The 57671-nt window shown below is 58.2% G+C and carries 42 protein-coding genes and 2 pseudogenes (1 of these 44 running past the window's edge); 25 read left to right on the top strand and 19 right to left on the bottom strand.

The genetic code is table 11. The features are described from left to right. The 5 genes and pseudogenes from K0F88_RS03980 to K0F88_RS03960 form a co-directional block, all read right to left on the bottom strand. Window positions 1-143: pseudogene (locus K0F88_RS03980) on the bottom strand (transposase); it reaches 362 nt to the left of the window's first position. A gap of 92 nt (window positions 144-235) precedes the next feature. After that, window positions 236-1321 carry a polyamine ABC transporter substrate-binding protein gene (locus K0F88_RS03975; RefSeq protein ID WP_219094116.1) on the bottom strand — a complete coding sequence of 362 codons (1086 nt, stop codon included), beginning with the start codon at window positions 1319-1321 and terminating at the stop codon, window positions 236-238. A gap of 50 nt (window positions 1322-1371) precedes the next feature. Then, on the bottom strand, window positions 1372-1713 hold the full coding sequence (locus K0F88_RS03970; RefSeq protein WP_219094114.1) for a cupin domain-containing protein: 342 nt from the start codon (window positions 1711-1713) through the stop codon (window positions 1372-1374). A 43-nt stretch (window positions 1714-1756) separates the two neighbouring features. Beyond that, window positions 1757-3163 (bottom strand): FAD-binding oxidoreductase, encoded by a 1407-nt coding sequence (locus K0F88_RS03965; protein ID WP_219094112.1) that lies wholly within the window; start codon window positions 3161-3163, stop codon window positions 1757-1759. A 50-nt stretch (window positions 3164-3213) separates the two neighbouring features. Further along, entirely contained in the window at window positions 3214-4029 is an 816-nt protein-coding gene (locus K0F88_RS03960) for a helix-turn-helix domain-containing protein (protein ID WP_094467427.1), read from the bottom strand. Between the two features lie 262 nt (window positions 4030-4291). On the opposite strand from K0F88_RS03960, the gene K0F88_RS03955 reads away from it, so the two are divergent. Beyond that, window positions 4292-4567: a DUF1652 domain-containing protein gene (locus tag K0F88_RS03955; protein ID WP_219094110.1), complete on the top strand. Its 276-nt coding sequence runs from the start codon at window positions 4292-4294 to the stop codon at window positions 4565-4567. A gap of 57 nt (window positions 4568-4624) precedes the next feature. Here the strand turns inward: K0F88_RS03955 and K0F88_RS03950 are convergent, their stop codons facing one another. Continuing rightward, window positions 4625-7099, bottom strand: a complete 2475-nt coding sequence (locus K0F88_RS03950) for a UvrD-helicase domain-containing protein (RefSeq protein WP_219094108.1) — start codon at window positions 7097-7099, stop codon at window positions 4625-4627. Between the two features lie 279 nt (window positions 7100-7378). On the opposite strand from K0F88_RS03950, the gene K0F88_RS03945 reads away from it, so the two are divergent. Beyond that, the gene (locus K0F88_RS03945; protein WP_219094106.1) at window positions 7379-8074 is read left to right on the top strand and encodes a pirin family protein; all 696 of its coding nucleotides are present in this window, start codon (window positions 7379-7381) and stop codon (window positions 8072-8074) included. Between the two features lie 158 nt (window positions 8075-8232). Here the strand turns inward: K0F88_RS03945 and pgm are convergent, their stop codons facing one another. The 4 genes from pgm to K0F88_RS03925 form a co-directional block, all read right to left on the bottom strand. Beyond that, a complete protein-coding gene (gene pgm, locus K0F88_RS03940) occupies window positions 8233-9879 on the bottom strand; it encodes a phosphoglucomutase (alpha-D-glucose-1,6-bisphosphate-dependent) (RefSeq protein ID WP_219094104.1) in 1647 nt (548 codons plus the stop codon). 120 nt (window positions 9880-9999) lie between these two features. Further along, on the bottom strand, window positions 10000-11400 hold the full coding sequence (locus K0F88_RS03935) for a PLP-dependent aminotransferase family protein (RefSeq protein ID WP_094467422.1): 1401 nt from the start codon (window positions 11398-11400) through the stop codon (window positions 10000-10002). A 67-nt stretch (window positions 11401-11467) separates the two neighbouring features. Continuing rightward, window positions 11468-12946: a hypothetical protein gene (locus K0F88_RS03930; RefSeq protein WP_094467421.1), complete on the bottom strand. Its 1479-nt coding sequence runs from the start codon at window positions 12944-12946 to the stop codon at window positions 11468-11470. A gap of 560 nt (window positions 12947-13506) precedes the next feature. Continuing rightward, entirely contained in the window at window positions 13507-14529 is a 1023-nt protein-coding gene (locus tag K0F88_RS03925; RefSeq protein ID WP_219094102.1) for a zinc-dependent alcohol dehydrogenase family protein, read from the bottom strand. 269 nt (window positions 14530-14798) lie between these two features. On the opposite strand from K0F88_RS03925, the gene K0F88_RS03920 reads away from it, so the two are divergent. From K0F88_RS03920 to K0F88_RS03905, 4 genes are all read left to right on the top strand, one after another. Then, the gene (locus K0F88_RS03920) at window positions 14799-15716 is read left to right on the top strand and encodes a LysR family transcriptional regulator (protein WP_257605177.1); all 918 of its coding nucleotides are present in this window, start codon (window positions 14799-14801) and stop codon (window positions 15714-15716) included. Window positions 15717-16026: 310 nt separating this feature from the next. Next, window positions 16027-17280, top strand: a complete 1254-nt coding sequence (gene mexE, locus K0F88_RS03915; RefSeq protein ID WP_219094100.1) for a multidrug efflux RND transporter periplasmic adaptor subunit MexE — start codon at window positions 16027-16029, stop codon at window positions 17278-17280. Window positions 17281-17295: 15 nt separating this feature from the next. Continuing rightward, a complete protein-coding gene (locus tag K0F88_RS03910) occupies window positions 17296-20478 on the top strand; it encodes an efflux RND transporter permease subunit (RefSeq protein WP_219094098.1) in 3183 nt (1060 codons plus the stop codon). Then, the gene (locus tag K0F88_RS03905; RefSeq protein WP_219094096.1) at window positions 20475-21896 is read left to right on the top strand and encodes an efflux transporter outer membrane subunit; all 1422 of its coding nucleotides are present in this window, start codon (window positions 20475-20477) and stop codon (window positions 21894-21896) included. The genes K0F88_RS03910 and K0F88_RS03905 overlap by 4 nt, the downstream gene beginning before the upstream one ends. A gap of 205 nt (window positions 21897-22101) precedes the next feature. On the opposite strand, the gene K0F88_RS03900 is transcribed toward K0F88_RS03905, so the two are convergent. Genes K0F88_RS03900 through K0F88_RS03890 form a run of 3 tightly spaced genes read right to left on the bottom strand, consistent with a single transcriptional unit; the run spans window position 22102 to window position 25397 of the window. Beyond that, on the bottom strand, window positions 22102-23067 hold the full coding sequence (locus K0F88_RS03900; RefSeq protein ID WP_219094094.1) for an HlyD family secretion protein: 966 nt from the start codon (window positions 23065-23067) through the stop codon (window positions 22102-22104). A 4-nt stretch (window positions 23068-23071) separates the two neighbouring features. Further along, on the bottom strand, window positions 23072-23272 hold the full coding sequence (locus K0F88_RS03895; RefSeq protein WP_219094092.1) for a DUF1656 domain-containing protein: 201 nt from the start codon (window positions 23270-23272) through the stop codon (window positions 23072-23074). Beyond that, entirely contained in the window at window positions 23262-25397 is a 2136-nt protein-coding gene (locus tag K0F88_RS03890; protein WP_219094090.1) for an FUSC family protein, read from the bottom strand. Before K0F88_RS03890 ends, K0F88_RS03895 begins: the two co-directional genes overlap by 11 nt. 182 nt (window positions 25398-25579) lie before the next feature. Here K0F88_RS03890 and K0F88_RS03885 point away from each other — a divergent pair, with 182 nt between their 5' ends. The 3 genes from K0F88_RS03885 (at window position 25580) to K0F88_RS03875 (ending at window position 29931) form a co-directional block, all read left to right on the top strand. Continuing rightward, entirely contained in the window at window positions 25580-26635 is a 1056-nt protein-coding gene (locus tag K0F88_RS03885) for a HEAT repeat domain-containing protein (RefSeq protein ID WP_094467415.1), read from the top strand. Between the two features lie 126 nt (window positions 26636-26761). Next, complete coding sequence (locus K0F88_RS03880; RefSeq protein ID WP_219094088.1) at window positions 26762-28264, top strand: ATPase domain-containing protein; 1503 nt, start codon at window positions 26762-26764, stop codon at window positions 28262-28264. 14 nt (window positions 28265-28278) lie between these two features. After that, window positions 28279-29931, top strand: a complete 1653-nt coding sequence (locus K0F88_RS03875; RefSeq protein WP_374039705.1) for an ATP-binding protein — start codon at window positions 28279-28281, stop codon at window positions 29929-29931. Window positions 29932-29961: 30 nt separating this feature from the next. Here the strand turns inward: K0F88_RS03875 and K0F88_RS03870 are convergent, their stop codons facing one another. The 5 genes from K0F88_RS03870 to K0F88_RS03850 form a co-directional block, all read right to left on the bottom strand. Then, window positions 29962-30339, bottom strand: a complete 378-nt coding sequence (locus tag K0F88_RS03870) for a response regulator (RefSeq protein ID WP_059405185.1) — start codon at window positions 30337-30339, stop codon at window positions 29962-29964. 77 nt (window positions 30340-30416) lie between these two features. Beyond that, on the bottom strand, window positions 30417-31598 hold the full coding sequence (locus tag K0F88_RS03865; protein ID WP_219094084.1) for a hybrid sensor histidine kinase/response regulator: 1182 nt from the start codon (window positions 31596-31598) through the stop codon (window positions 30417-30419). Next, window positions 31592-32185 (bottom strand): chemotaxis protein CheB, encoded by a 594-nt coding sequence (locus K0F88_RS03860; protein WP_094467411.1) that lies wholly within the window; start codon window positions 32183-32185, stop codon window positions 31592-31594. The genes K0F88_RS03865 and K0F88_RS03860 overlap by 7 nt, the downstream gene beginning before the upstream one ends. Beyond that, window positions 32182-33015: a protein-glutamate O-methyltransferase CheR gene (locus tag K0F88_RS03855; RefSeq protein ID WP_219094082.1), complete on the bottom strand. Its 834-nt coding sequence runs from the start codon at window positions 33013-33015 to the stop codon at window positions 32182-32184. Before K0F88_RS03855 ends, K0F88_RS03860 begins: the two co-directional genes overlap by 4 nt. Then, window positions 33015-36506 (bottom strand): response regulator, encoded by a 3492-nt coding sequence (locus tag K0F88_RS03850; protein WP_219094080.1) that lies wholly within the window; start codon window positions 36504-36506, stop codon window positions 33015-33017. Before K0F88_RS03850 ends, K0F88_RS03855 begins: the two co-directional genes overlap by 1 nt. A 258-nt stretch (window positions 36507-36764) precedes the next feature. Here K0F88_RS03850 and K0F88_RS03845 point away from each other — a divergent pair, with 258 nt between their 5' ends. From K0F88_RS03845 to K0F88_RS03775, 15 genes are all read left to right on the top strand, one after another. Further along, on the top strand, window positions 36765-37124 hold the full coding sequence (locus K0F88_RS03845) for a response regulator (RefSeq protein WP_094467408.1): 360 nt from the start codon (window positions 36765-36767) through the stop codon (window positions 37122-37124). A 279-nt stretch (window positions 37125-37403) separates the two neighbouring features. After that, window positions 37404-38696 (top strand): glycosyltransferase, encoded by a 1293-nt coding sequence (locus tag K0F88_RS03840; protein ID WP_094467407.1) that lies wholly within the window; start codon window positions 37404-37406, stop codon window positions 38694-38696. A gap of 149 nt (window positions 38697-38845) precedes the next feature. Further along, window positions 38846-39712, top strand: coding sequence for a phospholipase (locus K0F88_RS03835; RefSeq protein WP_094467406.1), 867 nt, complete (start codon window positions 38846-38848; stop codon window positions 39710-39712). Window positions 39713-39900: 188 nt separating this feature from the next. Then, the gene (locus tag K0F88_RS03830; protein WP_094467405.1) at window positions 39901-40788 is read left to right on the top strand and encodes a phospholipase; all 888 of its coding nucleotides are present in this window, start codon (window positions 39901-39903) and stop codon (window positions 40786-40788) included. Between the two features lie 81 nt (window positions 40789-40869). After that, window positions 40870-41775, top strand: a complete 906-nt coding sequence (locus K0F88_RS03825; RefSeq protein WP_219094078.1) for an AraC family transcriptional regulator — start codon at window positions 40870-40872, stop codon at window positions 41773-41775. A 330-nt stretch (window positions 41776-42105) separates the two neighbouring features. Continuing rightward, entirely contained in the window at window positions 42106-43416 is a 1311-nt protein-coding gene (locus K0F88_RS03820) for a sugar ABC transporter substrate-binding protein (RefSeq protein WP_219094076.1), read from the top strand. Between the two features lie 182 nt (window positions 43417-43598). Beyond that, window positions 43599-44525, top strand: a complete 927-nt coding sequence (locus K0F88_RS03815) for a carbohydrate ABC transporter permease (RefSeq protein ID WP_109631004.1) — start codon at window positions 43599-43601, stop codon at window positions 44523-44525. Between the two features lie 10 nt (window positions 44526-44535). Beyond that, window positions 44536-45366 carry a carbohydrate ABC transporter permease gene (locus K0F88_RS03810; protein WP_007936731.1) on the top strand — a complete coding sequence of 277 codons (831 nt, stop codon included), beginning with the start codon at window positions 44536-44538 and terminating at the stop codon, window positions 45364-45366. A 173-nt stretch (window positions 45367-45539) separates the two neighbouring features. Beyond that, window positions 45540-46643: an ABC transporter ATP-binding protein gene (locus K0F88_RS03805; protein WP_219094075.1), complete on the top strand. Its 1104-nt coding sequence runs from the start codon at window positions 45540-45542 to the stop codon at window positions 46641-46643. Between the two features lie 15 nt (window positions 46644-46658). After that, window positions 46659-48131: a mannitol dehydrogenase family protein gene (locus K0F88_RS03800; protein ID WP_219094073.1), complete on the top strand. Its 1473-nt coding sequence runs from the start codon at window positions 46659-46661 to the stop codon at window positions 48129-48131. 168 nt (window positions 48132-48299) lie between these two features. Beyond that, window positions 48300-49796, top strand: coding sequence for a xylulokinase (gene xylB / locus K0F88_RS03795; protein ID WP_219094071.1), 1497 nt, complete (start codon window positions 48300-48302; stop codon window positions 49794-49796). Between the two features lie 13 nt (window positions 49797-49809). Then, window positions 49810-50754, top strand: coding sequence for a carbohydrate kinase (locus K0F88_RS03790; RefSeq protein ID WP_219094069.1), 945 nt, complete (start codon window positions 49810-49812; stop codon window positions 50752-50754). A gap of 383 nt (window positions 50755-51137) precedes the next feature. Continuing rightward, the gene (gene tssI, locus K0F88_RS03785; protein ID WP_219094067.1) at window positions 51138-54632 is read left to right on the top strand and encodes a type VI secretion system tip protein TssI/VgrG; all 3495 of its coding nucleotides are present in this window, start codon (window positions 51138-51140) and stop codon (window positions 54630-54632) included. Continuing rightward, window positions 54625-55278 carry a DUF2931 family protein gene (locus K0F88_RS03780; RefSeq protein ID WP_219094065.1) on the top strand — a complete coding sequence of 218 codons (654 nt, stop codon included), beginning with the start codon at window positions 54625-54627 and terminating at the stop codon, window positions 55276-55278. The genes tssI and K0F88_RS03780 overlap by 8 nt, the downstream gene beginning before the upstream one ends. Window positions 55279-55296: 18 nt before the next feature. Continuing rightward, window positions 55297-55947: a DUF2931 family protein gene (locus K0F88_RS03775; protein WP_219094063.1), complete on the top strand. Its 651-nt coding sequence runs from the start codon at window positions 55297-55299 to the stop codon at window positions 55945-55947. Window positions 55948-56008: 61 nt separating this feature from the next. Here the strand turns inward: K0F88_RS03775 and K0F88_RS03770 are convergent, their stop codons facing one another. Next, window positions 56009-56305, bottom strand: coding sequence for a hypothetical protein (locus K0F88_RS03770; RefSeq protein WP_219094061.1), 297 nt, complete (start codon window positions 56303-56305; stop codon window positions 56009-56011). Between the two features lie 499 nt (window positions 56306-56804). Between K0F88_RS03770 and K0F88_RS32225 the strand changes: the two are divergent. After that, a pseudogene (locus K0F88_RS32225) lies at window positions 56805-57671 on the top strand (hypothetical protein); the annotation flags it as partial.

Here is a 57671-nt window from a genome sequence, read left to right as displayed (position 1 = left end):
AATTGCAAGGCAACCAACCTACCCAACCGCCAATCCGCAAAAAACGGCTGCCGTTGGTCAACGACAACCGTTAGCAGATAAATACGTCCTGACTCAGAAAAACGACCGGTGCGTAGCAGTCCCGCCTTTGAACAAACAGGCATTCCATTGCCTCCTGATCCACTGAAAGGAAGCCCGGAATCTACCGCGTCGGCATCAAGCCAGACCCGCCGCAATGACTACAAAATATGAACCCTCAACTCCCCGTCCGAATCTTGTTCCACACCCGCGTCCGAATCCGGTCGATGTTCAGCGGCATCGCCTCCAGGGCGAACAGCTTGCCCATCATTTCCGGGCTCGGATAAACCTTGGTGTCGTTCTTGATGGCCGGGTCGATCAGGCTGTCGGCCTGTTGGTTGCCATTGGCGTAGTGCACGTAGTTGCTGATGCTGGCCATGACGTCCGGGCGTAGCAGGTAGTTCATGAACGCGTAGCCGGCCTTGTCGTCCGGGGCATCAGCGGGCATGGCGACCATGTCGAACCAGATGGCGGCGCCTTCCTTGGGAATGGCGTAACCGATGTCGATGCCGTTCTTGGCTTCTTTGGCACGGTTTTCGGCTTGCAGGATGTCGCCGGAGAAGCCGACGGCTACACAGATGTCACCGTTGGCCAGGTCGCTGGTGTATTTGGATGAGTGGAAATAGCTGACGTAGGGCCGGACTTTCATCAGCAGCGCTTCAGCCTTTTTGTAGTCGTCCGGGTTCTTGCTGTGGTGCGGCAACCCCAGGTAGTTCAGCGCGGCTGGCAGCAGTTCGGGGCCGTTGTCGAGGATGGCGACGCCGCACTTTTGCAGCTTGGCCATGTTCTCGGGCTTGAAGATCAGGTCCCAGGAATCCACTGGCGCGTTGTCGCCCAGCACGGCCTTGACCTTGGCGATGTTGTAGCCGATGCCGGTGCTGCCCCACAGGTACGGGAAACCGTGTTCGTTGCCCGGGTCGTTGGTCTGCAATGCCGTGAGCAATACCGGGTTGAGGTTCTTCCAGTTCGGCAGCTGGCTCTTGTCGAGCTTCTTCAGCGCCCCGCCCTGAATCTGCCGTGCCATGAAGTGGTTGGACGGGAATACCACGTCGTACCCGGATTTGCCGGTCATCAACTTGCCATCAAGGGTTTCGTTGCTGTCGTAGACGTCGTAGCTGAAGGCGATGCCGGTTTCTTTCTGGAAGTTTTTGGTGGTGTCCGGCGCGATGTAGTCCGACCAGTTATAGATCTTGACGGTCTCGGCGGCGTGGCTGAGGGAAGCGACAAGCGCAAGGGGTGCCAGGGTCAGTGTCTTTCGGATCATGAGTCGATTCCTGTATGGGTTGTTTTTGGCAGGCAATCAAAAGGTCAAAATCAAAAAATCAAAACGTAGGTCTTGCGCACGGTTTCCTGGATATCCCAGATGCCGAGGCTGTTGGCCGGTAACATCAGTGCGTCGCCGGCTTCGATGTAGAGGGTTTCACCGTCGTCCGGGGTAAAAGTGCAGCGCCCCTGGATGAAGTGACAGAATTCCTGCGCAACGATCTGCCGGCGCCAGCGGCCGGGCGTGCATTCCCAGACGCCGGTTTCGACGCCGTCGTCGCGTTCGACGCTGGTGGTCGAAGCCACCGCCACCGGCGCTCCCAACGGCACGGCGACGGGGTTCGACGCTTCCAGTTCCAATGTTGCGGTGTTCTTGAATTGCGTGATGCCCATGGGAGTACCTGTCGATTGAGCCTATAGATGAAGAACGCGCCGTTTACTGCATGAAACCTTCCATGAACCCCGCCACCTTGCTCGCCAGTTTGCGGCGCCAAGGAGCCGTGGCCGGGTTGGCCAGGGTCTGGTCTTCGTGGACGAAGCTGCGGATGATCGCGTTGTAACCCAGCCAGCGGCAGGGCTCCGGCTCCCAGGCCCGGAGCGTGTCCAGACCGCCTTGAGGCATGACCCAAGGCTGGCGAACCAGTTCGGTGTCGCGCTCAAGAATCAGATCCGCCAGGGTTCTACCGCCCAGGTTGCTGGCGCCGACGCCCTCGCCGCCATAACCGCCGGACAAGGCAATGCCGCTGGCCTGATCGCAGAGCATGTGTGGCTTGAAGTGCCGGGACATGCCCAGGTTGCCGCCCCACGCGTGGGTAATCTGCACGTTCTTGAGTTGCGGAAAGAGTTCGCCGAACAGGTAGCGCCGCAACTCCACTTCGCTGGTGGTCAAGTCAAAGTCATGGCGCAACTTGCCGGCAAACTGATAGCCGCCCCGGGCGCCGAACACCAGACGGTTGTCGGCCGTGCGCTGGCCGTAGGTGACCTGTCGGCTGCTTTCGCTGAACGCCTGGCCGCGACTCAGGCCGATTTCGTCCCAGGTCGCGGCAGACAGGGGTTCGGTGGCGACAATCAGGCTTTGCACCGGTAACTGATAGCGACCAAGGGGTGGCAACGTGACCGAATAACCTTCTACCGCCGGCACGATCCAGCGACTGCGAATCTGGGCCTTGGCAGTACGCAAACTCCCCGACTGCCACTGCGTGACCGCGCTGTTTTCGTAGATTTTGACACCCATGCGCTCGACCGTTTCTGCCAGACCTCGCACCAACTTTGCCGGGTGAATGGTCGCAACGTGCGGTGCATAGATACCGCCATAAGGCTTCGCAACTCTGATCTGTTGCGCCAGTTGCTCCGGGCTGAGCCAGCGGTAATCGCTTTCGGTCAGGCCTTGGCGGTAAAGCTTGTCCAGATAGTCGCGCAGGCTGGCTTCCTGCTCGGGATAGCGCGCGGCACAGTACAGCACCCCGCCTTTGCGATAATCGCAGTCAATGCCCTCCCGTTCGATGACGATCTCGACTTCATCAGGAATGCTGTGCAGCAGATCGAAAGAGGCTCGACGCTGGTCCGGCGGCAAACCAGCCAACAGACGGTCTTCGCCCAGCAAGTTACCCATCAGCCAGCCGCCGTTTCTGCCCGACGCGCCAAAACCGGCGGTTTGCGCTTCGACGATGGCAATGTCCAGGCCTGGCGCCAGACGCTTGAGGTAATACGCGGTCCAGAGCCCGGTGTAGCCCGCGCCAATGATGGCCACGTCAACGTCCAGATCGTGCTCCAGCGCTGGACGCGCCAGCAACGGCTCGTCGAGTTGATCCATCCACAAACTGATAGTGCGCCACGCCGACATGCCAGACTCCGCCACTCAAACTTCGATGGCGTCGATCCTAGTGCGTGGGCTCAGGGGCTGTCGTGCGCGCGTGCACGCAAAGAAATTTGTTTGACGTAAGCCTTGGGCGACAGCCCTGTGTGCTGGCGGAAACAACTGTAGAACGCCGACAACGAGTTGAAGCCAGCGGAAAATGCCAGCTCATCAACGCGCAACGGTGGCGTGGCGGCGTCCAGCGCCGCGAGCAAATGCTGCAGCCGTGCCTGGTTAACGTAGCGATAGAAGCTCTGGCCCAACACTTGATTCAGCAGATAGGAAATTTGATTGCGGCTGTACCCGCACTCCTGCGCCACCCGTTGCAGGTCGAGTTCGGGGTCCAGATAAGGCTGCTGGCGCTGGAAATACTGTTGCAGGTCGTCAGCCATGAAACTCAGCTGGCGCGGTGAAAGCCCGAGCCGGCTGGCGGCCGGGCGCAAGTTCGCAGCGGTGTTGCTTTGCGGTTGTTCGCGCACGAGGGACGCGTATTCGTTGACCCGCCAGATCAACCCGTCGCGCACCGTGATCGCTTCACTGGAACGGAACGACACCAGCCCTTCGCCGCCGCGCAAGGTCATCTGGTACTGGATGAACGCAGTGTTGCCGTCCAGGCGTATGCGATCGGAATGCTCCAGCGCCTCGTCCGGGTTACGCGGCATGCTGCCGCGCACGTACTCGCGCAACTCATCCAGGCCCATGACACGGTTCTGGAAAAAATCGTTGTACTGAATGTCCGGGTGATAAAGCGCCATGACACCGTCCAGATCCCGGTGTTTCCAGCACAAGTGGTAGCGCATGACCGTCTCGCCCGTGACCTGGGTTTGCAGCGGGCCATCATCATCGGCGTGCATAAGGAACTCGACGAAAAAAACCGAGCTTGCCGAAGTTCGGCCACGGCTTCAATGACCAGACCGAATCGCCGTAACGCCGAGCAAGGCCCGGCACGTGATCCACATCAAAAAAACGGTAGCAATCGCCAAACGGACTGAAAAAAATCACATGGTTTTCACATCTGGATGCTACTTTTAAAGGCAGTCACCGGTTGAGCCATTGAAGGCTCTTCCCTCCTAACATGAGCTAAAGGAAGCGCTCGATGAAGAAGGCGGGCAACACATGAATAAAGGGTCTTTCAGCAAAGTTACGTTTCCAAACGCCTGCCAGCTGATGCGCTGGCATTTTCATCCCATGGGATTCGAGGCGAGCATGGACGCGCCGGGCAGCATGATTGCCCGTCTGTTTGACCGCGCCAGTGGCGAGACCATGATCGCCATTGCAGGCATTCCTTGCGCAACCGTGATGAATGCCGCGGACGTAGAACGAATAATCGAAGCCGTGGAAGACGAACTTGAGTGTTTCATTCCTCCCGTGGCCCTCAAGAGTTATGCCTGAAGGTCAACCACTCAACAAAAAGCCCACATCATGTGGGCTTTTTTTGTGGGCTCGGGTTCAGGCCGGTGCCTGACCCTGACGGTGATCAGCGAAGAATGGCTTGTCCTTGCCAATCCGGTCAGAAGCCTTGGGCATATTCGCCGCCTGAGTGTCCTGCCCATCGACATACCAGTAGCAATGACTCACCGCCCGCGTGATGCCGACGTAAGCCAGTCGCAGGATTTCGTCTTTCTGCGCGTTGTCGTATGGCTCGTTGTCGCCCGTCTTGCCAAGACCCGCCATCCGGTATACCTGATTCTTGTAGGGAGAACTGGTCAGGTGCTGACAATCACCGAGCAAGAACACTGCGTCGGCCTGCAAGCCCTTGGCGCTGTGATACGTCAGCTGTTTGATGCGCCGAGCTTCATACGGCAAGCTAGAATCCACATTAACTACCGATTGAATATGCTGCTCAATCAATAACTTATCGCTGCTTTTTCGATAAAGCATCAAGATGGAATCACCTTGACGGTAATGCTGGATCAGGCGTTGAGCCATGCCCTGATCGTCCCGATCCATGACGCTCACCGGCAACAGCGCCTTGGGCTCACCGCTGGCCTTGGCCTTCTTTCCAGCGATCGACGGCGCTGCGCGGACGATATGCTCGGCCGCATCGATGATGTGCTGGTGACTGCGGTAGTTGTCGCTGAGCATCACTTTCGTCGTGCTCGGTGACGGGAATTCCTTGTTGAACTCCATGAAATAAGACGGCGAACTGCCGCGCCAGCCATAAATGGACTGCCAGTCATCGCCTACACAGAGCAAGGACGAACGTTGCGCACCTCGCCCCACGTGCATCGCCGGGCCGCGACTGCGGATCTCCGCGAGGCTGGCACGAATCCAGGAGACAATCTGCGGTGATACGTCCTGAAATTCGTCGATCATCAGATGTGATAACGGCCTTAGCAGTTCATCGCTCAGCAGCTTCAGGTTTTCCGGGGAGTGCTCGCTGAATAAGGCAAACATTCGGTTGTAGGTCATCACCGGTGGCTTTTGATCGAGCAAATGATCTTCCAGCGCGCGCCAGAACAGGCTCAGAGCCTCGAAGAAATGCCGGTCCGGGTCATCCTTGGCGAAACTCATCTGGCCAACCGCATTCGGAACATCCAGGCCCAGGTTCTCGATAAACCCGGCGGCAGCCACAAAACAGTCCAGCAAGGGGGCTGACCCCAACTCACCCTTGACCTTGTAATCGAAGCCCGGTCCGGCACTGGCATCCCCTGCCAGCGAAGCCAACATGCGCTTTGAAGCTTCGTAACTATCCAGCCATATCAATGGTTTACGACAGAAAGCTTGAAACAGGGTTCGCTTCACCGCCCATTCCGCACGAACCGTTAACTTGGCATTCGGGCGGCTGACTTGTGGATTTTCCCGGGGGTCAAATCCGAGTACTACCCAGGCGTCCAGCGTGGGAATGTAGCCGTGACAATGGAAAGTCGACCCGTTGATGTCGAAGGCCTGCCGATTGGGCTCAATGCCTTTGATTGGCCAAGCGCCGGCTCGAAACCACAGATCTTCAATGGTGTCGCAAAGCTCTTCATCACGCTTGGCCGCCAACTCGGTCACCGCCATGCGCTTCTGCACATCGGGGTGATCGCGCTCAAGCTCCTTGAGTTGCAGTGCGTGACGGGACAACGGCTTGATCAGCTCGCGAAAACGCTCATCACGGATGTGCAGGCTGTGGAAACAGGCATTGAGTTGCTGTCGCTGGGCGTCGTTGATGCGCAGGTCGAAGGGATTGCTGTCGACCTCCTCGTCGCCGTTTTGCGCGCGATTACTGAGGTTTTCGAACGCTTGCAGGCGTTCGAAGCCCGGCAGGCTGCGAACCATTGGCAGGATGCGCGAGTGGAAGGTACGCACCAGATCCCGCGCCTCTTTGAGGCTCAGCGCCCGGCCCCACAATGCAAAGAGTTCGATCAGCTTATTAATGAAGTCCTTGCGCGACTCGCGGGTGAAGGTCACCACGGTCATGGAGCTCAACTCGAAACCCAGATAATGGGTCAGCAGCAAGATACGCAATACCAGCGTCGTCGACTTGCCCGCGCCAGCCCCGGCAATTACCGACGTCGAAGGCGTGTCGCTGAAAATCATCTTCCACTGGGCGGCGCTTGGCTGGGCGTGAGCTGGCAGCAGTCGGGCGACATCGGCCTTCATGCGCTTCTTCAGCTCGGCGCTCAAGGGCAGGCGCCAATCGTCGAACAAATTGTCGTCGACATTAGGCGGCCTGTGCTCGGTCGAACGCGAATCACGGATCAACAGCACCTGCCGGCCTTCTTCCAGCCCCTCGGCTTTCCCTTCCTTATAGCCGTAATCCACCCCGGCGCTGTGGCCGCTGCGAAAACCATCGGCTTGCCCGTGCAGCCACGATGCACGGTGTTGCGCACGCAGACGGGTCAGGCCATGACCAAAGAATCGGGCGGCCAGGCGTTTGAGCAGTGGCATCTCGGCCAGGGGACGGAGTTCGGGAGGAAGATCGGGGGTGTGTTGCGGCACGCGGACTGACTCCAGGGTGTGAGGCTGTTGAGGGCTATGGTGTCCGTATTTGCCGTTAAGTTCTAGTGAAATGCTTACAGGTCATTGGCTTATACGATGAAGTGAAGGCTGGGTGAGAATGTTTCGAGGTTATTTGATATCAACTTAATCGATCATATTGAGGCATTTTTTACGCTTTTTATCGATTGGTGCCTGATAGATGATGCCCGCCATCAACCACCGGTTCTCGTTTCGTGGCTCGGCGCTCTGCCCCATGACGAACCTTTTCAGGAGACGATCATGCTTGAACTCAGACCTTTCAACTCCCTGGGCGGCGCCCACCATGGCTGGTTGGATGCGCATCACCACTTTTCGTTCGCCGAGTACCACGACCCGAAACGCATGAATTGGGGCAACCTGCGGGTATGGAACGACGACGTGATTGCCTCGGGCACCGGATTTCCGAAACATCCGCACCGAGACATGGAAATCATCACCTATGTTCGTGAAGGTGCAATTACCCACGAAGACAACCTCGGCAACAAGGGTCGCACCGAAGCGGGCGACGTTCAGGTCATGAGCGCCGGCACCGGGATCGCCCACAGCGAATACAACCTGGAAGCGAGTGAAACCAAGATCTTTCAGATCTGGATCATCCCGAACGAATCCGGCCTGGCCCCCTCTTGGGGCGCCAAGCCTTTCCCGAAAGGCCAGCGTGAAGGCTTCGTGACGTTGGCCAGCGGCAAGGCCGGCGACGATCAAAGCCTGCGAATCCGTGCCGATGCACGGCTGGTGGCCGCGAACCTGAAGGCCGGTGAGTCCGCCGAATATCGCCTGGACAGTGGCCGTCGCGCTTATCTGGTTCCGGCTACGGGAGTCATTGAAGTCAATGGCCTGCGTGCACAAGCTCGAGACGGCGTCGCAGTGGCGGATGAGCAGGTGTTGCGGGTTACCGCGATCGAGGACAGTGAAATCGTGTTGGTGGATCTGGCTTGATCGGGTAAATGCAGGGCAAAAAAAGGGGCGACCAGTAATGGTCGCCCCTTTTTTCATGATCGATGGTGACTGCACTGACGCTATCGCGAGCAAGCTCGCTCCCACAGGGTTTTAAGCACTCCTTGTGGGAGCGGGCTTGCCCGCGATGGGGCCTTCAATCACTTCGCAGAAATAGCGCCATCCACCAACGTCTGCGCCTCTGCAACCAACTGCTTGAGATGGTCATCACTCACAAAGCTTTCAGCGTAGATCTTGTAGATATCCTCGGTCCCCGAAGGCCGTGCCGCGAACCAGCCGTTCTCGGTCATGACTTTCAAACCACCGATGGCCTGGTCGTTGCCCGGCGCGTGGCTGAGGATGCTTTGAATCGTTTCGCCCGCCAGTTGGGTCGAGGTGACCTGATCCGGTGACAGCTTGCTCAACAAGGCCTTCTGTTCAGGGTTGGCCTTGGCGTCGACGCGCACCGAGAACGGTTCGCCGAGCTCGTCGGTCAACGCTCGGTAGGCCTGGCTCGGGTCGCGACCGGTGCGAGCGGTCATTTCTGCCGCCAGCAATGCCGGAATCAAGCCGTCTTTGTCGGTGCACCAGACGCCGCCGTCCTTGCGCAGGAACGAGGCACCGGCGCTTTCTTCGCCGCCAAAGCCGAGAGAACCGTCGAACAGACCGTCAGCAAACCATTTGAAACCGACCGGCACTTCGTACAGGCGACGACCCAGGCGCTTGGCCACGCGATCGATCAGGCCGCTGCTGACCACGGTTTTGCCCACGGCAGCATCGGCGCGCCACTGCGGACGGTTCTGGAACAGGTAGTCGATAGACACGGCGAGGTAACTGTTCGGTGCCAGCAGACCACCGGACGGGGTCACGATGCCATGGCGATCGTGATCCGGGTCGCAGGCAAACGCTACGTCAAAGCGCTCTTTCAGGCCGATCAGGCCTTGCATGGCATGGCTCGACGAGGGGTCCATGCGGATTTGCCCGTCCCAGTCGACCGTCATGAAGCGGAACGTCGGGTCGACCTGTTTGTTTACTACTTCCAGGTCCAGACGGTAATGCTCGGCAATCGCCGACCAGTAGCGCACCCCTGCTCCGCCCAGCGGATCGACACCCAGACGCAGCTTGGCATCACGGATGGCGTCGAAGTCGATCACGTTGATCAGGTCGGCGACGTAGGTGTTGAGGTAATCGTGACGATGGGTCGTGCTGGCCTTCAGTGCCTGCTCGTAGCTGATGCGTTTGACACCGGCCAGCTTGTTGCCCAGCAGCTCATTGGCCTTGGCTTCGATCCACTTGGTGATGTGGGTATCGGCCGGTCCGCCGTTGGTGGGGTTGTATTTGTAGCCACCGCTTTGCGGCGGATTGTGCGATGGGGTGATGACGATACCGTCCGCCAGGCCCGAGGTACGGCCGCGGTTGTAGCAAAGAATCGCGTGGGAAATCGCTGGGGTCGGCGTGTATTCGTCACCCTCGGCGATCATCACAGTGACGCCGTTTGCAGCCAGCACTTCCAGGGCGCTGACGCCGGCCGGGGTGGACAGTGCGTGAGTGTCGATACCGACAAACAGCGGACCGTCGATGCCCTGGGCTTCGCGGTACAGGCAGATCGCCTGACTGATCGCCAGAACGTGCCATTCGTTGAAACTCAGGTCGAACGAGCTGCCTCGGTGTCCGGACGTGCCGAAGGCTACGCGTTGGGTAGAGATGGCGGCATCAGGCTGGCCGGTGTAATAGGCCGTTACCAGTCGCGGGATGTCGACCAACAATTCTGCCGGTGCCGGTTTGCCCGCAAAAGGACTGAGTGTCATGCAAAACCTCTGGAATAGAGTGGTTCAGGAATAGGAACGCAGTTTACTGGCAGTTTGACCGCAGCGCGACGTTATCGATCCCGAGCGAAATGTTATCAATCGCCAAAGCCCCGCACGTGCTCAATCGATCGATTCCAGGCGCAAGGCATCGCCCAACAAACCCATGGCCGCCGCGAGGTCGTGGTCGCCGCCGAAGGTATGGCTCAGTCGCAGGTGTTGCGCGTGCAACCCCTGCAGGCTGAACAGCTCTCCTGGCGCAATCACCACCTGGTGCCTGAGCAGGCGCTGGAACACCCGACGCACATCGACCTGACGCAACGACCGGACCCAGATCGTCGCACCGCCCAAGGGTTCGACAAAGTGCAAGGCATCCCCCAGACGCTCCTGCAACAGCTGGGTCATATGCACCTTTCGGTCCTTGAGCAGCCGCCGCAACACCAGCAAGTGCTGATCGATTCGTCCATTGCTGTATAGCCGTGCGATGGCTTTCTGGCGAATAGGCGACAACCGGAATGAACGCAACAGGAAATGCCGCTGCAGTTCGACGCTCAATTGCCGCGAGAGCAGATAACCATAAGGCGCTTCCGGCCCGATGGATTTTTCAAAAGTGGAGAAAACGATCAGCCGATCCGGGTTCAGCAGATCGCGAAACCGCAGGCCGTCGGGCTCGAATGCGAGTTCGCCGTAGCAGTCGTTCTCCAACACCCAACTGCCATGACGCTCCAGAAGTTCAGCGGTTGACTGCTTGTTGCTGTGGGAAGCCACGCTGCCACGCGGCATGTTGAGGCCGGAAGAAAGCATGACCAGCCGCACCGGCTTGGTCTCCAGCAGTTGCTTGAGCTGCTCAAGGTCTAGGCCGCCATTGGCTTGCAAGGGCAACTCGATGACCTGGACGTCAGCGTCCTGGAGCAAGCGCAGGATCATCCAGTCGCAGGGAGACTCGACGACGACCGTGGCGTCTTTGAGGCACAGCACGGCGATCAGTATTTCCAGGACGCCACGCAAATCGGCGCCGATATAGACATCATCGGCGTGCCAGCAACGTGCCGGAGACGAGGTATAGCGTGCCGCCAATGCAGCGCGCAGTTCCAGTTCACCGCAAGGCTGTGAAGTCGGTTGCGGCGGACGCGGATACTGACGCAGCAGCTCTCTTTCAAGCAGCAATAACGGGCTGTCCAGGGGCTGCAGCAACGCCGGTTCATCCGCGCTCAACACCAGCATTCCCGGCCGTCTGGCGTTCACATAAACCGTCTCGAGCAGGTCATTGCCGCTGCTGAGCGGGCGAATGGACGACACGGGCAGCGCGTAATAGCCGGATTTGGCGACCGAATACACCCGCCCTTCTTTTTCCAGCAGCGAATAGGCGTACTGAATCGTCGAAATCGATACGCTCAGACGGTCCGCCAATTGCCTTAAAGAAGGGAGGCGGACCCGCGTGTCGCTGACGGGCTCGTTGATGAGGTTAGTCAGGTAACGGTACACCGCCTGGTAGGCAAAGTCGGTTTCGCGGGGTCCTTTCATGGGTTATGACCGAACACGCCACGCGCCGCGTGGGGTGGGTGGATGAACGCGGTAACCCCGAGCATTTTCAACGACCCGTTGACCGTTCGCCACTTGCGGCGTTGCCCGCGTCGAGGCCCAGTGCATGCTCATTCTCATCACCGGCTTCCGGGCCCGGCCTCTCGCTCTCCGCCACCGGCCCCATCCGGTAAAGCGTGCCGATCAAGTTGACGGGCAACCCGCTGACGTCAACCATCCATTGCAGCACCTGCTCGGGCGCCGGCTTGCCCTGCATCGCCCGGTGCAGATCGGGCAACGCCACGAGCATGCCGGGGTGGCATTGGCGCAGAAAACGTTCAAGCGAGGCGCCGCTCTCGACAAAGGGCGCGAACAGCAAGCACACCAGTTGAGCTTCGCTCAAGCCGAGGCTTTTCTGGGCCTCGGCCGCCGCCAATGCACGCTGGTCGGACATTGTCGTCGGGTTACCGAACGTCTCCGTTGCCTGCTCGCAAAAACGCTCGGGAAGTTGTTTGCGACGCATCATGACCAAGGCCCGCTGTACATATTCAGCAACGCCTGCTTCATAGGTACGCCCATGAACAAAACAGGCCTCCAGCCCCCGAACGTGCGCGGAAATCGATAGGCTGACGAATTCGTCATCGCTGAGCTGGGCCGCCAGCTCGTCAGGCTGAAACCCGAGGAAATCGGTGAGCAGTGGCCAGCGATCTTCCAGATTGCTGACCAGCATGTCGTGAATATCGATGAAGGTCGTGCGCCGACACGCCTCAAATGATTCAGTCGGCCGCCACTCGGCCTGCGCATGTTCAGGATAAAACTCGCGGTAGCAATCGCTGCCCAGTTCATCCAGTCGTGCGAACAGCTCCTCGTAACCGGATTCAGGGTAATTCGATGCCTTGAGACCGGCCTTTTGTGCCGCACGGGTCAATCCATGCATGAACTGCTTTTGCTGACGAGGTGTATCGCTGCTGACCAACGCATCGACGCCTCGGTCCCAACGGCAGATTTGCCCATGAAACTCGCCCGCTGCCAGGTACCCGTCATCCCACAGGTCGAGCGGTCCGTTCCAGTTTCGCCGGTGACCAATCATCAACAGATTGAGACGGTTCGACTCGCGGCCCGCATCGGAAACCGGCGCCTGGTGGGTGAACGGCAAGACTTCCCGGTTATCGACCATCACCACGTCGACCCGAGGATCGTCGTAGAGAAACAGCGCACTGCAACTGCGATGGATGTTTTCAAGGGCCGTCGGGCTTGCGCCGTTCGTGCGCAAGGTCGCGACTCGCAGCTGGAACGTCGCAGGTGCCCGGCCGGCGATGCTCAATTGTGCGGCGCGCAGCAATGCAAGCGTGTAGCAACAGTCGCGGGTCCCGGACTGGATCGCCAACACCTTGTATTCGCCGATACGGTCCATGCCACCTGCGGAGACCACCAGACGCTGAATCATCAGCTGCAATGCCGTACGCTCCGCGCGCGAGAAAAAACTCAACAATCGCTGCAATACTTGCTGATAAACATAGTTCATTGCCTGTTCATGGGTATGGGTCATCATTGTTTACCTGTTACGCATAGGTTCGATGTCACGCAAACAACTGTATGCATTGCGCAAACGGCTGACTGACATGATTAAAGTGTTGCGCCTGATATCAAATGCTAACACTTAGTTTTGAGTAATTATTTGAAATGAATCGAGCTTATTTGTGAGCTCGCCCGCTCACGATTGCATGAAAGCCCCGCAGAACAAGCGTCCTGCGACTGCATGAGGGATCCTAGGAAATGTCCGACAGCGTCCCACAGACAGGTAGCACGAGAAATAAAGAAAGAAGTCGCCATTAATTTTTCAGTAATTGATCGATAACACGCTATTTGTTGAGTTTGTATTGCCGGAGCGCGAAGAAACGTATTTATCCAATACCCAGCCATAGCTCATTCCTTGAGATGAAAGTAATCATTCAATTATCGGGGCTTATAGGGTGATTAGAAGATACAGATTGAGAGCAAAAACCAGTTCAGTTGCTGAACTGACCCGTCGCAGATTGACGGAACGTCTCGGATTTTCGGAGGGGGAAATGCAAAAGTCCGTGCAAGCACGGACTTTTTTCAGCGGTGTTACGCAGGTTCGACCTGGAGTGCAACCCGTTCGCGACACGGGCATTCGTCCATGTAGCGGTGCGCCTCGACAAACTCGGAAAACGGGAAGACCCGAGTCTTGAGCGGCAGCAGCACGCGGTCAGCGGTCAGCTGGTTGATGTCACGCAAGGCACGCTGCAGGGCGACCTGGTCCTGGATGATGCCCAGCTCCGGCTTGCCGGTGAAGTTGCCGATACAGTGAACAAAGAACTGAATGTTCTTCTGGAACGCTGCGCAGGCCGGGAACGGCGTCTGGTTACCACCTTGCAGGCCGTACAGCACCAGGCTGCCACGAGGCGCGAGCACATCGCCGAGCAGTGACATCTGCGGACCGCCGAGGCCATCGAACACCACGTCGACACCGCGGTTGTCGGTGATCTTGTTGATCCGCATGAGCAGATCTTCTTCCTCGGTGACGATTACTTTTTCGGCACCCAGCGACAGCAGGTATTCACGTTCTTCAGCGGTCTTGGTGGCGGCAATCACCCGCACACCCAATGCCTTGCCCAGTTGTACAAAGGACGGACCGGCACAGTGGCTCGCGTCGGTCACCAGGGCAAATTGCCCAGGCTTGACCCGCGCCAGATCGACATAAGCGAAGTAGGCGATCAACAGCGGCGTGTAATGCACGCTGGCTTCGATCGGGCTGAGCACATCCGGATAACGGGTCAGTGCCGAACGAGGCAGAACGATCTGCTCGCCGTAGACCGGATAGTCGTTGGGGCTTTCAGCCGGGAAGCTGGCGACCTTGTCACCGACTGCCAGGTCATCGACACCTTCGCCGACCGCCGTGACGACGCCGGACATTTCATGGCCAAGACCAGAAGGCAGGCGAGCGTGGGATGAGGCCAGGTTCTGGCGCCAGAGAATGTCGTACCAGCTGATGCCAATCGCCTCGACGCGCACCTGCACTTCGCCCGGAGCAGGGAGAGCGGCCGCATGCTCTTCGCATTTGAGCACCTCGGCTGGACCAAACTTGTGAAAACGAATCGTGCGGGACATCGCAAACCTCGCCAAAGAAACCTCTAATGCCCTGAACTCTATCTGGGCTTTCTACCCAAGACTATCAGTGGCTATTAATAGTCGACATGCCTGTCATTGATTCCGCAGCATCCATTGGATCAACGGTTGTCGTAAAAATCTGGAGCAGCCGATCAAGGGAAACTGAATTATTCGGTGCAGAGTAGCAGCCTTTCCCCGTAAGATTCATGCCGGCCATTGTTCTCATATGGCCGCTCTCGTCAAGCTTGATGACTCTGCCAGGACTCCAGATGAATCGTAATGACCTGCGTCGTGTCGACCTGAACCTGTTGATCGTTTTTGAAACATTGATGCACGAACGCAGTGTGACCCGCGCTGCGGAGAAATTGTTCCTCGGCCAGCCCGCCATCAGTGCGGCGCTCTCGCGCCTGCGCGGGTTGTTCGATGACCCGTTGTTCGTGCGCACCGGGCGCAGCATGGAGCCGTCCGCCCGCGCGGTGGAAATCTTCGCCCTGCTCTCTCCTGCTCTGGATTCGATCTCCACCGCTGTCAGCCGTGCGGCAGAATTCGACCCGGCGACCAGTACGGCGGTGTTTCGTATCGGCCTGTCGGACGATGTCGAGTTCGCGCTGCTGCCGATGCTGCTCAAGCGTTTGCGTGCGGAGTCGCCGGGGATCGTATTGGTGGTGCGGCGGGCCAACTACATCCTGATGCCGAGTCTGTTGGCCTCGGGGGAAATTTCCATCGGCGTCAGCTACACCGCCGACTTGCCGGCCAACGCCAAGCGCAAAGTGCTGCGCCGCAGCATGCCAAAGCTGTTGCGCGCCGATACGGTGCCGGGGCCATTGAGCCTGGATGACTTCTGCGCCCGCCCCCATGCGCTGGTGTCGTTTGCCGGTGACCTGAGCGGCTTTATAGATGAAGAACTGGAAAAGCTTGGGCGTAAACGTCATGTGGTACTCGCGGTACCGCAGTTCAACGGGCTCAGCACGCTCATCAGCGGGACTGATATCGTCGCTACGGTGCCGGACTACACTGCTGACGCGTTGACGGCGGCAGGCGGTGTGCGGGCTGAAGATCCGCCGTTGCCGGTGCGTAGTTTTGAATTGCACATGGCGTGGCGTGGGTCGCAGGATAATGACCCGGGTGAGCGCTGGCTGCGGTCAAGGATTCAGATGTTCTTTGGGGATCCGGATAGCCTGGCCTGATCCTGAAGCTTTGTTGAGGCTGATGGCCTCTTCGCGGGCAAGCCCGCTCCTACAATGGAATGCATGTCCCTGTGGGAGCGTGGCTTGCCCGCGAAGGCCGCGACTCGGTTTCAAGCCAATCCCTTGCATTCTCCGCAACACAGAATTGTCATCAACCCAATTGATCGCCGTCCAATGTAAGGCGCATGCTAGAGGGCTGGCTTCAGACTTATATCATTCCGAATGATAGTTACCTTCGCTTCATTCGATTCGTGCGATACCACCTCGCCGCTCATCATCCGCCCATCTCAATACATTGGCGGATGCATCCATGGAACAGTCACTCAAACATTTGCGCTTCCCATTGGCCATGTTGGCCGTACTGGTGATGAGCGCCTGCGGCAAGGCTCCGGAGTCTGCCGCTACCATGCCCGCGGCCAAAGTCAGCGTCGCCAAGGTTTTGGAACAACCGGTCAATGAGTGGGACGAATTCACCGGGCGCCTTGAAGCGCCAGAAACCGTAGAAATTCGTCCACGGGTCTCCGGTCAGATTGATGAAGTGGCCTTCACCGAAGGCGCACTGGTCAAGAAAGGCGACCTGCTGTTCCAGATTGACCCACGCCCCTTCCAGGCCGAGGTCCGCCGCCTCGAAGCACTGGTTGCCCAAGGTCGTGCCAACGCCACCCGCAGTGAAAATGAAGCCCAGCGTGGCGAACGCTTACGCACCAGCAACGCAATCTCTGCTGAACTTGCTGACTCGCGCACCAGCGCTTCCCAGGAAGCCCGTGCGGCCGTCGGCGCCATCCAGGCGCAACTGGACCTGGCCAAGCTGAACCTGAGCTTCACCCGTGTTACCGCACCCATCAGCGGTCGCGTCAGCCGTGCGGAAATCACCGCCGGCAACCTGGTGACCGCCGACACCACCGCGCTGACCAGCGTCGTTTCCACCGACAAGGTCTACGCCTACTTTGACGCCGACGAACGTGTGTTCCTCAAATACACCCAGCTCGCGCGCCAGGGCAAACGCGGTGCCACCACTCCGGTCTACCTCGGTCTGTCCAACGAAGACGGCAACCCGCACCAGGGTGTGATGAACTTCGTCGACAATCAGGTCAACCCGAAAACCGGCACCATTCGCGGTCGCGCAGTCTTTGATAACGCCGATGGACAGTACACACCAGGCTTGTATGCCCGTCTGAAACTGGTCGGCAGCGGCACCTACTCCGCCGTGCTGATCAACGACGAAGCGGTCGGAACCGATCTGGGCAAAAAATTCGTGCTGGTGATGGACGCCGACAACAAGACGGCCTATCGCTCCGTCGAACTGGGGCCGAAGATCGAAGGTTTGCGCATCGTGCGCAGCGGCCTGAACAAGGATGACACCGTCATCGTCAAGGGTCTGCAACGGGTTCGCCCTGGCTCGCCGGTCACCCCTGAAGTGATCCCGATGGCCAGCGAACAAACCCTCGCGGCACTCGCACAACAACGACAAGCGCTGGAAGCCAGCAACCTGCCCCAAGTCGCACCTGCCAAGGTCGCGCCGGGTTCGGTTGTGAAATTGGCTGCTGCGACTCCACGCGGTTAAGGGACGACAACTCCGATGAATTTTTCCCAATTCTTCATTTCACGGCCGATCTTCGCAGCGGTACTGTCGCTGCTGATCCTGATCGCCGGTGCCATCTCGCTGTTCCAGCTGCCGATCAGTGAATACCCGGAAGTCGTGCCACCGACCGTGGTGGTCCGTGCGAACTTCCCCGGCGCCAACCCAAAAGTCATCGGTGAAACCGTGGCCGCTCCCTTGGAGCAAGCCATTACCGGCGTCGAGAACATGCTGTACATGTCCTCGCAGTCCACCGCTGACGGCAAGATCACCCTGACCATCACCTTCGCACTGGGCACTGACCTGGACAATGCACAGGTGCAGGTTCAAAACCGGGTGACCCGAACCGAGCCGAAACTTCCAGAAGAAGTGACGCGCATCGGTATCACCGTCGACAAGGCGTCGCCCGACCTGACCATGGTTGTGCACTTGACCTCGCCGGACAAACGCTACGACATGCTCTACCTGTCCAACTACGCGTTGCTCAACATCAAGGATGAGCTGGCGCGCCTGGGCGGTGTCGGTGACGTGCAGCTGTTCGGTATGGGCGACTACTCGCTGCGGGTCTGGCTCGATCCGAACAAGACCGCTTCGCGCAACCTGACGGCCACCGATGTGGTGACGGCCATTCGTGAACAGAACCGTCAGGTCGCTGCCGGTGCACTGGGTGCGCCCCCTGCGCCGAATGCCACTGCGTTCCAGCTGTCGGTCAACACTCAGGGCCGTCTGGTTTCTGAGGAAGAGTTCGAGAACATCATCATTCGCTCCGGCGACAACGGTGAAATCACGCGCCTGAAAGACATCGCTCGCGTTGAGCTGGGCTCCAGCCAATACGCATTGCGTTCGCTGCTGAACAACCAGCCGGCGGTGGCGATCCCGATCTTCCAGCGCCCTGGTTCCAACGCGATCGAGATCTCCAACGAAGTGCGCGACAAGATGGCGGAGCTGAAGAAGAATTTCCCGGAAGGCATGGACTTCAGCATCGTCTATGACCCGACGATCTTCGTGCGCGGCTCCATCGAGGCGGTGGTCCACACCCTCTTCGAAGCACTGATCCTCGTGGTGTTGGTAGTGATCCTGTTCCTGCAAACCTGGCGTGCCTCGATCATTCCGTTGGTAGCTGTGCCGGTTTCGCTGATCGGTACGTTTGCGGTGATGCACCTGTTCGGCTTCTCGCTGAACGCCCTGTCACTGTTCGGCCTGGTATTGGCCATCGGTATCGTGGTGGACGACGCCATCGTGGTGGTGGAGAACGTGGAAAGGCACATCGAGCTGGGAGAAACGCCCGTAGAAGCCACCAAGAAAGCCATGCGAGAGGTGACCGGGCCGATCATCGCGACGGCGCTGGTGCTGTGTGCGGTATTTATCCCGGCGGCGTTCATTTCCGGACTCACCGGCCAGTTCTATAAACAGTTTGCCCTGACCATTGCCATCTCGACCGTGATCTCGGCGTTCAACTCGCTGACACTGTCCCCTGCCCTGGCCGCCGTGCTGCTCAAGAGCCACGATGCGCCGAAAGATCGCTTTACCAAAGTGCTTGATAAACTATTGGGCGGCTGGCTTTTCCGTCCGTTCAACCGGTTCTTCGAACGCGCCAGCCATGGCTATGTCGGCACCGTAGCCCGGGTTATCCGCAGCAGCGGTATTGCCCTGCTGTTGTACGCAGGCCTGATGGTGCTGACCTTCTTCGGTTTCGCCCACACCCCGACCGGTTTCGTACCCGGCCAGGACAAGCAATACCTGGTGGCCTTCGCGCAACTGCCGGACGCTTCGAGCCTGGACCGCACCGAAGACGTGATCAAACGCATGTCCGACCTGGCCCTGAAACAGCCGGGTGTGGAAAGCGCCGTGGCCTTCCCGGGCCTGTCGATTAACGGTTTCACCAACAGTCCTAACGCCGGCATCGTGTTCGTGACCCTGAAACCGTTCGACGAGCGCAAAGACCCGAGCATGTCGGCCGGTGCTATTGCCGGTGCGTTGAATGGCCAGTTCGCCGGGATTCAGGAAGCCTACATGGCAATCTTCCCGCCGCCGCCGGTACAAGGCCTGGGCACCATCGGTGGTTTCCGCCTGCAGATCGAAGACCGGGGCAACCTGGGCTACGACGAGCTGTACAAAGAAACCATGAACATCATCACCAAGAGCCACAACGTGCCGGAACTGGCTGCGCTGTTCACCAGCTACACCGTGAACGTGCCGCAGGTCGATGCCGCCATTGACCGGGAAAAAGCCAAGACCCACGGCGTGGCCGTCAGCGACATCTTCGACACCCTGCAGATTTACCTGGGTTCGCTGTATGCCAACGACTTCAACCGCTTCGGTCGTACTTATCAGGTCAACGTCCAGGCTGAACAGCAGTTCCGTCTCGAACCGGACCAGATCGGTCAGCTGAAAGTGCGTAACAACAAAGGCGAGATGATCCCGCTGGCGACCTTCATCAAGGTCAGCGACACCTCGGGGCCGGACCGCGTGATGCACTACAACGGCTTCATCACCGCTGAAATCAACGGTGCGGCAGCCCCGGGCTACAGCTCCGGCCAGGCTCAGACAGCGATCGAGAAACTGCTCAAGGAAGAACTTCCAAACGGCATGACCTACGAGTGGACCGACCTGACCTACCAGCAGATTCTGTCCGGCAACACCGCGCTGTTCGTGTTCCCGCTCTGCGTATTGCTGGCGTTCCTGGTGCTCGCGGCCCAATACGAAAGCTGGAGCCTGCCACTGGCGGTGATCCTGATCGTACCGATGACCCTGCTGTCGGCCATAGTCGGTGTGATTGCTTCGGGAGGCGACAACAACATCTTCACCCAGATCGGATTGATCGTACTGGTGGGACTTGCGTGTAAGAACGCGATTCTGATCGTCGAGTTTGCCAAGGATAAACAGCAGGACGAAGGTCTCAGCCCGCTGGCTGCGGTCCTCGAAGCGTGCCGTCTGCGTCTGCGTCCGATCCTGATGACCTCCTTCGCGTTCATCATGGGTGTTGTGCCTCTGGTGTTCTCCAGCGGTGCCGGTGCCGAAATGCGTCACGCCATGGGTGTGGCGGTGTTCTCCGGGATGCTCGGGGTGACCTTCTTCGGTCTGTTGCTGACGCCAGTGTTCTACGTATTGATTCGTAACTTTGTGGAGCGCGGTGAAAAACGCAAAGCGGCCAAAGCCCTGAAACTGGAGGCGCAACAATGAGCCTGAAAGCCTTCCTGCCGAGCCTTCTGGTACTGGCCCTGAGTGCTTGTTCCGTCGGCCCGGACTACAAGACTCCAGCCACTGAGCCGGCGAACATCACTACCGCAACCGATGGCGCTGCCGGTCAGAAAAACTTCGATCGCTCGCGTTTCGAAGGCATCTGGTGGCAGCAGTTCGAAGACCCGACCCTCAACCAGTTGGTGACTCAATCGCTGCAAGGCAACCGTGATCTGCAGGTGGCCTTTGCCCGCTGGAAAGCGGCCCGGGCGATTCGCGATGACGTCAGCAATGACGCCATGCCCACCATCACCAGCCGCGCCAGCAGTGACTTGGGTAAAGGTCAGATTCCAGGCCAGACCACCAAACGGGTCAACAGCGAACGTTACGACTTGGGCCTGGACATGGCGTGGGAGATCGACCTGTTTGGCCGTATCCAGCGCAATCTGGAATCCGCCGACGCCGAACAGCAAGCGCTCGAAGCCGATCTGTACCAACTGCAAGTCACCATGATTGCCGAACTGGTGGATTCTTATGGCCAATTGCGCGGCGCACAGTTGCGCGAAAAGATTGCCCTGGCCAACCTGAACAACCAGCAGGAATCACGCAAGATCACCGAAAGCCTGCGTGATGCCGGCGTCGGCGATCAACTGGACGTGGAGCGTGCCGATGCACGCCTCGCCTCGGTCGAAGCCAGCGTGCCGCAGTTGCAGGCCGAACAGGTTCGGCAGAAAAACCGTATTGCCACCCTGTTGGGTGAGCGTCCGGACAAGCTGACTGTCGACTTGAGCCCAAAAGACCTGCCGGCGATTGCCAAATCCTTGCCGATCGGTGACCCGGGTGAATTGCTGCAACGTCGTCCAGACATCCTCAGCGCCGAGCGCAAACTGGCCTCCTCCACCGCCCGTATCGGCGTGGCCAAGGCTGATCTGTTCCCTCGGGTCAGCCTCAGCGGTTTCCTTGGCTTTACTGCCGGCCGTGGCTCGCAGATCGGTTCCGCGGCTGCCAATGCCTGGGCGCTTGGCCCGAGCATCACGTGGGCTGCGTTCGACCTGGGCAGCGTGCGCGCCCGTCTGCGCGGCGCCGATGCCGATGCCGAAGGCGCGCTGGCGACCTACGAGCAGCAAGTGCTGCTGGCGCTGGAAGAATCGGAAAACGCGTTCAGCGACTACGGCAAACGTCAGCAACGGCTGATCTCGCTGATTCGTCAAAGCGAAGCGAGCCGTTCAGCCGCAAACCTGGCCGAGATTCGCTACCGCGAAGGCACCGTGGACTTCCTCGTCCTGCTGGATGCCCAACGTGAGCGTCTGGCGGCCGAAGATACCCAGGCCTCGGCGGAAACCGATCTTTATCGTGGCATTGTCGCGATTTACAAAGCCCTTGGTGGTGGCTGGCAACCAGAGACAGTCGCCAGCAAGTAAGTTTTTAAAGAGCTCCTTTGGTTGGCCGCAACCAACCAATTTTTTAGCCCTGCGCCTCATTCGGTTGCGGGGCTTTTTTTTGCCGATGACTTGAACCCGCTGACCATCCCATGTGGGAGCGAGCTTGCTCGCGATAGCGGTAGATCAGTCGCTAACAATGTTGCCTGTGCCGACGTCATCGCGGGCAAGCCCGCTCCCACAGGGATTAGCGGTGATCTTCAGTCCTGCGCGTTTCCAGGATGGTTACAGTGGCCGTGGTCCCGGCCCGCAAGCGGCTTTTAGCGAGATAATCGGCATCAATCTGAATCCGCACCGGCACCCGTTGCGCCAGTTTGACCCAGGTGTAACTGGGGTTGATGTTGGCCAGCAGACGGTTGCCAGGCAGGTTCTCCCGATCGGCAATGGCAAAGGCAATGCTTTGCACGGTGCCGCCGAAGGTTTCGCCACTCATCAGTTCAATCCTGACCCGATCGCCCTCCCCGATTCGCGGCAACTTGGTTTCTTCGAAGTAGCCACTGACGTAAAACGAATCACTGTCGACCAGTGCCAGCAGTGCGCCCCCCGCCGTGGCGTAGTCGCCCTGTCGGGTCAGCAGGTTGGTCACGTAACCGCTGACGGGGGCGACGACCCGTGTACGCTGCAAGTCGAGTTCAGCTTGGGTCAAAGCAGCGATGGCGAGTTGCACATTGGCCTGAGCTAAACCGAGATTGGCTTGATTACGCAGCAACTCGGCCTGCGCCACCGCCACGTCCGTACTGGATTTTTCCCACTCCTCGCCAGAGATAGCGGCGCGTTCCTTGAGGGTGCGACGTCGGCGCTCTTCGCTTTGACGTTGCCTGAGCAACGCGCCACTGGCGACAATCGTCGCTTCGGACTGTCCGAGGGAGGCTTTCGCCACTTCTACCGAACGCTTGGCATGGTCTACCGCCAGGGCGTAGCGCGCGGGGTCAATCTCCAGCAGCAACTGGCCCTTGTCTACATGCTGGTTGTCCTGAACGCCGAGGCTGACGATGCGCCCCGACACGTCGGCGGACAACGTCACCACATCGGCGCGCACCCGCGCGTCCCGGGTCCAGGGCGCGCGGGTGTAATGTTCCCAGGCGAACCAGCCCAGCACAAAGGCCAGCAACACCACTGCAACAGTCGCGAGTCGGGCAAGGATCTTCTTCAAGGCATCAGGCTCCCATCACCAGGATCAGCGTTGCGCACACGCAGGCGTACAACGCGCCCTCGAACAAGGCTTCATGCCAGACGAAACGCAGCACGCCCAGGCGTCTCAAAATCCAGTCCAGCAGCAGAAAAATCGGCAAGGCCAGCAGCAAGGCCTGGGCGATTGGCGGCAAGTAGACGCCACCTACTTCCAGATCAATGGGCAAGGGCCGGCACTCCTTCCGGTTCTTTGGCTTGAAAGTATTGGCGATGTCGCTCGAGAAACGACACCACGATCAACAGCGCCACGCGCATCCGGAATACCGACCACAGGTGTTCATGAACCACTAACTGCAAGTCGTCCATCTCATCGCCCAAGGCATGCAAGTGTCCGAGCAGCCGGTCAACGTCGACACCCGGTCGCCCGGCGACAAACCTGCCGGTCTCCCGGAGCGAGGCCTGCAGCCGGTTTTGTTGTTCGGTACTGAGCAAGGTGTTGCTCTGCCCCTGTTGCCTGAGCTGGTTCAACGCCACGCCCAGTGCCATGCACCCCAGGCTGACTTCGAACAGCTCGCCGGATTGCTTGTCGTTGGTGGCCGGCAACAGGCCCAACATCATGGTCAAGCGGTCGACCATGCGGCTTTCAAACGCAAACTGCTGTTCATCGGTGGCCGGCGCCTTCAGCAAGGCGTAGACCTGCTCACGGTTCTCATTGAACAGGCGGCGTATCCGCAGAACCGGCCTGAACGGGAAGATCAACGCATAGACACTGAGCGCCAGCGCGGCGGCGCAGGTATACGCACCGGCAAACTCGAACCACAGAATGGCGGTATTTTGGCCGACGCCTACGTTTTGCGGGCCCAGCAACAGCATGGTTGTCAGCCCAAGACCAATGCCTGTCCCGGTGGTTGGCGGACTGGACAGTCCCACCGCGACGGCATACAGCAACGGAGCCAACAACAAGGCGAGCAGCTCGAAGTCACTGATCATCGGTACCAGCATGAACAGATACAACGCCGACACCACCAAGGCCAGCCCCAGTCCCCTGGCAAAGCTCTGGGCGGCCAGCAACGGCCGGGGAAACGTCGCCATCAGCGAACAGAGAATCCCCACCACGATCATCCCGCCACGGGCCCCGTCCCAAGCGGTCTCGATCCAGATCAGGCCGGCCACCAGCAACGCGACAAAGGCCCGGATCGCGTTCATCGCCGCCAAGGTGAAGTCCAGATGCAGCGGGTTCTCCTGGCCGCGGAACACGCAACTGGCCTCGCGGCCATCCTGGATCGCGTCGCTCAGCTCCAGAATCTGTCCCAGTTGCTCCAACATCCGTGCCTGCTCCCAGCGCAGCGCCCAAGCCAGTGAACGCAGGGTGGCAGGCATCGTCTCGGTGAGTTGTTCGGCCTTATAGGCCTGGTCATCGAAACGTTGTTGCAACGCCGAGAAGTGGTGCCGCGCATCGGCCGACAACGTGCGTCCCTTCACGGCCAACTCATCGAGAAAGGCCAGTTCTTCGGCGCGTAAAAGCTGGATCTCTTCGGGCAACTCGCCTTTCCAGCGCTCGGTCAGCAGTTCGCGTTGGTGGCGCAGCGCCGTCAGCCGTGAGATCAGCAGCACCAGTTGATTGCCGAGCAACTGCACCAGGCCATTGGCACTGCGTAACCGTGGCGCATCGAAATACAGATGCCGACGCAAGCCTTCAAGGGCGCTGATCTCACCCAACAATTGCATCTGCCTGCGGTGGAAATCGCCCTCGCTCTCCTCGGTTCGAATGACCGCCGCTGCGTGGGTCGCGAGCAACTTGATGACATGATCAATCTTGGCGAAGTAGCTCCGGGCCACGCTCTCCGGGCGCGCGGTCAGCAGGCTGACGACGCAGACGCAGGCCACCGCCAGCAGCGTCTCGGTTACACGGGTGACGGCCAGCAGGAACGTGCCGTCCTGGTCAGGCACCGCCAGCAACGCGACAACGACTGCGGTGTAACCGCTGAGGACAAAGGCCTGGGAGCTGGTGTAGCGCAACAAGGTGCCGCCGGCGGTGCACAGCGCCAGCCACAAGGCCAGCGTAATAATGAAAGGCATCGGCGCCTGGGGGAACATTGCCATGATCAACACCGCGACTGCCGCGCCCAGGGTGGTGCCGATGACCTGGCCAAAACTGCGGGCCAGGGCCATGCCACCCAATGGCTGGCTGACGATGACCACCGCCATGATCGACCATTTTGGCTGGTCAAGGTCGAACAGGAAGGCCAGGTACAGTGTCAGCAACCCGGCCGCGATGGTTCTCAAGGCGAACAGCAGCACCCCTTGCCCGGGGTTGAGCATTGCCTTGAAGTACTGGAGCAGCGGTTGCATGGGAACACTCTTCGAGCCATCTCCAGCAAGCGTAGTCACTGCTTCATGACTTCGACGGGTTTCAATGTCGACACGACTTGTAGGCAAAATCGCCAGCATCGTGCTGAGTCAGGGTTTGACTCACACGCCTACCTGACCGAAGCTGACAGCTCTGCAAAAGCTGCCAGCCCCCGGATTCCTGCATGCCCCAGTCCCGCCGCTACTTGCTCATCAGCCTCTGTGTCCTGTTCGCCATCGTTCTTGCCTGGCTTTTTCTGCGCAGCACAACCCCTGTGGTGCCGGAAGCCATCAAGCGCGGTTACAGCGAAGCGTTGACCCAGGCGCGCGCCGGGCAACCGGGGGCCGCACGGGTGCTCTACCAGCAACTGGGGCGCCCTGACCTGTCACCCAAGCGCCGTGTCTGGCTGCATGCCGAACTGCCGAATTACCCGAGCCCGCAAGCCCTGAAACTGGCGGATGCAGACCTGCAAAACCCTTCGGCCGACGTGCGCATTGCGGCCATCAAAAGCATTGGCGGACTGGTGCCCAGTGGGCAGCGCAGTTTGCTGATCGGACCGTTGCTCGATGACAGCGAACAAAACGTCCGGTCCGCCGCGATCAACGCGCTGCTGGGTTTGTCGCCGGATGACCTGGGCTTGTATTTCGGGCCGTTGCAGCAAGCCATCGATGCCTGGGAACGGGACCTGAAAAGTCTCCCGGAAAGCGCCGAAACCCAATACCAACTCGCCCGTCTGTACTTGCACAATGCCGAACTGAAAGAAGCGCAGCAGGCGCTGGAACGCACGCTGCAACTGGACCCAGGCAATCTGCCGGCGCTGGTGATGCAGATTGAAGTCCTGGATAAACAAGGCCAAAGCGACGCAGCCCGGCAATTGCTGGCGAAACAGTTGAAAGCTCAACCCGACTCGGCCTACCTGCAACATGCCTTGGGGCTTTGGTTGCTGCATCACGGGCAAAGTGAATTTGCCCTGCTTGGGCTGTCCAAAGCGGTCGAGATCGAGCCGAACAACAAGGATTACCGCTACGACCTGGCGACCACATTGCACGGTGAGCAGGAGCTGGAAGCAGCGCAAAAACAGTTGCAGGAAATCGTTCAGCGCCATCCGGCGGATCGCAAGGCGCGGGTGCTGCTGATCAATTACTGGAAAGAAAGCGGTCAATTGCAGAACGTGCAGATCCTTCTGGCGCTGTTGGAACAACTCAATCCAGACGATCCGGCGTTGCAGCAGGGTTTATAACGCCACTGATATCGCACCGGCAAAAAGGTTGAACCGTCGTCACGGCGAAAGGTCAAGTGATCAGGCAGTCCATTCAGGCACTTCAGGCCTGCTGCCTCGCTTCCCCTAGTCATGAGAGGGTTATTTTTGTCTACATCTAACGAGTTGTTCAGTGCAAAAGCCGCCACCGGCATCGAAGGTCTGGATGACATCCTGGCCGGTGGATTATCCCGCGGACACGTGTTTTTGCTGGAGGGTGAACCCGGAACCGGCAAAACCACCGTCGCTTTGCATTTTCTGTTGGCTGGCGCCCGTGCCGGCGAGCGCTCGTTGTACATCACGCTTTCAGAAACCGAGCGCGAGCTGCGCCAAGGGGCTTTGTCCCACGGTTGGGAGCTGGATGAAAACATTCACATCTTCGAACTGACACCGCCAGAAAGCCTGCTCAATGCAGAGCATCAGCAAAGCCTCCTGTATTCCTCGGACCTTGAGCTGGGCGAAGCGACCAAGCAGATTTTCGAAGTGGTCGAACGGGTCAAGCCGACCCGGGTGGTCCTCGACAGCCTTTCCGAAATCCGTTTGCTGGCCCAGAGTTCCCTGCGTTATCGCCGGCAGATTCTGGCGATCAAGCACTACTTCGTGCGCTACGACGCGACCGTGCTGTTGCTCGATGACCTGACCACCGAATCCCTCGATAAAACCGTCCACAGTGTGGCGCACGGCGTGGTTCGCCTGGAAGAACTGACGCCCAACTATGGCGCCGAACGCCGGCGGATCCGGGTCGTGAAGTACCGCGGTCAAAAGTACCGTGGCGGTTTTCATGACTTCACGATTATGGGCGACGGCGTGCACGTATTCCCTCGCCTGGTCGCCGCAGAACACCGCGGCGGTTACATCCGCCAGCAGTTGACCAGCGGCATCAAGGAAATGGACGCCCTGCTTGGCGGCGGCATCGAGACCGGTTCCAGCACGCTGATTCTCGGCCCGGCCGGCACCGGCAAGTCGCTGATCTCGATGATCTTCGCCGCGGCAGCCGTTGCCCGGGGTGAGAAAGCCGCGCTGTTTATCTTCGATGAAGAGCTGGGACTGCTGTTCGAGCGCATGAAAAACATGGGCATCGACCTGCAGGCGCTGCAAGACACCGGCAACCTGCTGATCGAGCAAGTCGACGCCGCCGAACTGTCTCCTGGCGAGTTCTCGCACCGGGTTCGTCGTTGCGTCGATGTGCGCAATATCAAAACCGTGGTGATCGACAGCATCAACGGCTATCAGGCCGCAATGCCCGAGGAAAACGCGCTGGTGCTGCACATGCACGAGTTGCTGCTGTACCTCAATCGCCGAGGCGCCGCGACGTTCATGACCGTGGCCCAACATGGGCTGGTCGGGGACATGCAGGCCCCGGTCGACATTACTTATCTGGCTGACACGGTGATTCTGTTGCGCTACTTCGAAGCGATAGGCAAGGTTCGCCGGGCCATTTCAATCATCAAGAAAAGAACCGGCAGCCACGAATCGACCATTCGCGAATACCGCATCGGCAACTCGGGCATGACCATCGGTGAGCCTTTGGATGCGTTCCAGGGTGTATTGCGCGGCGTGCCGACTTACCTGGGCGCCAGCCAGCCACTGCTCAAGGATGATGACCGGTGAGTGTTGTCGAGGCGATGTCGGAGCGCGCAATTATTCTCGCGCCGCTGGGACGTGACAGCCAGATTGCGCTGATGATGCTTCACGAGGCGGGATTCGAAGGGATTGTTACCCGGGACCTGGTCACGCTGTGCAGCGAGCTGGCGCAAGGCGCCGGCCTGCTGTTGATTTCTTCGGAAGCCTTGCTGGGTTGCGATCTAGAACCGCTGCTGGGCTTGATCGAGGAACAGCCGGCGTGGTCAGACCTGCCAATCGTACTGCTGACCCACCACGGCGGCCCGGAACAGAACCCCGCGTCACGTCTCGGCCCGCAATTGGGCAACGTGACCTTCCTCGAGCGCCCGTTTCATCCGGTGACGTTGATCAGCCTGGTCACTACCGCATTGCGTGGGCGACGACGGCAGTACGAAGCCAGGGACCGCTTGATTGACCTGAGCCAAAGCGAACTGCGGCTGCAAAACACGCTGGAAACCCTCGAACAACAAGTCGAGGAACGTACCGCCCAACTGCGCCACAACGAAGAAGCCCTCAGACAGTCGCAGAAAATGGAGGCTGTCGGCCAACTCACCGGCGGCATCGCCCACGACTTCAACAACATGTTGACCGGCATCATCGGCAGCCTCGAGTTGCTACGTCGACGCCTGGCCCGAGGTCGCACCGATGACCTGGACGGCCTGATTGATCTGGGGGTGACCTCGGCCAATCGCGCGGCAGGTCTGACCCATCGCCTGCTGGCGTTCTCCCGACGCCAGTCGCTGGATTCCAAACCCGTGGAAATGAATACCCTGGTGGTGTCCATGGGCGAACTGTTGCAGCGCAGCATCAACGAAAGCATTCAACTGGACATGCAATTGAGCGAGGACTTGTGGGTGGCCGAGGCCGACCCCAACCAGCTCGAAAGCGCCCTCCTCAACCTGGTGCTGAACGCCCGCGACGCCATGCCTGAAGGCGGAAAACTGGTGGTCAACACCTCGAATCAACGCTTGGACAAAGGTTTCACGCAGGTTCACAGCAATCTGCAACCGGGTGATTACGTCGTGCTGCGCGTGACCGACACCGGCTGCGGCATGCCGGAAGGCACCATCAGCAGGGCTTTCGATCCGTTCTTCACCACCAAACCGATTGGCCAGGGCACCGGTTTGGGCTTGTCGATGATTTACGGTTTCAGCAAGCAATCCCACGGCCACGTGACCATCGAGAGTGAAGTGGGCAACGGTACGACGGTCAGCCTGTATCTTCCGCGCTACAACGGTGCGCTAGTTGAGGACACGCTGGAAGATATCGCACACGCGCCTTATGCCCAGGACGGCGAAACCGTGCTGATCGTCGAAGATGATCCGGCGGTACGGGTGCTGGTCAGTGCGGTATTGAGTGAGTTGGGCTACGCCTTCGTCGAAGCAGGCGATGCCGACAGTGCAGTGCCGATTCTCGATTCCGGCCAGCGTATCGATTTGTTGATCAGCGATGTGGGATTGCCAGGGATGAATGGCCGGCAACTGGCGGAAATCGGTCGGCAGTACCGGCCTGACCTGAAAGTGTTGTTCATCACCGGTTATGCCGAACACGCGGCGGTGCGCGGTGGATTCCTTGACCCTGGCATGCAGATGATCACCAAGCCGTTCACCTTCGACCTGTTGACGGCCAAGGTGCGGGAGATGATCCGAATCTGAAAGCCCCCATGGCGGGGGCTTCGGGGTTGTTTACGACAGCATTTCCTGCATCAGCTCTTGCAACACATCCAGATCGAACGGCTTGCCGAGGATCGGCGCCTTGCGCGTGATCGGGCTGTCGGTCTCGCGGATTTCCTGCGGATAACCGCTGATAAAAATCACTTTGAGCTCAGGTCGCAGCTTTACGGCAGGCTCGGCGATCTGCACACCGGAGATCCCGCCGGGCAGGCGAAAGTCAGTGATCATCATGTCCAGGTGCGGCTTGCTCGCCAGTATTTCGAAGGCCTGCTCGCCGTTTTCGGCCTGCAGCACCCGGTAACCCTCACCCGACAAGTAAGCGGACAATACCATCAGAATCGAGGGGTCATCCTCGACAATGAGTACTACATCTTGTGCATCTTCACTCATGGGAAGCCTTTGTTCGGTCAATAGCTGCTGATACGACCATAGGGTCGATCAGAGGTTGCGTTTATCCGGCTGTTTTCCTACAGCGGCAGACAAACGCGAAATAAGGCGCCCTCGTTGATCTTGCTCTCGACGGCGATGGAACCGCCATGGGCGGCGACGATCTGCTCGGAAATAAACAGCCCCAGTCCCAGCCCCGCGACCACGGTCTTGGCTGACACCCGTTCGAACTGTTGAAAAATGCGCTTCTGGTTTTCTTCGCTGATACCGATCCCGCGGTCCTGCACTTCGACCCGTGCCTGACCCTCGTGACTGTAGACCCTCACATCGATCCGGCTTTTGCCACCATAACGCAAGGCATTGGTCAGCAGATTTGAAATCACTTGCTCGATACGAAATTCGTCCCAGTTGCCGACCACTGGCTGTTCGGCGCTAAACGCAACGGAACACTCGGCGGCGTCAACCTGCGGCGCAAAGTTTTGCAACAGGTTGCTGACCAATTGCACGAGGTCAAATCTGGTCGAGCGGATCGACAGCTTGCCGGTGCGGATGCGTGACACATCCAGCATGTCCTCAATCAGACGGATCAGGCTTTTGATCTGGCGCTCGTCACGGTCGACCATGGCGTGCATCTTGTCGAGGGTGAACGCCGACGCGTTGTCCCGTGCCAGGTGCATCTTGCGCAACTGGGTTTCGAGGATCAGGCCATTGAGCGGCGTGCGGACTTCGTGGGCGACGATCGACATAAAGTCATCACGCATGCGCACCGCTTGCTCCAGTTCATTCTGGGTGGTCTGCAACTGCTTGAGCAGCGCTTCCTGTTCGCGGCGAGCCTGTTCCAGTTCTTCGACCTGTTGCTTCATCGCTTTGCTTTGGCGGTACAGGTCGACGAAGACGTTGACCTTGCTTTTGACGGCGTGAATATCCAGAGGCTTGTGCAGGAAGTCCACGGCCCCGCTTTCGTAACCCTTGAACGCGTAGTTCAGCTCGCGGCCGGCGGCACTGACGAACACGATCGGGATGTTCTTGGTTTTCTCTGTACCGCGCATCAACTCGGCCAGTTCAAAGCCGTTCATGCCCGGCATCTGTACGTCGAGAATGGCCATGGCGAATTCGTGTTGCAGCAGCAACGACAAGGCTTCGTCGGCGGACAAGGCTTTGTAGACCACGCGGTCTTCACGCTTGATCAGCGCCTCGAGTGCCAGCAGGTTCTCCGGCAAATCATCGACAATCAGCAATTTGGCTTGGATGTTACTTAGCATGCTATTTGTTCCAGCTCGACAAGCAGACGGCCGATGCCGCGTATAGGGAGAATGTGGTCTGGCTGGTGAGTATCCAGCGCCGCCAAGGGCATAGTCGCGACCTGGGCTTCGTCCGGATCCTGCACGATGGTCAGGCCACCAGACTGTTTGACGTGGGCCAGCCCTCGGGCGCCGTCGCGATTCGCGCCGGTCAGCAGCACGGCTGCCAGCTTCGGACCGTAGGCATCGGCAGCCGACTCGAACAGAAAATCAATGGAGGGCCGTGAGTAATGCACGCGATCCTCCAGGCTCAGGGAAAAACTGCGGTCCTGCTCCACTGACAAGTGATAACCCGGCGTGGCGAAATACAAGGTTCCGGCTTCCACATGGATTTTGTCGCAGGCTTCCCTGACAGGCATCGACACCCGGCGGGCAAAGACTTCGGCCAGTTGGCTACGGCGCTCGTCGGGCAGGTGCAGGACTACGATGATCGGCAGGACGAACCCCTCACGCAACGGACTGAGGATGTTGAGCAATGCCTCCACTCCACCGGCCGAAGCGCCGATCACGATAGCGTCTATCGAAGGCAAATCCGTTGCATTGTTCATGATTTGCGGTAAATCCGTTCTTGTTTGACCAAGGGCACAAACTGGTTGCCGAAAGCCGAAAAATCCGGGGTTTCCTTACTGCCCAAGACCAGGAACCCGCGATGACAAAGGGATTCATGAAACAGACCGAACGCGCGATCCTGAAGCTTTTTATTGAAATAAATCAAAACATTACGGCACGAAATCAATTGGGTTTCTGAAAAGACGCTGTCTGTCGCCAGGCTGTGGTCGGCGAACGTCACGTTCTCACACAACGTCTTGTCGAAAATCGCGTAGCCATACGCCGCCGTGTAGTAGTCGGCGAACGAACGCTGGCCACCTGCCTGCTGGTAGTTATGAGTGTAGGCGCGGACATTCTCCATGGAGAAAATCCCCTGTTTGGCCTTCTCCAGCGAGCGCGGATTGATATCGGTGGCGTAAATGATCGTGCGATCGAGCAAGCCTTCTTCGCGTAGCAGAATCGCCATCGAATAGACTTCTTCGCCCGTGCTGCAACCGGCGATCCAGATCTTGATCGACGGATAGGTCTTGAGCAGTGGTACCACTTCCTTGCGGATCGCGAGGAAATGCGAAGGATCGCGAAACATTTCGCTGACCGGGATCGTCAGCAATTGCAGCAACTGCATGAACGCGGTCGGATCGTGCAGCACCTTTTCTTGCAGGGCGGAAATGGTACTGCACTCGAATTGCACCAACGCGTGATTGACCCGACGCTTGATCGAAGCGCCGGAATAATCGCGAAAGTCGTAGCTGTACTTGAGGTAGATCGCCTCGATCAACAACCGCAGTTCGATCTCGCTGTTTCGCGCCACTGTTTCTATGCGTTCCACTAAATGCGTTCCATCTTCGGTAACCACACGCGAATCAGCGAGAACAGGCGATCCAGGTCGATGGGCTTGGCCAGGTAATCGTTGGAGCCGGCTTGCAGGCAGCGCTCCTGATCGTCCTTCATGGCCTTGGCCGTCACCGCAATGATCGGCAGCTTGCGCCAGCGTGGGTCCTTGCGGATCTCGATGGTGGCTTCGAAACCATCCATCTCCGGCATCATCACGTCCATCAACACCAGATCGATGTCCTCGACTTCATTCAGTTTTTCAATCGCCTCACGGCCATTCCGGCCGATGACCACGACTGCACCCTTTTGCTCCAAAGCGCTGGTCAAGGCGAAGATGTTGCGTACATCGTCGTCCACCAGCAGCACTTTGCGGCCCTCGAAGACTTTGTCGCGGCTTCGCGCGGTCTTGAGCATCCGTTGGCGTTCATGGGACAACCTGGATTCGACTTTGTGCAGAAAGAGTGTGACCTCATCCAGCAAACGCTCGGGTGAGCGAGCGCCTTTGATGATGATCGAGCGCGAGTACTTGCGCAGTTCAGCCTCTTCGTCCCGGGTCAGGTTGCGTCCGGTGTAAACGATGACCGGCGGGAACGAGCAGATATCTTCGGTGGACATGCGCTTGAGCAGATCGTTGCCGAGCATGTCCGGCAACTTCAGGTCGATGATCATGCAATCGAAAATGGTCGTGCGCAGCAGGTCGAGCGCTTCCTGGGCGAAGCCGACGGCGGTGATTTCGATGTCCTCGTCGCCGATCAGGCGAGCAATGCTGTCGCGTTGCAAATCATCGTCTTCGACCAGCAGCACCCGCTTGACCTTCTGGGTCAGCTTGGCTTCGAGGCGGGCAAATACATCCTTGAGTTCTTCGCGAGTGGTGGGCTTGACCGCATAACCGATCGCGCCCATGTGCATGGCCGCCTCGACGCGGTCTTCCACCGAAATCACATGCACCGGAATGTGGCGGGTTTCGGCATGTTCCTTCAGACGCTGCAATACGGTCAGCCCGGAATGGTCCGGCAGGCGCATGTCCAGCAGAATGGCGTCGGGAATGAACTCCTTGGCCAAGTCGTAGCCTTCATCGGCCCCGTGGGCGACCAGGCACTGGTAACCCAGTTCGTGGGCCAGATCGTAGAGAATGTTTGCAAAATTTGGCTCATCTTCCACCACCAGGATGCAACGGGTGGTGAATGGCGCCTTGCTGCGGTCATCGTCGAAACGCGGAATGTCGACTTCAGCGATCAGCGGCACCGGCGCGAGCGTTGCCACTCTCGGTTTTGCGGCGACCGGGGTAGCCTGCATCGGCGCGACCGGCGCATCACCCGGTTCTACGTATTGCTGCGGCAGCACGAGGGTGAACACACTGCCCTGCCCCGGCTCGCTGGTAACGCTGATCGAACCGCCCAGCAACGCCGCCAAATCGCGGGAAATCGACAAGCCCAGGCCCGTGCCGCCATAACGGCGATTGGTGGTGCCGTCGGCCTGGCGGAAGGCTTCGAAGATGCTGTCCTGCTGGTCGGCGGCGATGCCGATCCCGGAATCGCGGACGATAAAGGCGATGCCGTCGTTCGGCTGGGACGCCACCGTGAGGCTGACGGTGCCTTTTTCGGTAAATTTCACCGCGTTCGACAGCAGGTTCTTGATGACTTGCTCCAGACGCTGGCGGTCGGTGAACAGCATCATCGGCGAATCGGGCTGCAAGTCGACCTCGAATTTCAACTGCTTGTCAGCCGCCATCGGCTCAAACATCCCGCGCAGTCCGTCCACCAGACGCGCAACGCTGGTGTTCTCGGGGCGCATTTCCAGCTTGCCGGCCTCGACCTTGGAAATATCGAGAATGTCATTGATCAGATTGAGCAAGTCATTGCCGGCGGAATAGATCGACTCGGCGAACTTCACCTGCTCGGCGCTGAGGTTTTCCTGAGGGTTTTCCGCCAGCAACTTGGCCAGGATCAGCGAACTGTTCAACGGCGTGCGCAGTTCGTGGGACATGTTGGCGAGGAACTCGGACTTGTACTTGCTCGAGCGCTGCAACTCTTCGGCGCGCTCTTCAAGCTGCGCCTGGGCCTGGTTGAGCTCAGTATTTTTCAAGTCCATCGCATCACGCTGGTCGGCCAGGATCTGCGCCTGATCGGCGAGTTGTTCGTTGGTCTGCTCCAACTCGACTTGCTGGGTTTCCAGGTGAGCCTGGGATTCCTTGAGAATCCGTGACTGCTCTTCGAGCTCTTCGTTGGCGGTCTTGAGCTCTTCTTGCTGAACTTGCAGTTCCTCATTGAGCTGCTGGGTTTCGGCCAGCACTTCCTGCAAGCGTTGACGATAACGAGCAGCCTCGATCGACGTGCCGATGTTGCCGGCAATCAGTTCCAGTAACTCGATATCGCGCTCGTCCAAGGGGCGCAGGAAGCCCAGTTCGATCACACCGTTGACCCGGTCATCGTCGCTGGTGGGCACCACGAGCACGCTATGCGGCAAACCTTCGCCCAGGCCGGAGCTGACTTTGAAGTAGTCGCTGGGCACGTTATCGAGACGGATCAGGCGAGCTTGTCGCGCCACCTGGCCAACAATCCCTTCATCGCTGTAGATCTGCTGGTCACGTTCTTCCTGCTCGCGAGAAAACCCGTAAGACGCTATTCGCTTCAGGCCGCCATGTTCTTCGCGCACATAGATAGCGGCGACCGCAGTGCCCAGATACTGCGCGCAGAACTGCAGGATGTTGCGCCCCAACAGGTTGAGGGACAGTTGCCCCAATACCTGCTCGGCCAGCTCGGTCTGGCCGTTGCGTAGCCACGCTTGCTGTTCAAGACGCCAGGCGCTGGCCTGTTGCGCGGCGAGGTTGGCGCTGTAACTTTGGGACAGATTGAGCAAATCACGACGGCCGATGTAGGCCAGCAAACCGCTGATACCAAGGATGAACAACAGGTAAAGAGTGATGCTCCAGATCGTGGTGCGGCGCACTTCCTCGTTGCGCGTGGTGCGCAACTGCTGCTCCATGTCGATCACGTCTTCGAACTGCTTGCGGATCTCATCGGTCAGGCGCTTGCCGCGCCCGGCCCTGACGGCATTGCGATAATCGCCGCTGGTGCGCTGCAAATCGATCATTGATTGCGCGTAGTTGGCCCACTCCTCCTGCAAGGCCTGGAGCCGGTGCAGACGGTCGGTTTGAACCGGGTTGTCGGCCGTGAGTTCGAGCAAGGTATTGAGCGCGACCGCGATTCTCGGCTTGGCCGTCTCATAAGGGTCGAGGAAATGCTCATCGCCGCTGAGCAAAAAGCCACGCATCCCGGTTTCCAGATCAACGGTCAGCTTCACCGCTTCATTGGCGTTATTGATCACCCGGTCGGTGTGTTCAACCCACTGGATCACCGACAGCAGGTAAGTGATCAGCGAAACGAAGAACACCGCACTGAGCACACCGACACCCAACGGCAGGCTGATGTTGCGGCTCAGGAGTTTACGGAATCGTTGCTCATCAACCGAAGACGCAGGGGTCATGGGAAGGCCTTGTCGAACTGTTCAAAACCAAGGAGTTTGCCCCAAAACGGGCACATTGATCCAATTTTATGAAGCGTATTCGGGCAAACCCCCGCATTTAGCTGCTCTTGGTCAAAGGAGCGGTTATCCTGCCGCCTCTAGTACAGCTATTCTTTTTTGCGCAACGCCGGGAACTTGTCGGGATCTGCCACTTACTCATGCTGGAACCCGGCGATTTCGATCGACCTGCGACCCTGAATTTAACTTGAGAGCCCTCTTATGTCCTCCGACCCATCCATCATCCTGGTAGTAGAAGACGATGCCATCGTGCGCATGCTGATCGTCGATGTACTGGAGGAACTGGAGTTCAAGGTCCTTGAGGCCGATGGCAGCGAAAAGGCACTGGAATTTCTCAACGATGAAGATCAACACATCGATTTGATGATGACCGACGTGGGGTTACCGGTGATGGACGGCCGAGAACTGGCGACACAGGCGCGGATGCTGCGCCCTGAACTGCCGATCCTGTTTGCCAGCGGTTATGCCGAGAGCATCGAGGTGCCTGCAGGCATGCAGGTAATTGGCAAGCCGTTTTCCATTGATCAGTTGCGGGACAAAGTTAAAGGCATGCTCGAATAAATAAACAAATACACGTCTTAAAAGGCACCAAACCCTAAAGGGAGCGGTGCTTGTAATAGCCGCCAAGTGAAACTCATAACGTTCTGAAAGTAAGTCACAAGCACTCATATAAGCTGAATTGCTTATTGGTGAAACTCAATACGGTGTAACAACAGGACTGCCGCCGCCGTCGTCTGCTCTGCGGCGGCGCTGTTTCAGTCCAACATCGACCTTGTTGTGGTTTAATTGCGCGCCTCTCGCATCACTCAGCCCACAGCCCGAGTCAAGGAAATACCGTTCATGAATCAGCCCCACGCAACCAAAGTCCTCGTCATTGGTTACGTCTGGCCCGAGCCTCGCTCTTCGGCCGCCAGTGGGCATGTGATGCAGATTCTGGATACGTTTCTGAGACAAGGCTGGGACATTACCTTCAGCAGTCCGGCCGGCACCGGTGAACATCGGGCTGACCTGACGGCACTGGGCATTCGCGAAGTGCCTATCGAGTTGAACAACAGCAGTTTCGACGCGTTTATCAGTGAACTGGCCCCGGACATCGTGCTGTTTGACCAGTTCATGATGGAAGAGCAGTTCGGCTGGCGTGTAGAAAAGCACTGCCCTGATGCCTTGCGTGTGCTTGAAACTTCGGATCTGCAAAGCCTGCGGCACGCCCGGCATCAGCGCCTCAAGGACCGCTTGAAGGCCAGTGACGACAACAATGATTTCAGCGACCTGTTCGCACCGGCATTGCGCGAAGAGTTCGAGTTGATGGCCGATACCGATCTGGCCAAACGGGAAATTGCCGCGCTGTATCGTTGCGATTTGAACCTGATGATCTCTGAAGTGGAAATCGAGTTGCTGGTCGAGCAGTTCAAGATGCCGCGCAACTTGCTGCACTGGTGTCCGTTGATGGTCGAACCGTCGAGCGTGGTGCCGGCCGCCTTTGAAGATCGGGCGCACTTTCTCAGCATTGGTAACTTTCGACATGCGCCGAACTGGGATGCGGTGCTCTGGATGAAAACGGCGATCTGGCCGTTGATCCGTGAACAACTGCCCAGCGCTCAGTTGCACATCTACGGCGCTTACACGCCGCCCAAGGCTACTGCGCTGCATAACCCGGCCCAGGGTTTCCATGTCATGAACTGGGCGGAAGACGCCTTGCAAGTGATGTCGGCGGCGCGTGTGTGTCTGGCACCGCTGCGTTTCGGTGCGGGCATCAAAGGCAAGATAATCGACGCCATGCTGTGTGGCACGCCCACGGTCACGACGCCTATTGGTGCAGAAGCGATGCACGGTCAGCATCCCTGGCCTGGCGCCGTGAGCCGGACGGCACAGGAGTTCGCCGAGGATGCGGTGCGGTTGTACAAGGATGAAGCACTCTGGGCGAACGCCCAATCCATGGGGCAGGTGTTGCTGGCGGATCGTTATCGACAGTCGGAACATGGCCCGGCACTGATCGAAAAATTATTGTACTGCCAACAACATATCGCCCAACTTAGAAATGACAACTTTACCGGCAGCATGTTGCGTCACCACCAGCACAAAAGTACGCAATATATGGCACAGTGGATTGAAGCAAAAAACCGCGCCAACTAGATATCAGACACGACCTATACACACTTTGTGTTGCCACACTTATTGACCACGCTAGCAACCCACTTTATAAACAATCCAGCGGATTAAAGCCCGACCAACTTATCCAGCACAACCTATTAAAGTTTAAAATCAATGCAAGGATGCATTAAATGAATACCATTGTTCAAAACAACCTGACACTCAACAACTGGATGGCCAGCACGCCGGCCATTGACACTTTGTCGCTCCGTGAATTAACCCTGCCGGGCACCCATAACGCAGGTAGCGACTGGAAAGCGTCCTGGCCTCTGATTCCAGGCGCCCATTGGCTCGCCTGTCAGCACCAATCGTTTTATTCCCAGTTGTGCCACGGCTCCCGAGCGTTGGATATCCGCCTCGCGTTCGACGCCAAGGCACCTGGGCTTGGAAAATTCCGGATGCACCACAATGGCAACCGCAACAATCGCACCTTGGGGAACTTGTTGACCGACGTGAGACAATTTCTTGAGGAGAATCCTGATGAATTCATTGTCCTGGACTTTCACGAACTGCAAGGGGATGCGTTTGACTTCACTTTTTTCAAAGACATGATGATCCATCTTATGGGCCATAAAATAATCCCCACTCAAAACAGGTCTATGAGTCTCCGTCAACTCAAACAAATCAGTTCTGAACAAAGGGTTCTAGTCGCGGCCCCATGGCATTGGGAGCTTGATCGAAACGTATTCCTTGAGCAAATTGAACACAAATGGTCCGGCAACGGCATCACGAGTGCTGCCGACTTGAAAAAACACATTACGAGTGTGCTGACACATCCGCCAGGCACATGGGCCCCATGGTCGTTGTCCGCGACCAGTTACAGCGCCCTCGGCGGCCCCGTGGATATACATGATGAGCTCGATGCGTGGTTCGACCCGGAAAAAAGCGACTGGGCGACAAAGTGCAACATCATCAACGTCGACTTCATTGAAGAATCGCGAATTGTTGAATATTGCCGAACCGTAAACTTGCATAAAGCCAACAAGCGAGCCAATTAGTCTGCCCGCCATTAAATAGCTATATATGTGCAACTATTTCCGCGACTGGCAATCCTGTTGCGCACTTCTATGCTGGGTCATGAAAGCCTTTCACGCAGGGCGATCAACACAGATGTGGCTTGCAGCCAACACTGATACATAAACTTCGTCGCCCCACGGAGGGGGCGCCTCAACGACAAGGAACTGTCATGACCCATAACACAGCAGGTGCGCTGGACAAAAAAAAGTGGATGAGTAACGTTCTGGATATCCACCGATTAAAGCTGACCGATATTGTCTGGCCCGGCGCCCACAACGCCGGCATGGATAAACAGGCGCCCAATTACGATGTGGTTATCGGCAACTGGACGACGTGTCAAAACGGTTCATTTGCCTGGCAACTGTCCAACGGCGCCCGGGCCTTTGATATCCGGCTGGGCTACACCGAGGGCGCAGACCAGTCGGTCTTCTATTTTCATCACAACGGATACCAGTCCCATAGGGTCCTCGATGAACTGATTACAGACGTATCAGCGTTTCTCGACCGTAATCCTGATGAGTTCATCGTGCTGGATTTCCACCAACTCGCAGATGGCTCCAAGCCCTTTGACTATCAGAAACTCAATGATCTTCTGGTGAGTCGACTCGGACAGCGAGTGATCTCCCCCGACGACGCCACAAAAACCATCGGCGAGCTTAAGCGGATCAGTACTCGCCGCCGGGTGGTGTTGGCGGCGCATGGACGGCGGGAACTGGATGAGAATTACTTCTGGCCGCGCATCCCACACAAGTGGATCAACAAAAGGTTCACCGACACCGAGGATCTGAAAACCCATATTTCCAGCACACTCGAAGACGCACCTTACGAGACGTTTCTATGGTCGTTATCGGCCACCCGCTACGCGTTTCTGGGAGGGCCTCAAGACATCAAAAACCAGATCAATGATTGGTTCAATCCCACCCGTGACTGGGTCACGCGTTGCAGCATCATCAATACCGACTTTTTCGACGAGTCAGAGATCGTTCGTTATTGCTGGACCGCCACCAGCATGAAAGCCGTTTACGGCCATGCCTTGCATGAGCGGGCACCGGCCTGACGCCCTGTGCGTAGCACGCTGGCATTACTAGCCTGGAAAGAGGCATGATCAGGGCGCAATGACAATAAAAAGCGCCCTGATATGACCCGAACTGCGAGAGTCACCGATCCTTCCTATGAACTGATGGACGACCACAACGGGTTGTCGATCATCTATCGCCAGCATGGATTTCCCTGCCCTTTGGTGCGTTGGCATTTCCACAAGGAATACGAACTGCACCTGATCGTCGCCAGTTCCGGCAAGGTGTTCATCGGCGATTACATTGGCAACTTCTACCCGGAAACCCTGTTCCTGACCGGCCCGAATCTGCCTCACAACTGGATCAGCCAGGTGGCCGAAGACGAGGTAGTGCCCAAGCGCGACATGCTGGTCAACTTCACGGATGAATTGTTCGAAAGCGGTCATCAGGTATTCGCAGAACTGAAGACCCTCGCGCCTCTGCTGGAGCGCGCGCAGTACGGCATCGAGTTTCGTTGCAAGCGCACCATCCGCCAGGCCATGACGTTGATGCAACGCATCGCTGACACTAAAGGCGTCACCCGGCTCGGGCACTTTTTCATCCTGCTGGAGCTGCTCGCGGCTTCTGACGATTTTCAGTTGCTGTCGGGTGCCACCACGCCGCAGCTGGCGGATGAACACAACATCGATCGCACCAACCGAGCGGTGGATTACATTTTTGCGCATTACGCCCGGGACCTGCCGCTGGAGGAGGTCGCCGAGCATTTAGGCATGAAGCCAACGTATTTCAGCCGGGTGTTCAAGCAAGCCACCGGGCGCTGCTTCATCGAGTTCGTCAATCGCCTGCGCATCAGCAAATCCTGCGAGTTGCTGGCCGATGGCGACAAACCGGTGACCGATGTGTGTTTCGAATCAGGCTTCAACAATATTTCCAACTTCAATCGGCGGTTCCAACAGCTCAAGGGCATGACGCCCTCGCATTACCGGCGGCTGGCGGTGCAGCGGTTGACTGAGCAGAATCAGCACTGACGCCTATGCGTGTAGCAGCTGCCGAAGGCTGCGTTCGACTGCGAAGCAGTCGCAAAACCTGCCACTCTGCCTCCCCAGGATCACCGCGCGCTCTGCTCCAGCGAGTGCTGCGCACTCGAACGCAGCCTTCGGCAGCTGCTACAGGATGTCCGGTGTTAAATCTTGCCTTTTCAGAATCCAGTGCAAAATAGTATCGATTCAAGTGCGACGGATGATTTGTCACATCCTCAATTGAAGGCTGTAATCAGTGCACATTCTTCCTGCCCTCGGAAGACACAAAAACAATAACTGTCCTTCTGTCCCCCATCGGGCGCAGAAAAGGAGTGCACGATGCAACCTTCTGTAAAAGCTCTGCTTGCCCTCACCTGCATGACCCTCAGCAGCGTCAGCCTCGGCGCTCAGACCCTGACCATCGCCACCGTCAACAACAGCGACATGATCCGCATGCAAAAGCTCTCGAAAACCTTCGAAGCCGAGCATCCGGACATCAAGCTCAATTGGGTGGTGCTGGAAGAAAACGTCCTGCGCCAACGCCTGACCACCGACATTGCCACTCAGGGCGGGCAGTTCGACGTACTGACCATTGGCATGTACGAAGCCGCACTCTGGGGTGCCAAGGGCTGGCTGGAGCCGATGAAGGATTTGCCGGCCACCTACGCCCTCGACGACGTATTCCCTTCGGTACGTGAAGGTCTTTCGGTCAAGGGCTCGCTCTACGCCCTGCCGTTTTATGCGGAAAGCTCCATCACCTATTACCGCACCGACCTGTTCAAGGACGCCGGGCTGACCATGCCCGAGCACCCGACCTGGACCCAGATCGGCGAATTCGCCAGCAAACTCACCAATAAGGACAAAGAACAGTACGGCATCTGCCTGCGCGGCAAGGCCGGTTGGGGCGAGAACATGGCGCTGATCACCACCGTCGCCAATGCCTATGGGGCGCGCTGGTTTGATGAGCAGTGGAAGCCGGAATTCACCGGCCCTGAGTGGAAAAACGCCCTGAACTTCTACGTCGAGACGATGAAGAAATCCGGCCCGCCGGGAGCCTCCAGCAACGGCTTCAACGAAAACCTGGCGCTGTTCAACAGTGGTAAGTGCGCAATCTGGGTGGATGCCAGCGTCGCCGGTTCCTTCGTCACCGACAAGACCCAAAGCAAGGTCAGCGAGCACGTTGGCTTCACTTATGCGCCGCATGAGACCACCGACAAAGGTTCGGCCTGGTTGTATTCCTGGGCGCTGGCGATCCCGACCAGCTCCAAGGCCAAGGACGCAGCGAAAACCTTCAGTGCCTGGGCCACCTCCAAGGAATACGGCGCACTGGTCGCCGAAAAAGACGGCATCGCCAATGTGCCGCCTGGCACGCGGGCCTCGACGTACAGCGAGGCTTACATGAGCGCCGCGCCGTTTGCCAAGGTGACGCTGGAATCGCTGAAAGCGGCGGACCCGAGCAAACCGACCCTCAAACCGGTGCCCTACATCGGCATCCAGTTGGTGACCATTCCTGAATTCCAGGCGGTGGGCACGCAGGTCGGCAAGTTGTTCTCGGCGGCGCTGATTGGCCAGACCACGGTCGACCAGGCGCTGACGGCGGCCCAGCAAACCACCGAACGTGAGATGAAGCGCGCCGGTTATCCCAAATAGCCTCTAGCCATCCAAATTGTGGCGAGGGAGCTTGCTCCCGCTGGGCTGCGTAGCGGCCCCAAAACCTGGAAACGCGATTCATCAGACAGACCGCATTTTCCGGATTTACGACTGCTTCGCAGCCGAGCGGGAGCAAGCTCCCTCGCCACAGGGTCTCGCCGCATTTCGAGCAAGTGATCGCCATGAATATTTCAACTGCCAAAGCTCACATGGACATCCCCCAACCGGTGCGCAAAAGCCGGCTGGCCAATCCCGGCTGGTTTCTGGTCAGCCCCTCGGTGGCGTTGTTGCTGCTGTGGATGATCGTGCCGCTGGGCATGACCGTTTACTTTTCGATGATCCGCTACAACCTGCTCTATCCTGGCGAAAACGAATTTGTCGGGCTGGAGAATTTCACGTATTTCCTGACTGACTCCGGGTTCATGCCCGGCGCCACCAACACCCTGTTGCTGGTGGGCAGCGTGCTGCTGATCAGCGTGGTGCTGGGCGTGCTGATCAGTGCCTTGCTGGAGGCCAGCGAATTCCTCGGTCGCGGCATCGTCCGGGTGATGCTGATCTCGCCGTTTTTCATCATGCCCACCGTCGGTGCGCTGATCTGGAAGAACCTGATTTTCCATCCGGTGTCGGGGATTCTCGCCTACGTCTGGAAGCTGTTCGGCGCACAGCCGGTGGACTGGCTGGCGCACTACCCGCTGCTGTCGATCATCATCATCGTGTCTTGGCAATGGCTGCCCTTCGCGATCCTGATCCTGATGACCGCCATGCAGTCCCTCGATCAGGAACAGAAAGAAGCCGCGCGCCTCGACGGGGCCGGGCCAATCGCGATTTTCTGGCACCTCACCCTGCCGCACCTGGCTCGCCCGATTGCGGTGGTGGTGATGATCGAAACCATCTTCCTGCTCTCGGTGTTCGCCGAAATCTTCACCACCACCAACGGCGGCCCCGGCTATGCCTCGACCAACCTCGCGTACCTGATCTACAACCAGGCGCTGGTGCAGTTCGACGTCGGCATGGCGTCCGCCGGTGGCTTGATCGCAGTGGTGATCGCCAACATCGCGGCCATCGTGCTGGTGCGCATGATCGGCAAAAACCTGACAGACAAGACTTGAGGCCTGCGCCATGACCCTTCAACAATCCCGTCGCCTGCAAAGCCTGCTGCTGGGCACCCTGGCCTGGGCCATCGCGATCCTGATCTTCTTCCCGATCTTCTGGATGGTATTGACCAGTTTCAAAACCGAAATCGACGCCTTCGCCACGCCGCCGCAGTTCATCTTCACGCCGACGCTGGAGAACTACCTGCACATCAACGAGCGCAGCGACTACTTCAGCTTTGCCTGGAACTCGGTGGTGATTTCGTTCAGCGCTACGGCGCTGTGCCTGCTGATCGCGGTGCCCGCGGCCTACTCCATGGCGTTCTACGAAACCCAGCGCACCAAAGGCACGCTGCTGTGGATGCTTTCGACCAAGATGCTGCCGCCGGTGGGCGTGTTGATGCCGATCTACCTGTTGGCCAAGAGCTTCGGCCTGCTCGATACACGCATCGCGCTGATCGTGATCTACACGCTGATCAACCTGCCGATCGTGGTCTGGATGATTTACACCTACTTCAAAGACATCCCCAAAGACATCCTCGAAGCCGCGCGTCTTGACGGTGCCACGCTGTGGCAGGAAATGGTCCGGGTGCTGCTGCCAATCGCCAAGGGAGGCTTGGCCTCCACCGTGCTGCTGTCGCTGATCCTGTGCTGGAACGAGGCGTTCTGGTCGCTGAACCTGACCTCGTCGAAAGCCGCGCCACTGACCGCGTTGATCGCTTCGTACTCCAGCCCCGAAGGCCTGTTCTGGGCCAAGTTGTCGGCGGTGTCGACGCTGGCCTGCGCGCCGATCCTGATCTTCGGCTGGATCAGCCAGAAACAACTGGTGCGCGGCCTGTCGTTTGGCGCCGTGAAATGAAGATCGCCGCCTCAACGCGAATGACTGACCGAACACGCACCCTGTAGGAGCCGGCTTGCTGGCGATGAGGGCCTAAAGACCGATGCACATTTAATGGCCTCATCGCCAGCAAGTCGGCTCCTGCACAAGCCCACTGGGCTCAACTGAATAACAACACGTGGAGGCCCATCATCATGGCCAACCTGAAAATCAAGAATCTGCAAAAAGGCTTCGAAGGCTTTTCCATCATCAAAGGCATCGACCTGGAAGTGAACGACAAGGAATTCGTGGTCTTCGTCGGCCCGTCGGGCTGCGGCAAATCCACCCTGCTGCGCTTGATCGCCGGCCTGGAAGAAGTCAGCGGCGGCACCATCGAACTCGATGGCCGCGACATTACAGAAGTCAGCCCGGCCAAGCGCGACCTGGCGATGGTGTTCCAGACCTACGCCCTGTACCCGCACATGACCGTGAAAAAGAACATGTCGTTCGCCCTTGATCTGGCCGGTGTACCAAAGGCTGAAGTCGAGAAGAAAGTCGGCGAAGCGGCGCGCATCCTCGAACTCGGGCCGATGCTTGAGCGCAAACCGAAACAACTGTCTGGCGGTCAGCGTCAACGTGTGGCCATCGGCCGGGCGATTGTGCGCAACCCGAAAATCTTCCTGTTCGACGAACCGCTGTCCAACCTCGACGCCGCGCTTCGCGTGCAGATGCGCCTGGAACTGTTGCGCCTGCACAAAGACCTGCAAGCGACGATGATTTACGTGACCCACGACCAGGTCGAAGCGATGACCATGGCCGACAAAGTCGTCGTCCTCAACGGCGGCAAAATCGAGCAGGTCGGCTCGCCGCTGGACTTGTATCACCAGCCGGCCAACCTGTTTGTCGCCGGGTTCCTCGGAACACCGAAAATGGGTTTCCTCAAAGGCAAAGTCACCCGCGTCGAGAGCCAAAGCTGTGAAGTCATGCTGGACGCCGGCCCCCGCATCACCCTGCCGCTGAGTGGCGCTAATTTGAACATCGGCGGCGCGGTGACCCTGGGCATTCGTCCGGAACACCTCAACCTCGCGCAAACCGGCGACTGCACCTTGCAGGTCACCGCTGACGTCAGCGAACGCCTGGGTAGCGACACCTTCTGCCACGTCGTGGCCGCTTCCGGCGAAGCGTTGACCATGCGCGTTCGTGGCGACCTTGCCAGCCGTTACGGCGAAGCCTTGAACCTGCATCTGGACGCGGAACACTGCCATTTATTCGATGCCGACGGCGTGGCGCTGACCCGCCCGCTGCGTGCAGCGGCCTGATTTAGAGAGCCTGTGATGAAACTCAACCAACAGAACCTCAACCGCCTCGCCCCCGAAGTGGCCCTGCCCGCCTACACCCTGAGCGATACGCGCCAGGGCATCGCCCACATCGGCGTCGGTGGTTTTCACCGTGCCCATCAGGCGTATTACACCGACGCGCTGATGAATACCGGCGAAGGCCTGGACTGGGCAATTTGCGGGGTCGGCCTGCGCGCCGAAGACCGCCGCGCCCGGGACGATCTGAAAGAGCAGGATTACCTCTTCACCCTGTTCGAACTGGGCGACACCGACGACACCGAAGTCCGGGTCATCGGTGCGATTCGCGACATGCTGTTGGCCGAAGACGGCGCTGCAGCGTTGATCGACAAACTCGCCAGTCCAGAGATCCGCATCGTCTCGCTGACCATCACCGAGGGCGGTTATTGCATCGACGACAGCAACGGCGAGTTCATGGCGCACCTGCCGCAAATCCAGCACGACCTGGCCAACCCGAACGCGCCGAAAACCGTGTTCGGCTTCCTCTGCGCCGCGCTGGCCAAACGTCGCGCCGCCGGCACGCCGGCCTTCACCTTGATGTCCTGCGATAACCTGCCGCACAACGGCGCCATCACCCGTAAAGCCTTGTTGGCCTTCGCCGCGTTGCGCGATGCCGATCTGCGTGACTGGATCGCCACCCACGTCAGCTTCCCCAACGCGATGGTCGACCGCATCACGCCAATGACCAGCACTGAACACAAGCTGCAACTTCACGACAAACATGCCGTCGATGATGCCTGGCCGGTGGTCTGCGAACCGTTTGTGCAGTGGGTGCTGGAAGACAAGTTCGTCAACGGCCGTCCGGCCTGGGAAAAGGTCGGCGTGCAATTCACCGACGACGTCACGCCGTATGAAGAGATGAAGATCAAACTGCTCAACGGCAGTCATCTGGCCCTGACGTATCTGGGGTTCCTGAAGGGTTATCGCTTCGTGCACGAGACCATGAATGACCCGCTTTTTGTGCGCTATGTGCGTGCCTACATGGATCTGGATGTCACGCCGCAATTGTCGCCCGTGCCGGGGATTGATCTGACGGATTACAAGAACACGCTGGTGGCGCGTTTCTCCAATCAGGCGATTGCCGATCAACTGGAGCGAGTGTGTTCGGACGGCTCGTCGAAGTTTCCCAAGTTCACCATTCCGACCATCAATCGTCTGATTGCCGATGGCCAGGAGACCAGGCGTGCCGCGTTGGTGGTGGCAGCCTGGGCGCTGTATTTGAAAGGCGTGGATGAGAATGGGGATACTTATTCGATACCCGATCCTCGTGCGACGTTCTGCCAGGCGTTGGTGGCGGATGATTTGTTGATTACCCAGCGGTTGCTGGAGGTTGAGGAGATCTTTGGTACGGCGATTCCGAATTCACCGGAGTTTGTGGCGGCGTTTGAATGGTGCTGCAACAGCTTGCGGGAAGTGGGTGTGACGCGGACGTTGGAGCGGGTTCTGGCGTAAGTGCGGCGGTGAAACTGAGGCCGTCATCGCGGGCAAGCCCGCTCCCACAGTGTTCCGTGGCGAAACACAGATTTATGAACCACGTTAATCCCTGTGGGAGCGGGCTTGCCCGCGATGACGGACTGACAGACAACCTATTTGTTGAATCTGACGATCCAAGGACCTTCGATGGCAAAGCAACAACTCTTCCTCGGCATCGACTGCGGCACCCAGGGCACCAAAGCCGTGATCCTCGACGCCCACAGCGGGCAGGTCCTGGGTCAGGGCGCCGCCGTGCACAGCTTGATCAGCGGTGCCAACGGTCGGCGCGAGCAAGACACCTGTCAGTGGCTGGAAGCGTTCGCCCTGGCGACCCGCCGCGCGTTACTCGCGGCGCACGTCGACGGCCAGGACATCCTCGGCATCGGCGTCTCCGGTCAGCAGCACGGCCTGGTGCTGCTCGACGACCAGGGCCAAGTGCTGCGTCCGGCCAAGCTTTGGTGCGACACCGAATCCACCCCGGAAAACGATCGTCTGCTAGACCACCTCGGCGGCGAAAAAGGCTCACTGGAGCGCCTCGGCGTGGTCATCGCGCCGGGCTACACCGTTTCCAAACTGCTGTGGACCAAAGAACAGCACCCGGACATTTTCGCCCGGATCGCCCGCATCCTCCTGCCCCACGACTACCTGAACCACTGGCTCACCGGCCGCAGTTGCAGCGAGTACGGCGATGCCTCAGGCACGGGGTACTTCAACGTGCGGACCCGCCAGTGGGATTTGCAGTTGCTGCGCGACATCGACCCGACCGGACGCCTGCAAGCCGCGTTGCCGGAGTTGATCGACGCGCATCAAGCGGTTGGCACGATCCTGCCGAGCATCGCTGAACATCTCGGCATCAACCCGCAAGCGCTGGTGTCCAGCGGGGGCGGCGACAACATGATGGGCGCGATCGGCACCGGCAACATCAAGCCTGGCGCAATCACTATGAGCCTCGGGTCTTCGGGGACGGTTTACGCTTATGCTGACCAGCCGAAAGTCAGCCCGGATGCGTCTGTCGCGACGTTCTGCTCGTCCAGCGGGGGCTGGCTGCCGCTGATCTGCACCATGAACCTGACCAACGCCACCGGGGTCATTCGTGAGCTGTTCGACCTCGATATCGAGCAGTTCAACGCCTTGGTGGCGCAAGCGCCGATTGGTGCCGAAGGCGTGTGCATGCTGCCGTTCCTTAATGGCGAGCGCGTCCCCGCCCTGCCCCATGCCACCGGCAGCCTGCTCGGCCTGAACATGACCAACCTGACCCAGGCCAATCTGTGCCGCGCCGTGGTAGAAGGCACGACCTTCGGTTTGCGTTATGGACTGGACCTGCTGCGCCAGAATGGCTTACAAAGCCGCAGCATTTGCCTGATCGGCGGCGGCTCTAAAAGCCCGGTGTGGCGGCAGATCGTCGCCGACATCATGAACACCCCGGTGATCTGTACCGAGCAGAGCGAAGCGGCAGCCCTCGGCGCGGCGATTCAAGCGGCGTGGTGCAAGTCTTGGGCAAACGGCCACGAGGACAGCCTGGCGGACCTTTGCGAGCGCTGCGTGACGCTCGATCCGGCCAGTGAAACCTTACCGATTGCGGAAAATGTGGCGGCCTGTCAGCAGGCCTATGAACGCTATCAACAACATGTCGCAACCCTTTAAAGAGCGAACAACTATGTATCTGGTGTGTGGCGAAGCGCTGTTCGATTTCTTCAGTGAAGAAGACGCCAGTGGCCTGGCTTCAAAAGTGAATTTCAAGGCGATTGCCGGCGGTTCGCCGTTCAATGTGGCGGTTGGACTTCGTCGGTTGGGCGTGGAGGCGGCGCTGTTTGCCGGGTTGTCCACCGACTACCTTGGGCGACGCTTGCAGCAAGTGCTGCAGGATGAAGGTGTACGCCCGGATTTCCTCGTGGATTTCGCCGCACCGACCACGCTGGCGATGGTCGCCGTCGGTGCCAATGGCTCGCCTCACTACAGCTTTCGCGGTGAAGGTTGCGCAGATCGGCAGCTCAAACCTGAGCATTTGCCTGAGCTGGGGCCGGAAGTGCGCGGTTTACACATCGGCTCGTATTCTTTGGTGGTGCAGCCGATTGCCGACACCTTACTGGCGTTGGTGCAGCGTGAAAGCGGCAAACGCCTGATCAGCCTTGATCCTAATGTACGACTCAATCCTGAGCCGAACATCGACCTGTGGCGCTCGCGGATTGCGACGCTGGTTGAGTTGGCCGACTTGATCAAAGTCAGCGATGAAGACTTGAGCCTGTTGTACCCCGAGCAAGATCCGCAGCGAGTGATTGAGGGTTGGCTGCAACATCGCTGTCAGTTGGTGTTCCTGACCCGCGGTGGCGAGGGTGCAACGGTGTTCAGCCGTGCGCACGGTTCGTGGTCGGTGCCGGCGAGCGCAGTGAAAATCGCCGATACCGTGGGCGCGGGTGATACGTTTCAGGCGGCATTGATTACCTGGTTGACCGAGCAGCAACTGGATTCGGTTGAGGGCGTGCAATCGCTTGAGCGCGGGCAAATCGACGGGATGTTCAAGTTTGCGGTGAAGGCGGCAGCGTTGACGTGCAGCAAGACGGGGCCGGATTTGCCGTATCGGCAGCAATTGGATCTTCGCTGATTGACAGGCCCCTATCGCGGGCAAGCCCGCTCCCACAATGATCATTGCCGAACACAAAATCTGTGTTCGCTGGAGATCACTGTGGGAGCGGGCTTGCCCGCGATGGCGGTGTAACACACACCGCCAACTTTCGGTCCCAACAAGGGCTACAGATGACTTTAGTCTGAAAATGACTATCAGTTTCTGGCCGCCCCGCCCCTGTGATGCAAGGATGTGCTGGAGAGGATGGAGCAACAACCCCCCGCATCCATTGGCCAAAACCCCGTATCTAAGGGTTTTCCCGATAGCCCAAGGCCTCCACACCTACGCCATTTGCGCCTTGAACGAGTCGGTTTAATGCTGCACCATCCGCACCAGCTTATTCAAAGGACGGAATTAAAGGCATGCTGGACGCGAACGCAACCCATATTTCCCTGACGCTGGAAGGCGTTTCCGTTGACCTGCAAGTGCTCAGCTTCGTCGGTCGCGAAACCCTCAACCAACCGTTCTGTTTCGACATCGAACTGGTCAGCGCCCGTCCCGACCTGAAACTCGAAGAGTTGCTGCACAAGCCTGGCTGCCTGACCTTCGGCGCTACCGGCGAAGGCATCATCCACGGTCTGGTTTATCGCATCGAGCAAGGCGACTCCGGCAAAAGCCTGACGCGCTACAGCATCAGCCTGGTTCCGCAACTTGCTTACCTGCGTCACAACCATGACCAGCAGATTTTCCAGCATTTAAGTGTGCCGAAGATCATTGCCCAGGTCCTAGAAGCACGCGGCATCCTGGCCGACGCCTACAGTTTCCAGCTCGGCGCGATCTACCCCGAGCGCGATTACTGCGTGCAGTACGACGAATCCGACCTGCATTTCATCCAGCGTCTGTGTGAAGAGGAAGGCATTCACTTCCACTTCCAACACAGTGCCAGCGGCCACAAACTCGTCTTCGGCGATGACCAGACGGTGTTCCGCAAACTCGCACCCGTGGCCTACCAGCAAGACTCCGGCATGGCCGCCACAAAACCGGTGATCAAACGTTTCAACCTGCGCCTGGAAACCCGGACTTCCCGCGTCAGCCGCCGCGATTACGACTTCGAGAAACCAAGCATCCTGCCCGAAGGCACCGCCAAGAGCACCTTCGCCCCGGACCTCGAAGACTACGACTACCCCGGCCGCTTCGTGACCCGCGAACGCGGCAAACAACTGGCAACCCGTGCGCTGGAACGCCATCGCAGCGATTACCAACTCGCCGAAGGCAAAGGCGACGAGCCCACCCTGGTGAGCGGCCACTTCATGGCCCTGAGCGAACACCCGCGCGCCGAGTGGAACGACCTCTGGCTGTTGCTCGAAGTCGTGCACGAAGGCAAGCAGCCGCAAGTGCTCGGCAAAAACGTCACCAGCGACGTCACCCACAATAAAGACGATTTCCATCAGGGCTACCGCAACACCTTCCTTGCCACCCCGTGGGACGCGCACTTCCGCCCTGCCCTCGAACACCCGAAACCGAAAGTCCTGGGCAGCCAGACCGCCATCGTCACCGGCCCGCCCGGCGAAGAAATCCACTGCGACGAATACGGCCGCGTCAAAGTGCAATTCCACTGGGACCGCGACGGCCAGGCCAACGACAACACCAGTTGCTGGCTGCGCGTCGCCACCGGCTGGGCCGGAAGTGCCTACGGCGGCATCGCCATCCCGCGCGTCGGCATGGAAGTCCTCGTCACCTTCCTCGAAGGCGACCCCGACCAACCGCTGATCACCGGCTGCCTGTTCCACAAGGAAAACGTCGTCCCCTACGACCTGCCGGCGAACAAGACCCGCAGCACCTTCAAAACCCTCAGTTCCCCGGGCGGCAAGGGTTACAACGAGTTCCGCATCGAAGACAAGAAAGGCGCGGAACAGATCTACCTGCATGCCCAGCGCGACTGGGATGAAAACATCGAGCACGACCAGAAAATCCGCATCGGCAATGAACGCCATGACACGGTTGAGGCCAATGTGTTCAGCGAGTTCAAGGTTGAAGAACACCGGATTACCCATCTGGACCGCAAGACTGAAGCGCGGGCGGATGATCACCTGACCGTGGCTACAACTCAGCATGTGAAAGTGGGGACGGCGCAGTTTGTCGAGGCGGGTCAGGAGATTCATTACCACGCTGGGCAGAAGGTGGTGGTTGAAGGTGGGATGGAACTGACGGCCAAGGCTGGCGGGAGTTTCGTCAAGGTTGATGCGGGGGGTGTGACGATCAGTGGGGCTGAGGTGAAGACCAATTCGGGTGGATCGCCGGGTTCGGGGAGCGGGATTAAGATTCTTCCGCCGATTATTCCGGGTGCAGCAGCGGCTGCCGCAGCAGGGAAACTGCTGAGTGCTCCGCCGATTGGCAAGTTTAATGCGGTGGCTGATTTGGAGCCTAAGGCAGCACGTCCAGCTGAGGAGGAAGAGCTGGAGGAAGAGGAAGAAGAGGTTGAGCTGGAAGATATTACGTTGCGGATTGGGGTGTTCTTTGATGGTACGGGGAATAACCGCAGTAACAGTGAACGGGTGTTTGGCTGCTTTGCGCCGGATGTGAATCTGGAGGAGTCGGCTGAGGATATTCGTCAGTTCTGCGCGGCTTACGGGTATGACGGCAAGGGCAGTTCGCCGGATAACAGTTACGGGAACGACGTCAGTAACGTGGCCAGGCTATTTGAGCTCTACGATAACCAAGTGGATGACTCGCTGCCTATCGATGCTAAACAGGCGAATTTGTCGATTTATGTGGATGGGATCGGTACCAGCAGTACCGCAGAAGACTCCACTTTTTCTCAAGGCACTGGCTTAGGCGCACAAGGCGTCAGGGCGCGAGTTGAAGAAACTCCGGCGTTGCTGCTTGGGGTGATACGCCCCTTTCAAGAGAACAATCCCGATAAGCGCGTGGCGAAAATCGAGTTCGATATCTTCGGGTTCAGTCGTGGCTCCGCAGCGGCAAGGGACTTCGCCAACGAAGTGTTAAAGGGTGAGAAAAGTATCTTGGCCCAAGCAATTCCCACCGGTACTGCCGGGTTAGCGGATAGCTTTACTTGGAAGCCGCATACCGATGTCTCTATAAATTTCATTGGCGTTTACGACACCGTTGCCGCCATTGCCAATCCGCTGGTTGGCGACTTGAATGGTAATAATGCCTATAACCCCGGGATCAACATCTTTGTGGCGCCGGACGCGGCTAAAAAGGTCGTCCAATTGGTTGCTCGAAATGAACGGCGTTACAATTTTTCCCTGAACAGTCTTGGGGCGGCCGATATTAGCTTGCCGGGTGTGCACTCGGACCTCGGTGGCGGCTATCTACCCAAGGCGATGGAACGGATTCTGCTCAGCAAACCGCGTAAAAGTCCGGTCGACGAAAGGACATCTTTTGTTGAAGCTAACAGTTACAAGATTGCCCAAGAAGACTTGAGACGGCTTCAAGATCAGTTGTCCCAATATAACCTTCCATTGGAAATCCGTACGTGGGAGGTACCGTTTCGTACAACGGGCAAAGAAAATCGCAAAGATATGAAATACGTTTATGCCGCCGTCAGCAGCCAGCGTGAAGTTCGTAGCGACCTATCCTTAATTTACTATCGAATAATGCGCGAATTGGCAGTGGAGAATGGAGTGCCTTTTCGACAAATTCCAATGGACGATCCAAGGCTTGCGCTACCCGCCGAGCTCGTCCCCATTTCCGAAAAACTGATGGCATATGCTCAGGGAAAAAGTAAAACAACAGGATTGACTTCGCAGGAGGAAGAACTGTTGTTCCGCCGTTACGTTCATCTGTCAGATAACTGGAATGCCGCTAAAAATCGAAACAATAGCGACCTGAACATAGTTTTCATCAATCGACCAGACATAAACTCTGTGCGCACGGTGCACCCTAATGAGTAATTTTATACGTATGGTTGTTGCCGCTGTTCTGCTCAGCGGATGCGCGCCCGCCGAAAGCCAATCATTGCCTTACAAATCATGGCGCTTGGGCTTTTCAGCGCCGAATTACATGGAAGTGTGGATTGAATCGGCTGATGTAGTCGATATCAAAGAGCAGGTTTATCCGCGAGCGATGAGTGGTACTGCTGCCATACAGACGCCTCCTAACAACACTGGCGACCCTAGAGGGTGGCCCGAAAAGCCAGGAATCGGCAAAGGTAAGAATGTAACTGGGGCGGACTTGCCAAAAAAGATTTACGTACGCTGGCAGTCTCTTGTCGAACCGCAAACTTACCAAATGGTGATCGAGGTCCCCGAGACGACAAGGACGATAATGCGCAAGGAAGAAAAAGCTTTTTGCGCATTTGATGGTAAGTGGATTACAGACTACCGCAACGCGTTGGTTATCAATTTGGCGCCCGGCGGGATAGCCAAAATGTGGGTGATGGGGTCGTGCCTGCCAGCGATAGAAGTGACCAAGGTAAAAGCCGTTATTGATCCACGCGGCCCATATGAAGGAAAGTCTGGCGGTAAGTACGACAAGCTGTCCGACCAATCCAAAGCCTACGTAGAAAAATTTGGTGTGCCCTATGATTCTTGGAAGTGACAGAGCCAAAGCAGCCTGATGAGTAATTTCTTGCGAACTACGATTTGCGCATTTTTGCTCAGTGGTTGCACATACGCCAACAGCGAGCCAATGCCTTACAAATCCTGGTACTTGGGGTTCTCGGCCCCCGCTTACATGGAGGTTTGGATCGAAACCGCCGATGTTGTCGATATTCAGAACCATGTATACCCACGTGCAATGAGTGGACTTGCCTCCATGTTAAAGCCGCCAAACAATTCTGGCGATCCGCGAGGTTGGCCGAAAAGAGCTAGCATCGGCAGCGGTAAGCATGTGACAGGGGCCGACTTGCCCAAGCAGATTTATGTCCGCTGGCAGTCGCAGGTCGAACCGCAAACCTACCTGATGGTGGTTAAAATCCCTGAGGCTACTCGGGAGATTATGCTTAAGGGTGAAAAGGTTTTCTGCGCTGCCGATGGGAAATGGATCACTGGCTATCGTCAGTCAATCGGTATAAGGCTGGTCCCCGGAGGTATTGCCAAAGTCTGGGTTGGCGGTCCATGCATGACGCCGATCGAGGTGACCGCGGTAAAAGCCGTGATTGATCCGCGTGGCCCATACGAAGGTAAGTCTGGAGGTCACTACCGCCCCCTTTCCGCCGTTTCCAAAGCGTACGTCGAAAAGTTTGGTGTGCCGTATGGCTCTTGGTAATTCATGACGCAATACAAAAATCCAGCGCCTAGCAGCGCTGGATTTTTTTAAAGATCAGTCGTCAGACCGGCGCCTTCCACCCCATCATCCGCTGCTGTGCAACCGCTAACAGGTCAAACCCGTCCTGAGTCAGCAAGTAAAGCGCGTGAGTAAAGTGCGGAATATCTTGAACATCGCTGTGTTTGAAACATAGACAATGAAGCGTTTCAAGTAGCTGACTTGAGGCCCGTACGCGCTGTAACCCGGCCTCGAGAATGTCTTGAGGGTTGCCTTCGGTGTCGATCAGCAAAGGACTTGAATCGGTAACGCCGCTGTTGAGTGAGCGATAACGATCTGGAAACGGTTTGAACGTTGGCATAGTAATTACTCGATGGTTAATAAGTAACGCCAGCACCGTGACCAAACGATGGGAGGCGGCTGTGTACAGGCTTGGTCAACCGATACCATCAAATCGGTTCGCCCGAAGGCGTCCAGCACACAGCCGCCATTGCAAGACACTACGAGGACTTGGATGTCCGCAGCGCGAATGATGGCACACATATGTGTGATGGCATCAGGTGACCAAACCCGATCGCTGATTTTGCAGCGAGCCCAAACAGTAATCGCTCCCCCCAACAGGCGAAAGTCGATAAGGCGCCGGATCCTGTAGGACCAGGCCGAAGCCTCCGTAACCGCTTTCCTAAAGAAACTTCCGTAAAAGTGTATTACGGCGAGGATCCGAGGCCGTTCAATCGTGAAAGCGTAACGGTCGTGCAGAACTCGGACGAGAAAGTTAACGAAGATTTACGCAAGCTCGGCCTGGACCCGGATCAGGTTGATTTACAAGCATTAGTGGAGAAAGCCGCAGGGAGGCTGACATGAGCGAGGCAGTAGCTGAGAGCGCAAACGAGGGTGGCGAAGACCGTAGCGCCGCCTATCAAGAGGCAGCGGTTGAACTGGCAAAAGGTATCGCGCTCGGCGCAGTGCCGTTTCTGGGCCAGGCCATCGACGCCTACGACACTATCGAATCCTCTATCGTCCTCTACAACGCAGAGTCAACGGACGGTAAGGAAGACGCGCAATTCGATCTGTTGATGGCCGTGATCGGCTGGGTTCCAGGACCGGGCGACGGCCTGAAAAAGAGCTTGCGAATCGTCAACAAAGACCCGCAGCGCTACGCCCCGGTCCTGTTCGACCTGCTTCGCTTCGTCCTCCAGGAATGCGGGGTTAAAACCAGCCCTGAAGAGCTGCTCAAACAGATTTTCGACGCTGGAAAGCTGCGTGCCGAACTCGACGAAATCATCACCGGCGTGAAAGGCTCCTCTACATTCCAGAGCCTGCCCAACTGGGCCAAAACATCGGTCGTCACCGTCCTCGCAGCCTCCCGTGACAACATGCCGGCCATGGTCGGCATCGTTGAGAAGCGGCTGCTTAAATGGAAAGGCATGCAGCGCAACAGTTCTGCGGCCTCCTCCGGCTCAAGCCACCCGAAAAGAGCTGAAAAGCCTGCCAACAAAGACTCGGCCGTTGCGGCAAAGGGAACCGATGGCGCGAGCGGCACCCATTCCAACCAGGTCGAAGCCTCCAAGGTAGGCCTTCAGGCCCCGTCCAGCATTTTGAATGAAGGATTGGGGGTGAGTGGGGAGCACATTGCCGACTACATCTGCGCAGTGGAGTTTGGCTGGGGCAAGGATTGGGATGGGCATGACAAGGGCGCGGATGGGAAGTGGCTTGAGGGTGTGCCT

The sequence above is a fragment of the Pseudomonas sp. UMAB-40 genome (assembly GCF_900095275.1).
GTDB classification, from domain to species: domain Bacteria; phylum Pseudomonadota; class Gammaproteobacteria; order Pseudomonadales; family Pseudomonadaceae; genus Aquipseudomonas; species Aquipseudomonas mandelii_B.
This window is presented reverse-complemented; position numbering and strand designations above follow the sequence as displayed.

Bases quoted from the DNA above. Each gene is read 5' to 3' on its own strand.
- K0F88_RS03905 (WP_219094096.1), top strand. From the start codon at position 20,475: ATGAGCCTGAAAGCCTTCCTGCCGAGCCTTCTGGTACTGGCCCTGAGT.
- K0F88_RS03910 (WP_219094098.1), top strand. From the start codon at position 17,296: ATGAATTTTTCCCAATTCTTCATTTCACGGCCGATCTTCGCAGCGGTA.
- mexE (WP_219094100.1), top strand. From the start codon at position 16,027: ATGGAACAGTCACTCAAACATTTGCGCTTCCCATTGGCCATGTTGGCC.
- xylB (WP_219094071.1), top strand. From the start codon at position 48,300: ATGGCAAAGCAACAACTCTTCCTCGGCATCGACTGCGGCACCCAGGGC.
- K0F88_RS03810 (WP_007936731.1), top strand. From the start codon at position 44,536: ATGACCCTTCAACAATCCCGTCGCCTGCAAAGCCTGCTGCTGGGCACC.
- K0F88_RS03820 (WP_219094076.1), top strand. From the start codon at position 42,106: ATGCAACCTTCTGTAAAAGCTCTGCTTGCCCTCACCTGCATGACCCTC.
- K0F88_RS03945 (WP_219094106.1), top strand. From the start codon at position 7,379: ATGCTTGAACTCAGACCTTTCAACTCCCTGGGCGGCGCCCACCATGGC.
- K0F88_RS03775 (WP_219094063.1), top strand. From the start codon at position 55,297: ATGAGTAATTTCTTGCGAACTACGATTTGCGCATTTTTGCTCAGTGGT.
- K0F88_RS03860 (WP_094467411.1), bottom strand. From the start codon at position 32,185: ATGAACAATGCAACGGATTTGCCTTCGATAGACGCTATCGTGATCGGC.
- pgm (WP_219094104.1), bottom strand. From the start codon at position 9,879: ATGACACTCAGTCCTTTTGCGGGCAAACCGGCACCGGCAGAATTGTTG.
- K0F88_RS03925 (WP_219094102.1), bottom strand. From the start codon at position 14,529: ATGTCCCGCACGATTCGTTTTCACAAGTTTGGTCCAGCCGAGGTGCTC.
- K0F88_RS03845 (WP_094467408.1), top strand. From the start codon at position 36,765: ATGTCCTCCGACCCATCCATCATCCTGGTAGTAGAAGACGATGCCATC.
- K0F88_RS03970 (WP_219094114.1), bottom strand. From the start codon at position 1,713: ATGGGCATCACGCAATTCAAGAACACCGCAACATTGGAACTGGAAGCG.
- K0F88_RS03930 (WP_094467421.1), bottom strand. From the start codon at position 12,946: ATGACCCATACCCATGAACAGGCAATGAACTATGTTTATCAGCAAGTA.
- K0F88_RS03840 (WP_094467407.1), top strand. From the start codon at position 37,404: ATGAATCAGCCCCACGCAACCAAAGTCCTCGTCATTGGTTACGTCTGG.
- K0F88_RS03920 (WP_257605177.1), top strand. From the start codon at position 14,799: ATGAATCGTAATGACCTGCGTCGTGTCGACCTGAACCTGTTGATCGTT.
- K0F88_RS03815 (WP_109631004.1), top strand. From the start codon at position 43,599: ATGAATATTTCAACTGCCAAAGCTCACATGGACATCCCCCAACCGGTG.
- K0F88_RS03780 (WP_219094065.1), top strand. From the start codon at position 54,625: ATGAGTAATTTTATACGTATGGTTGTTGCCGCTGTTCTGCTCAGCGGA.
- K0F88_RS03835 (WP_094467406.1), top strand. From the start codon at position 38,846: ATGAATACCATTGTTCAAAACAACCTGACACTCAACAACTGGATGGCC.
- K0F88_RS03890 (WP_219094090.1), bottom strand. From the start codon at position 25,397: ATGCAACCGCTGCTCCAGTACTTCAAGGCAATGCTCAACCCCGGGCAA.
- K0F88_RS03800 (WP_219094073.1), top strand. From the start codon at position 46,659: ATGAAACTCAACCAACAGAACCTCAACCGCCTCGCCCCCGAAGTGGCC.
- K0F88_RS03935 (WP_094467422.1), bottom strand. From the start codon at position 11,400: ATGAAAGGACCCCGCGAAACCGACTTTGCCTACCAGGCGGTGTACCGT.
- tssI (WP_219094067.1), top strand. From the start codon at position 51,138: ATGCTGGACGCGAACGCAACCCATATTTCCCTGACGCTGGAAGGCGTT.
- K0F88_RS03830 (WP_094467405.1), top strand. From the start codon at position 39,901: ATGACCCATAACACAGCAGGTGCGCTGGACAAAAAAAAGTGGATGAGT.
- K0F88_RS03805 (WP_219094075.1), top strand. From the start codon at position 45,540: ATGGCCAACCTGAAAATCAAGAATCTGCAAAAAGGCTTCGAAGGCTTT.
- K0F88_RS03975 (WP_219094116.1), bottom strand. From the start codon at position 1,321: ATGATCCGAAAGACACTGACCCTGGCACCCCTTGCGCTTGTCGCTTCC.
- K0F88_RS03825 (WP_219094078.1), top strand. From the start codon at position 40,870: ATGACCCGAACTGCGAGAGTCACCGATCCTTCCTATGAACTGATGGAC.
- K0F88_RS03965 (WP_219094112.1), bottom strand. From the start codon at position 3,163: ATGTCGGCGTGGCGCACTATCAGTTTGTGGATGGATCAACTCGACGAG.
- K0F88_RS03870 (WP_059405185.1), bottom strand. From the start codon at position 30,339: ATGAGTGAAGATGCACAAGATGTAGTACTCATTGTCGAGGATGACCCC.
- K0F88_RS03885 (WP_094467415.1), top strand. From the start codon at position 25,580: ATGCCCCAGTCCCGCCGCTACTTGCTCATCAGCCTCTGTGTCCTGTTC.
- K0F88_RS03960 (WP_094467427.1), bottom strand. From the start codon at position 4,029: ATGCACGCCGATGATGATGGCCCGCTGCAAACCCAGGTCACGGGCGAG.
- K0F88_RS03875 (WP_374039705.1), top strand. From the start codon at position 28,279: ATGTCGGAGCGCGCAATTATTCTCGCGCCGCTGGGACGTGACAGCCAG.
- K0F88_RS03865 (WP_219094084.1), bottom strand. From the start codon at position 31,598: ATGCTAAGTAACATCCAAGCCAAATTGCTGATTGTCGATGATTTGCCG.
- K0F88_RS03850 (WP_219094080.1), bottom strand. From the start codon at position 36,506: ATGACCCCTGCGTCTTCGGTTGATGAGCAACGATTCCGTAAACTCCTG.
- K0F88_RS03955 (WP_219094110.1), top strand. From the start codon at position 4,292: ATGAATAAAGGGTCTTTCAGCAAAGTTACGTTTCCAAACGCCTGCCAG.
- K0F88_RS03770 (WP_219094061.1), bottom strand. From the start codon at position 56,305: ATGCCAACGTTCAAACCGTTTCCAGATCGTTATCGCTCACTCAACAGC.
- K0F88_RS03790 (WP_219094069.1), top strand. From the start codon at position 49,810: ATGTATCTGGTGTGTGGCGAAGCGCTGTTCGATTTCTTCAGTGAAGAA.